The sequence below is a fragment of the Pseudomonas protegens genome (assembly GCF_003732485.1).
GTDB lineage: Bacteria > Pseudomonadota > Gammaproteobacteria > Pseudomonadales > Pseudomonadaceae > Aquipseudomonas > Aquipseudomonas protegens_B.
In genome coordinates this window covers 104,126-158,557 of sequence record NZ_MOAK01000027.1, presented here as the reverse complement: position 1 = coordinate 158,557, position 54,432 = coordinate 104,126, and the positions used below count along the sequence as shown (strand labels likewise).

The 54,432-nt window shown below is 63.0% G+C and carries 59 protein-coding genes; 28 read left to right on the top strand and 31 right to left on the bottom strand.

Going from position 1 to position 54,432, the window contains the following annotated elements; genetic code table 11:
- The first annotated feature begins 148 nt into the window (after positions 1-148).
- Positions 149-505 (top strand): hypothetical protein, encoded by a 357-nt coding sequence (locus tag BLX41_RS03315; RefSeq protein ID WP_123723754.1) that lies wholly within the window; start codon positions 149-151, stop codon positions 503-505.
- A gap of 45 nt (positions 506-550) precedes the next feature.
- Here the strand turns inward: BLX41_RS03315 and BLX41_RS03310 are convergent, their stop codons facing one another.
- Genes BLX41_RS03310 through BLX41_RS03300 form a run of 3 tightly spaced genes read right to left on the bottom strand, consistent with a single transcriptional unit; the run spans position 551 to position 4,407 of the window.
- The gene (locus BLX41_RS03310; protein ID WP_123723753.1) at positions 551-1,855 is read right to left on the bottom strand and encodes a c-type cytochrome; all 1,305 of its coding nucleotides are present in this window, start codon (positions 1,853-1,855) and stop codon (positions 551-553) included.
- Positions 1,856-1,867: 12 nt separating this feature from the next.
- Positions 1,868-3,652 carry a GMC family oxidoreductase gene (locus BLX41_RS03305; protein WP_123723752.1) on the bottom strand — a complete coding sequence of 595 codons (1,785 nt, stop codon included), beginning with the start codon at positions 3,650-3,652 and terminating at the stop codon, positions 1,868-1,870.
- Positions 3,653-3,654: 2 nt separating this feature from the next.
- Positions 3,655-4,407 (bottom strand): gluconate 2-dehydrogenase subunit 3 family protein, encoded by a 753-nt coding sequence (locus tag BLX41_RS03300; RefSeq protein WP_123723751.1) that lies wholly within the window; start codon positions 4,405-4,407, stop codon positions 3,655-3,657.
- Between the two features lie 294 nt (positions 4,408-4,701).
- On the opposite strand from BLX41_RS03300, the gene BLX41_RS03295 reads away from it, so the two are divergent.
- Positions 4,702-5,361: a phosphatase domain-containing protein gene (locus tag BLX41_RS03295; protein WP_123723750.1), complete on the top strand. Its 660-nt coding sequence runs from the start codon at positions 4,702-4,704 to the stop codon at positions 5,359-5,361.
- A 118-nt stretch (positions 5,362-5,479) separates the two neighbouring features.
- On the opposite strand, the gene BLX41_RS03290 is transcribed toward BLX41_RS03295, so the two are convergent.
- Together BLX41_RS03290 and prlC are read right to left on the bottom strand one after the other, a co-directional pair.
- Positions 5,480-5,758: a YheV family putative zinc ribbon protein gene (locus BLX41_RS03290; protein WP_123723749.1), complete on the bottom strand. Its 279-nt coding sequence runs from the start codon at positions 5,756-5,758 to the stop codon at positions 5,480-5,482.
- Positions 5,755-7,833: an oligopeptidase A gene (prlC, locus tag BLX41_RS03285; protein WP_185073355.1), complete on the bottom strand. Its 2,079-nt coding sequence runs from the start codon at positions 7,831-7,833 to the stop codon at positions 5,755-5,757. The genes BLX41_RS03290 and prlC overlap by 4 nt, the downstream gene beginning before the upstream one ends.
- A gap of 75 nt (positions 7,834-7,908) precedes the next feature.
- On the opposite strand from prlC, the gene BLX41_RS03280 reads away from it, so the two are divergent.
- Both BLX41_RS03280 and BLX41_RS03275 read left to right on the top strand, forming a co-directional pair.
- Positions 7,909-8,454 carry a gamma carbonic anhydrase family protein gene (locus BLX41_RS03280; RefSeq protein ID WP_123723748.1) on the top strand — a complete coding sequence of 182 codons (546 nt, stop codon included), beginning with the start codon at positions 7,909-7,911 and terminating at the stop codon, positions 8,452-8,454.
- A 27-nt stretch (positions 8,455-8,481) separates the two neighbouring features.
- Positions 8,482-9,132, top strand: coding sequence for an HAD family hydrolase (locus BLX41_RS03275; protein WP_123723747.1), 651 nt, complete (start codon positions 8,482-8,484; stop codon positions 9,130-9,132).
- Here the strand turns inward: BLX41_RS03275 and BLX41_RS03270 are convergent.
- Entirely contained in the window at positions 9,062-10,249 is a 1,188-nt protein-coding gene (locus BLX41_RS03270; RefSeq protein WP_123723746.1) for an aminopeptidase, read from the bottom strand. The two genes, BLX41_RS03275 and BLX41_RS03270, sit on opposite strands and share 71 nt — an antisense overlap.
- Positions 10,250-10,308: 59 nt before the next feature.
- On the opposite strand from BLX41_RS03270, the gene BLX41_RS03265 reads away from it, so the two are divergent.
- The gene (locus BLX41_RS03265) at positions 10,309-10,722 is read left to right on the top strand and encodes a PA0061/PA0062 family lipoprotein (RefSeq protein WP_123723745.1); all 414 of its coding nucleotides are present in this window, start codon (positions 10,309-10,311) and stop codon (positions 10,720-10,722) included.
- A gap of 42 nt (positions 10,723-10,764) precedes the next feature.
- Complete coding sequence (locus BLX41_RS03260; RefSeq protein ID WP_123723744.1) at positions 10,765-11,184, top strand: PA0061/PA0062 family lipoprotein; 420 nt, start codon at positions 10,765-10,767, stop codon at positions 11,182-11,184.
- 6 nt (positions 11,185-11,190) lie between these two features.
- On the opposite strand, the gene BLX41_RS03255 is transcribed toward BLX41_RS03260, so the two are convergent.
- Both BLX41_RS03255 and BLX41_RS03250 read right to left on the bottom strand, forming a co-directional pair.
- Positions 11,191-11,424, bottom strand: a complete 234-nt coding sequence (locus BLX41_RS03255; RefSeq protein ID WP_123723743.1) for a DUF1161 domain-containing protein — start codon at positions 11,422-11,424, stop codon at positions 11,191-11,193.
- Between the two features lie 151 nt (positions 11,425-11,575).
- Positions 11,576-12,007: an OsmC family protein gene (locus tag BLX41_RS03250; protein ID WP_123723742.1), complete on the bottom strand. Its 432-nt coding sequence runs from the start codon at positions 12,005-12,007 to the stop codon at positions 11,576-11,578.
- 239 nt (positions 12,008-12,246) lie between these two features.
- On the opposite strand from BLX41_RS03250, the gene BLX41_RS03245 reads away from it, so the two are divergent.
- Positions 12,247-13,248: an LLM class flavin-dependent oxidoreductase gene (locus BLX41_RS03245; protein ID WP_102862461.1), complete on the top strand. Its 1,002-nt coding sequence runs from the start codon at positions 12,247-12,249 to the stop codon at positions 13,246-13,248.
- A 66-nt stretch (positions 13,249-13,314) separates the two neighbouring features.
- Here BLX41_RS03245 and BLX41_RS03240 read toward each other — a convergent pair whose 3' ends face one another.
- Together BLX41_RS03240 and BLX41_RS03235 are read right to left on the bottom strand one after the other, a co-directional pair.
- Complete coding sequence (locus BLX41_RS03240) at positions 13,315-13,539, bottom strand: DUF1161 domain-containing protein (protein ID WP_011058430.1); 225 nt, start codon at positions 13,537-13,539, stop codon at positions 13,315-13,317.
- A 134-nt stretch (positions 13,540-13,673) separates the two neighbouring features.
- Entirely contained in the window at positions 13,674-13,889 is a 216-nt protein-coding gene (locus tag BLX41_RS03235; protein WP_016965134.1) for a dodecin, read from the bottom strand.
- A 158-nt stretch (positions 13,890-14,047) separates the two neighbouring features.
- Between BLX41_RS03235 and BLX41_RS03230 the strand changes: the two genes are divergently transcribed.
- Positions 14,048-14,374, top strand: a complete 327-nt coding sequence (locus BLX41_RS03230) for an ElaB/YgaM/YqjD family protein (RefSeq protein ID WP_123723741.1) — start codon at positions 14,048-14,050, stop codon at positions 14,372-14,374.
- On the opposite strand, the gene BLX41_RS03225 is transcribed toward BLX41_RS03230, so the two are convergent.
- Positions 14,371-15,264 (bottom strand): LysR family transcriptional regulator, encoded by an 894-nt coding sequence (locus tag BLX41_RS03225; RefSeq protein ID WP_123723740.1) that lies wholly within the window; start codon positions 15,262-15,264, stop codon positions 14,371-14,373. The two genes, BLX41_RS03230 and BLX41_RS03225, sit on opposite strands and share 4 nt — an antisense overlap.
- 130 nt (positions 15,265-15,394) lie before the next feature.
- Here BLX41_RS03225 and trpB point away from each other — a divergent pair, with 130 nt between their 5' ends.
- From trpB to BLX41_RS03200, 5 genes are all read left to right on the top strand, one after another.
- Positions 15,395-16,615 carry a tryptophan synthase subunit beta gene (gene trpB / locus BLX41_RS03220; protein WP_102862457.1) on the top strand — a complete coding sequence of 407 codons (1,221 nt, stop codon included), beginning with the start codon at positions 15,395-15,397 and terminating at the stop codon, positions 16,613-16,615.
- Positions 16,615-17,427: a tryptophan synthase subunit alpha gene (trpA, locus tag BLX41_RS03215; protein ID WP_123723739.1), complete on the top strand. Its 813-nt coding sequence runs from the start codon at positions 16,615-16,617 to the stop codon at positions 17,425-17,427. Before trpB ends, trpA begins: the two co-directional genes overlap by 1 nt.
- Positions 17,428-17,548: 121 nt before the next feature.
- Positions 17,549-17,989, top strand: coding sequence for an anti-virulence regulator CigR family protein (locus BLX41_RS03210; RefSeq protein ID WP_123723738.1), 441 nt, complete (start codon positions 17,549-17,551; stop codon positions 17,987-17,989).
- Positions 17,990-18,099: 110 nt separating this feature from the next.
- Complete coding sequence (locus tag BLX41_RS03205; protein ID WP_123723737.1) at positions 18,100-18,786, top strand: FadR/GntR family transcriptional regulator; 687 nt, start codon at positions 18,100-18,102, stop codon at positions 18,784-18,786.
- A 71-nt stretch (positions 18,787-18,857) separates the two neighbouring features.
- Positions 18,858-20,258, top strand: a complete 1,401-nt coding sequence (locus BLX41_RS03200; RefSeq protein ID WP_123723736.1) for a flavin monoamine oxidase family protein — start codon at positions 18,858-18,860, stop codon at positions 20,256-20,258.
- 3 nt (positions 20,259-20,261) lie between these two features.
- Here the strand turns inward: BLX41_RS03200 and BLX41_RS03195 are convergent, their stop codons facing one another.
- Both BLX41_RS03195 and BLX41_RS03190 read right to left on the bottom strand, forming a co-directional pair.
- Complete coding sequence (locus BLX41_RS03195) at positions 20,262-20,615, bottom strand: DOPA 4,5-dioxygenase family protein (protein ID WP_123723735.1); 354 nt, start codon at positions 20,613-20,615, stop codon at positions 20,262-20,264.
- Between the two features lie 227 nt (positions 20,616-20,842).
- The gene (locus tag BLX41_RS03190) at positions 20,843-21,793 is read right to left on the bottom strand and encodes a choline sulfate utilization transcriptional regulator (protein ID WP_123723734.1); all 951 of its coding nucleotides are present in this window, start codon (positions 21,791-21,793) and stop codon (positions 20,843-20,845) included.
- A 114-nt stretch (positions 21,794-21,907) separates the two neighbouring features.
- On the opposite strand from BLX41_RS03190, the gene betC reads away from it, so the two are divergent.
- The 3 genes from betC (at position 21,908) to BLX41_RS03175 (ending at position 26,051) form a co-directional block, all read left to right on the top strand.
- Positions 21,908-23,422, top strand: a complete 1,515-nt coding sequence (gene betC / locus BLX41_RS03185; RefSeq protein WP_123723733.1) for a choline-sulfatase — start codon at positions 21,908-21,910, stop codon at positions 23,420-23,422.
- Positions 23,423-23,437: 15 nt separating this feature from the next.
- Positions 23,438-24,355: a choline ABC transporter substrate-binding protein gene (gene choX, locus BLX41_RS03180; RefSeq protein WP_123723732.1), complete on the top strand. Its 918-nt coding sequence runs from the start codon at positions 23,438-23,440 to the stop codon at positions 24,353-24,355.
- A gap of 127 nt (positions 24,356-24,482) precedes the next feature.
- A complete protein-coding gene (locus BLX41_RS03175; protein ID WP_123723731.1) occupies positions 24,483-26,051 on the top strand; it encodes a SulP family inorganic anion transporter in 1,569 nt (522 codons plus the stop codon).
- A gap of 116 nt (positions 26,052-26,167) precedes the next feature.
- Here BLX41_RS03175 and aroE read toward each other — a convergent pair whose 3' ends face one another.
- Both aroE and hemF read right to left on the bottom strand, forming a co-directional pair.
- The gene (gene aroE, locus BLX41_RS03170) at positions 26,168-26,989 is read right to left on the bottom strand and encodes a shikimate dehydrogenase (protein ID WP_123723730.1); all 822 of its coding nucleotides are present in this window, start codon (positions 26,987-26,989) and stop codon (positions 26,168-26,170) included.
- A gap of 93 nt (positions 26,990-27,082) precedes the next feature.
- Positions 27,083-28,000, bottom strand: coding sequence for an oxygen-dependent coproporphyrinogen oxidase (gene hemF / locus BLX41_RS03165; RefSeq protein ID WP_123723729.1), 918 nt, complete (start codon positions 27,998-28,000; stop codon positions 27,083-27,085).
- A 168-nt stretch (positions 28,001-28,168) separates the two neighbouring features.
- On the opposite strand from hemF, the gene BLX41_RS03160 reads away from it, so the two are divergent.
- Positions 28,169-29,146, top strand: coding sequence for an NADPH:quinone reductase (locus BLX41_RS03160; RefSeq protein ID WP_123723728.1), 978 nt, complete (start codon positions 28,169-28,171; stop codon positions 29,144-29,146).
- A 63-nt stretch (positions 29,147-29,209) separates the two neighbouring features.
- Here the strand turns inward: BLX41_RS03160 and tsaC are convergent, their stop codons facing one another.
- Positions 29,210-29,767, bottom strand: a complete 558-nt coding sequence (tsaC, locus tag BLX41_RS03155; protein ID WP_123723727.1) for an L-threonylcarbamoyladenylate synthase type 1 TsaC — start codon at positions 29,765-29,767, stop codon at positions 29,210-29,212.
- Positions 29,768-29,821: 54 nt separating this feature from the next.
- Positions 29,822-30,928, bottom strand: coding sequence for a DNA-processing protein DprA (gene dprA, locus BLX41_RS03150; RefSeq protein ID WP_123723726.1), 1,107 nt, complete (start codon positions 30,926-30,928; stop codon positions 29,822-29,824).
- Between the two features lie 46 nt (positions 30,929-30,974).
- Between dprA and BLX41_RS34305 the strand changes: the two genes are divergently transcribed.
- From BLX41_RS34305 to BLX41_RS03125, 6 genes are all read left to right on the top strand, one after another.
- Positions 30,975-31,103, top strand: a complete 129-nt coding sequence (locus tag BLX41_RS34305) for a hypothetical protein (protein WP_259744358.1) — start codon at positions 30,975-30,977, stop codon at positions 31,101-31,103.
- Positions 31,104-31,327: 224 nt separating this feature from the next.
- Positions 31,328-31,834 carry a peptide deformylase gene (gene def / locus BLX41_RS03145; RefSeq protein WP_102862442.1) on the top strand — a complete coding sequence of 169 codons (507 nt, stop codon included), beginning with the start codon at positions 31,328-31,330 and terminating at the stop codon, positions 31,832-31,834.
- A gap of 69 nt (positions 31,835-31,903) precedes the next feature.
- Positions 31,904-32,863: a methionyl-tRNA formyltransferase gene (gene fmt / locus BLX41_RS03140; protein WP_123723725.1), complete on the top strand. Its 960-nt coding sequence runs from the start codon at positions 31,904-31,906 to the stop codon at positions 32,861-32,863.
- Entirely contained in the window at positions 32,860-34,185 is a 1,326-nt protein-coding gene (rsmB, locus tag BLX41_RS03135; protein ID WP_123723724.1) for a 16S rRNA (cytosine(967)-C(5))-methyltransferase RsmB, read from the top strand. Before fmt ends, rsmB begins: the two co-directional genes overlap by 4 nt.
- Positions 34,186-34,207: 22 nt before the next feature.
- Positions 34,208-35,581 (top strand): Trk system potassium transporter TrkA, encoded by a 1,374-nt coding sequence (gene trkA / locus BLX41_RS03130; protein WP_011058408.1) that lies wholly within the window; start codon positions 34,208-34,210, stop codon positions 35,579-35,581.
- A gap of 73 nt (positions 35,582-35,654) precedes the next feature.
- Positions 35,655-35,975 (top strand): tetratricopeptide repeat protein, encoded by a 321-nt coding sequence (locus BLX41_RS03125; protein ID WP_167365710.1) that lies wholly within the window; start codon positions 35,655-35,657, stop codon positions 35,973-35,975.
- A 17-nt stretch (positions 35,976-35,992) separates the two neighbouring features.
- Here the strand turns inward: BLX41_RS03125 and BLX41_RS03120 are convergent, their stop codons facing one another.
- From BLX41_RS03120 to tag, 3 genes are all read right to left on the bottom strand, one after another.
- A complete protein-coding gene (locus BLX41_RS03120; protein ID WP_123723723.1) occupies positions 35,993-36,232 on the bottom strand; it encodes a PilZ domain-containing protein in 240 nt (79 codons plus the stop codon).
- Between the two features lie 72 nt (positions 36,233-36,304).
- A complete protein-coding gene (locus tag BLX41_RS03115; protein ID WP_123723722.1) occupies positions 36,305-37,192 on the bottom strand; it encodes a lysophospholipid acyltransferase in 888 nt (295 codons plus the stop codon).
- A 42-nt stretch (positions 37,193-37,234) separates the two neighbouring features.
- Positions 37,235-37,798 carry a DNA-3-methyladenine glycosylase I gene (tag, locus tag BLX41_RS03110; RefSeq protein WP_123723721.1) on the bottom strand — a complete coding sequence of 188 codons (564 nt, stop codon included), beginning with the start codon at positions 37,796-37,798 and terminating at the stop codon, positions 37,235-37,237.
- Positions 37,799-37,879: 81 nt separating this feature from the next.
- On the opposite strand from tag, the gene glyQ reads away from it, so the two are divergent.
- The 4 genes from glyQ (at position 37,880) to BLX41_RS03090 (ending at position 42,288) form a co-directional block, all read left to right on the top strand.
- Positions 37,880-38,833, top strand: coding sequence for a glycine--tRNA ligase subunit alpha (glyQ, locus tag BLX41_RS03105; RefSeq protein WP_003177094.1), 954 nt, complete (start codon positions 37,880-37,882; stop codon positions 38,831-38,833).
- On the top strand, positions 38,830-40,884 hold the full coding sequence (gene glyS / locus BLX41_RS03100; RefSeq protein ID WP_123723720.1) for a glycine--tRNA ligase subunit beta: 2,055 nt from the start codon (positions 38,830-38,832) through the stop codon (positions 40,882-40,884). The genes glyQ and glyS overlap by 4 nt, the downstream gene beginning before the upstream one ends.
- A 17-nt stretch (positions 40,885-40,901) precedes the next feature.
- The gene (gene gmhB, locus BLX41_RS03095; protein WP_123723719.1) at positions 40,902-41,435 is read left to right on the top strand and encodes a D-glycero-beta-D-manno-heptose 1,7-bisphosphate 7-phosphatase; all 534 of its coding nucleotides are present in this window, start codon (positions 40,902-40,904) and stop codon (positions 41,433-41,435) included.
- An 82-nt stretch (positions 41,436-41,517) separates the two neighbouring features.
- Complete coding sequence (locus tag BLX41_RS03090; protein WP_123723718.1) at positions 41,518-42,288, top strand: lysophospholipid acyltransferase family protein; 771 nt, start codon at positions 41,518-41,520, stop codon at positions 42,286-42,288.
- A gap of 181 nt (positions 42,289-42,469) precedes the next feature.
- Here the strand turns inward: BLX41_RS03090 and BLX41_RS03085 are convergent, their stop codons facing one another.
- The 3 genes from BLX41_RS03085 to BLX41_RS03075 form a co-directional block, all read right to left on the bottom strand.
- Positions 42,470-44,785 (bottom strand): CHASE2 domain-containing protein, encoded by a 2,316-nt coding sequence (locus BLX41_RS03085; RefSeq protein WP_123723717.1) that lies wholly within the window; start codon positions 44,783-44,785, stop codon positions 42,470-42,472.
- Positions 44,786-44,803: 18 nt separating this feature from the next.
- Positions 44,804-45,802, bottom strand: a complete 999-nt coding sequence (locus BLX41_RS03080) for a FecR family protein (protein ID WP_123723716.1) — start codon at positions 45,800-45,802, stop codon at positions 44,804-44,806.
- A gap of 398 nt (positions 45,803-46,200) precedes the next feature.
- On the bottom strand, positions 46,201-46,491 hold the full coding sequence (locus BLX41_RS03075) for a hypothetical protein (protein ID WP_123723715.1): 291 nt from the start codon (positions 46,489-46,491) through the stop codon (positions 46,201-46,203).
- Between the two features lie 229 nt (positions 46,492-46,720).
- On the opposite strand from BLX41_RS03075, the gene BLX41_RS03070 reads away from it, so the two are divergent.
- Positions 46,721-47,449 carry a response regulator transcription factor gene (locus BLX41_RS03070; RefSeq protein WP_123723714.1) on the top strand — a complete coding sequence of 243 codons (729 nt, stop codon included), beginning with the start codon at positions 46,721-46,723 and terminating at the stop codon, positions 47,447-47,449.
- A gap of 27 nt (positions 47,450-47,476) precedes the next feature.
- On the opposite strand, the gene BLX41_RS03065 is transcribed toward BLX41_RS03070, so the two are convergent.
- The 8 genes from BLX41_RS03065 to BLX41_RS34300 form a co-directional block, all read right to left on the bottom strand.
- Positions 47,477-47,797, bottom strand: a complete 321-nt coding sequence (locus tag BLX41_RS03065) for an immunity protein Imm33 domain-containing protein (RefSeq protein ID WP_185073353.1) — start codon at positions 47,795-47,797, stop codon at positions 47,477-47,479.
- On the bottom strand, positions 47,794-48,279 hold the full coding sequence (locus BLX41_RS03060; RefSeq protein WP_123723712.1) for a DUF4265 domain-containing protein: 486 nt from the start codon (positions 48,277-48,279) through the stop codon (positions 47,794-47,796). The genes BLX41_RS03065 and BLX41_RS03060 overlap by 4 nt, the downstream gene beginning before the upstream one ends.
- Before the next feature lie 56 nt (positions 48,280-48,335).
- A complete protein-coding gene (locus BLX41_RS03055; RefSeq protein ID WP_123723711.1) occupies positions 48,336-48,719 on the bottom strand; it encodes an Imm10 family immunity protein in 384 nt (127 codons plus the stop codon).
- 330 nt (positions 48,720-49,049) lie between these two features.
- Positions 49,050-49,454: an Imm1 family immunity protein gene (locus BLX41_RS03045; protein ID WP_123723709.1), complete on the bottom strand. Its 405-nt coding sequence runs from the start codon at positions 49,452-49,454 to the stop codon at positions 49,050-49,052.
- A 120-nt stretch (positions 49,455-49,574) separates the two neighbouring features.
- On the bottom strand, positions 49,575-51,992 hold the full coding sequence (gene gyrB, locus BLX41_RS03040; protein ID WP_123723708.1) for a DNA topoisomerase (ATP-hydrolyzing) subunit B: 2,418 nt from the start codon (positions 51,990-51,992) through the stop codon (positions 49,575-49,577).
- A gap of 4 nt (positions 51,993-51,996) precedes the next feature.
- Positions 51,997-53,100: a DNA replication/repair protein RecF gene (gene recF, locus BLX41_RS03035; RefSeq protein WP_123723707.1), complete on the bottom strand. Its 1,104-nt coding sequence runs from the start codon at positions 53,098-53,100 to the stop codon at positions 51,997-51,999.
- A 20-nt stretch (positions 53,101-53,120) separates the two neighbouring features.
- Positions 53,121-54,224 carry a DNA polymerase III subunit beta gene (dnaN, locus tag BLX41_RS03030; protein ID WP_011058392.1) on the bottom strand — a complete coding sequence of 368 codons (1,104 nt, stop codon included), beginning with the start codon at positions 54,222-54,224 and terminating at the stop codon, positions 53,121-53,123.
- Positions 54,225-54,262: 38 nt separating this feature from the next.
- Positions 54,263-54,432, bottom strand: a 170-nt coding sequence (locus BLX41_RS34300; RefSeq protein ID WP_311197399.1) for a helix-turn-helix domain-containing protein, incomplete at its 5' end; no start/stop codon positions are given.

Below are 54,432 nucleotides of genomic sequence, written 5' to 3'. Positions count from 1 at the left end.
TGACCAGCACCGCCGGACCGAAACCCACCCCCGCCAGTGAATGCTCCCCAGCGCGACGCCGGCCGTACCGCACCTTCGCCGGCAAGCCGGCTCCTACAGGTTTGTAGCGTTGGGGTATAAGGCAGGCTCAAAGAACAGGAGTGCAAACATGTCCAGGACACCTGGCAGGCTGGAAAAGATCTTCTACGCAGCGGATGCCTACCTCCCGAGCTACGAACAAGGCGCCGACCTGATCATCGTCAGGGCACCCGATGGCCAGCTCTGGGGCCTGGCCTGCGAGTTCGACCTGTGCACCCAGGACATCGAAAAGGCCGCGGTGAGCGGTCAGCACCCCTTCGATGAAGCGGACCCGAAGTTCGCCGAGGTGCGCTGGAGCTCCCACCACGATGGCATCGGCCTGCTCCCCGCAAGCTGGGAAGACCTGATGAACGCCGGGCTGGCGGACTGCATCGCCGGCTATCAGCTGGAAAGCCGCTTGGGCATCCAGCGCTTCACCCTGGGCTGAACAGCCACCCCGGGCCGGCGCCCGCAGCGAGCGCCGGCCTTGGGGCTAGTGGCTGGTGACCTGCCCCAGGTCGTCATTGGAGGTGCTCTGCAGGTCGCCATTGCGCAGCGCCGCCACATCCCCGGGCTTCACCGCCGAAGCCTGGTTGCCCCAGCTGCCACGAATGAAGTTGACCACATCGGCCACCTCCTGGTCCGACAGGCGCCAGGCGAAGGGCGGCATGGTGAAGGTCGAAGGCGCGCTGTGGGTGGCCGGCAAGGTGCCGCCCTTGAGCACGATGTGGATCAGCGAAGTGGCATCCGCCGATTGCAGCACCGGATTGCTCGCCAGCGCCGGGAATACCCGGGTATAACCCTGGCCGTCGGTGCGGTGGCAGGCTGCGCAGTTGTCGATGTACACCGCCGCGCCCGGCTGGCTGTCGTCACCTTTCCACAGGGCCTCGGCCACCTGCTTGTCGTACGGCTGCGGCTGGTCCTGGGGATCATTGGCCGGCAGGGACTTGAGGTAGCGGGCGATCGCCGTCAGGTCGGCCTCGCTCATGTACTGCATGCTGTGCACCACCACATCGCTCATGCCGCCAAACACCGCACTGCGATCACTGCGGCCGGTCTTGAGGAACTGCACCAGCTGCTCTTCGCTCCAGCTGCCCAGGCCATCCTTGTGGTCACCGCGCAGGCTCTTGGCGATCCAGCCCTCCAACGGTGCGCTGCCGGACAGGAAGGCGCTGCCGTCACTGGCGCTCAGGGCCTGCTCCTGCATGGTCAGGGCCCGCGGCGTATGGCAGGCGCCGCAGTGGCCCAGGCCCTCCACCAGATAGGCACCGCGGCTGATCACCGGATCGCTGCCGGTCGCGAGCGCCGGGGTCTCCACACTTGGGGCGAACATCCAGCGCCAGATCGACAACGGCCAGCGCATGCTCAGGGGCCAGGGAATGTCGCTGTCCTGATTGTCCCGGACCACTGGCGCCACACCTTTCATGAAGTAGGCGTACAGCGCCTGCATGTCGGCGTCGCTGACCCGGGCATAGGACGGGAAGGGCATGGCCGGGTACAGGGTGCTGCCGTTCTTGGCCACGCCATGGCGCACGGCCTGGTCGAAGTCCTCGAAGCTGTAGTCGCCGATGCCGGTCTTGTCGGGGGTGATATTGGTGGAATAGATCACCCCGATGGGGGTCTCCATCGGTAGCCCGCCGGCGAACGGCTTGCCGTCCTTGGCAGTGTGGCAGGCCACGCAGTCACCGGCACGGGCCAGGTATTCGCCCTGTTGCACCAGGGCCTGCTGATCCACTTCGGCGGCGTTGACAGAGGCGCTGCCCAGCAGCGCCAGGGTGGCGATAACGAGTGCTTTCATGGTCATCGCTCCTTATGCCTGAACCAGCGGGCCGGGTTTTTTCAGGTACTGCTCGCGGATCGCCCGGGCCGACCAGTAGGTCAGCGCCGCCACCAGGCCGGTAGGGTTGTAGCCCAGGCCCTGAGGAAAGGCCGAAGCCCCGGGAACGAAGACGTTGTGCACGTCCCAGCTCTGCAGATAGCGGTTCAGGGCGCTGGTTTTCGGATCAACCCCCATGATCGCGCCACCGTTCAAGTGGGTGGTCTGGTAGGACGCGGTGTTGAAGTGCTCACCGACCTTCTTGCCCAGCAAGGCAATGGCCTTGGGGTTCATCGCCTCGGCGATCTTGCCCATCTTCTCGACCATGAAACGGTTCATCTTGATGTCGTTTTCCTGCCAGTCGAACGTCATCCGCAGCAGAGGCAAGCCGTAGGCATCGCGGTACACCGGGTCCAGATCCAGGTAGTTGCCACGGTAAGACTGATGCGCTCCGTGAGCGTCCATGGATACCTGATGGGTGTAGTAATCGGCGGTGGCCTTCTTCCAGGCGCTGCCCCAGGTCGGGGTGCCCGGCGGGTTGGAAGTCCCGGCGATGGGCCGGCTGCCGGCCTGGTTGACCCAGAACGGCGAACCACCGACGAAACCATGGGGGCCGTGGTCGAAGTTGTCGGCGTTGAAGTCGTCCACCGCCACACCGTTGCCGCCGGCGCCGATGAAGTTGTTGGTGTGCACGTCCTTGTCGAAGTAGGCCTTGATGGTAGCCATGTTCTGGTAGGCGAAGTTCTTGCCCACCACGCCTTCGCCGGTGATCGGGTCGTAGGGCTTGCCAATGCCCGACAGCAGCATCAGGCGCACGTTGTGGAACTGGAAGGCGCCGAGGATCACCAGATCCGCCGGCTGCTCGATCTCCCGGCCCTGGCCGTCGACATAGGTCACGCCGGTGGCGAGGGTCTTGCTGCTGTCGAGATTGACCTTGAGCACGTGGGAATTGGCACGCAACTCGAAGTTCGGCAGCGGCTTGAGGGCCGGCAGAATGTTCACGTTGGGCGAGGCCTTGGAATACATGTAGCAGACATAGCCACTGCAGAAACCGCAGAAATTGCACGGCCCCATCTGTGCGCCGTAGGGGTTGGTATAAGGCCCCGAGGTATTGGCCGACGGCAGGTTGTAAGGCTTGTAGCCCACTTCATTGGCGGCTTTCTGAAACAGCTGTGCGGAATAGGTGTTCTTCTGCGACTCCAGGGGGAAGTGGTCCGAGCGATCCGGTGCATAAGGGTTGCCGCCCTTGCCGTCGCCCACCAATTGGCCCTTTACGGTCCAGGCCTGGCCCGAAGTGCCGAAGACCTTTTCCGCATAGTCGAAGAACGGCTCCAGCTCTTCATAGCTGACGCCGAAGTCCTGGATGGTCATGTCCTTGGGGATGAAGTTCTTGCCGTAACGTTCTTCGTAGTGGCTGCGCATGCGCAGCTCGATGGGGTCGACCCGAAAGTGCACGCCGGACCAGTGCAGGCCGGCGCCGCCCACGCCATTGCCCGGCAGGAAGGCGCCAAGTTGACGGTTGGGCAGGGCCACGTCGTTGACGCTGTGGCGGATGGTCACCGTCTCTTTGGAAATGTCCTGGAAGAGTTTCTTGCGCACGCTGTAGGTGAGCTCGTCGATCACCTGGGGATAACTGCCGTCCGGGTAGGTGTCCTGCATCGGCCCGCGCTCCAGCGCCAGCACATTAAGCCCGGCTTCGGTCAGCTCCTTGGCCATGATCGCGCCGGTCCAGCCAAAACCAACGATCACTGCGTCGACCTTCTTCATCACTGTTGCCATGCTCAAGCCCTCTCGCCGCGAATCGATACTGCCGGGAAGGGGTATTGCTCGTTGCGTTCCACCCAATCCATGAAATCGGCGCGAGCGCCGGGAAAGCCGATCAGGGTCCAGCCCACCAGGCCCTTATTGCCACCGTGGATCGGATCGCTGAAGAAGCCTTCCTTGGTGTTTTGCAGCAGCAGATTGAAGAAAAGCTTGGCCGGGAGCGCATCGAACTGCGGGATTCCAGCCTCCAGCTGCTTGAGCAAAGCGTCTCGGGTAGCGCTGTCTTGCGCAGCAAAAACATGACCTTTGAGGTCTTTGCACCATGCATCCACAGCGGCAATGCCCAGGCGATAGATCTCCTTGGGCACCAGCTTGCTCTGCCAACCCATCTCCGGCGCGGCGTCGGCCTTGAATGGGCCTTGCATGTACCACAGGGCGCCGGTGGCGTAGGGCGTGTTCATTTGTCGGTCGATGTACTCCGGCACCCCGGCTTCCAGGGCACCTGGCCCCATTTCGTCCGCCGGGATCAGGCGTTCCACCGCCGCCTTGATGAAGGCCCACTCTTCGGCGCTGAAGTAACTGGGCTCATAGTTCTGGCTGTCGCTGGGCAGCTTGCCCGACGCCACCGGCCTGGCAGGGGCGGCAGTCTCGGGTGCGGCCGCCAGCATGGAACTGCCCAGGCCGGTACTGGCGACAGTGACCACAGGGATCAAGGTCAAGGATTTACGCAAAAACTCACGCCGCGGGTTGTCTCGATCTTGATCAGACATGGGTGCACCTCATCAGGCATTGATGGAATGGTCAGCCGCGTCATGGCGCGACTTTGTGTTTTGGCAACGCGCAAAGCCGGGCAAGACCCGGTTTTTATCAACACATCAGCAAAATTTGGTTACAAATGGTAGCAGGCTAAGCATTCGGATAAATCGTTTCAGGCGAAAAAAAGATCAGACGCGACGGAAAATCACGTATCAGCTTCACGTTTCTTTGACAGCCGGCTCACGGGGCTTTGACCGGACGGACACGACACTGCCGGGCATTGTCCCCCCCATCAGTGACCCCCGCACATGTCGAGAACCCGCTTCATTTCTGCACTCTGTCTGTCGTTGCTGGCGCTGCTGGCCGGGCCACGGACGCAGGCCGCCGATGCCCTCGCCAACCGCCCGGGGCAATGGGCCCAGCCCGTGGAGAAACAGTACAACCTGTACCAGATGTCACCGACCCTGTACCGCAGCGCCCTGCCGGACAAAGACGCCGTGCAGCTGTTGGAACAACTCAAGGTGGGGACCGTGATCAACTTCCTGCCGGAGTCTGACGCCAGTTGGCTGTCCACCCCCGGCATCCATCAAGTGCAGTTGCCTTACCGCACCAACCATGTGGACGACGCCGACGTGCTCAAGGCCCTGCGCGCGATCCAGAGCGCCGAAGCCCAAGGCCCGGTGCTGATGCACTGCAAACATGGCTCGGACCGCACCGGCCTGATGTCGGCCATGTATCGAGTGGTGGTCCAGGGCTGGAGCAAAGAGGAAGCGCTGAATGAGATGACCCAGGGCGGTTTTGGCGACAGTTCCCACTTCAAGGACGGCATTCGCTACATGATGCAGGCCGATGTCGACAAACTGCGCACTGCGCAGGCCAACGGCGATTGCAGCACCAGCGTGTTCGCCACCTGTTCGGTGAAGAGCTGGTTCGAGACGGTGGGGGTCAGCAAACCGCTGAGCCACTGAGCACAACAGCCTGTGTAGGAGCGAGCTTGCTCGCGAAAGCGCAGGGATCGAAAGAAGGGGGGCGAATCGCTTCGCCGGCAAGCCGGCTCCTACAGGGGAGCCGGCTTTTTCTTGCGGGTCAGTCGGTCTTTTTCTTCAGCTTGGGGTTGGGGAAGAACTGCACCGATTGCACCTTGGTATCGGCTGCCTTCGGCGCGAGGCTGTTGACCCGGGTCCCGAGTTCCTTGGGCACCGACAGACCCTGCTCGTTGAGGGTGTCGGAGTAGCCACAGGCCACGCACTCGCGATGGGGCACGTCGTCCTCACTCCACATCATCAGCTTGTCTTGCTCACTGCACGCCGGGCACACCGCCCCGGCGATAAAGCGTTTCTTGGTCTTCACGGGGGCGTCACTCATGCTGCCGCGTCCTCGCTGAGGCCGCTGTGGCGCAAGAGTGCGTCAATCGACGGCGCCCGTCCGCGGAAATCGACGAACAGCACCATCGGCTCCTGGGAACCGCCACGGGCCAGGATCGCCTCGCGGAACGCCCGTCCGGTGGCCGGGTTGAGCACACCGTCTTCCTCGAACTTGGAGAAGGCATCGGCCGACAGCACTTCCGCCCACTTGTAGCTGTAGTAACCCGCGGCATAACCGCCGGCGAAGATGTGGGCAAAGCTGTTGGGAAAGCGGTTGTAGGTCGGCGGACGCATCACCGAAACCTCGTCGCGCACGGTTTCCAGCACTTGCAGCACGCTGCGGCCGTCGCCGTGGGTGGCGTGCAGTTCGAAGTCGAACAGGGAGAACTCCAGCTGGCGCACCATCATCAGCCCGGACTGGAAGTTCTTCGCTGCCAGCATCTTCTGCAGCAGGTCCTGGGGCAGGGGTTCGCCCGTCTCGTAGTGACCGGAGATCAGTGCCAGGCCTTCCGGCTCCCAGCACCAGTTCTCCATGAACTGGCTCGGCAGTTCCACCGCGTCCCAGGCCACACCGTTGATCCCGGATACACCGGCATGCTCTACCCGGGTCAGCAGGTGGTGCAGGCCGTGACCGAACTCGTGGAACAGGGTGGTGACTTCGTCGTGGGTCAAGAGCGCAGGCTTGCCGCTGTCGGCCGGGGTGAAGTTGCACACCAGGTTGGCCACCGGGCTCTGCAACACACCGTCAACGGTGCGGCGACGATCGCGGGCACCGTCCATCCAGGCACCGCCACGCTTGTTGGAGCGGGCATAGAGGTCGAAGAAGAAGCGGCCAACGTGCTGGCCGTTTTCCTTGATTTCGAACAGCCGTACATCCGGATGCCAGCTGTCGAAGCCTTGCTGCTCGGCAATCTCGATGCCGTACAGGCGCTGGACAATGGCGAACAGGCCGCCGAGTACCTTGTCGATGGGGAAGTAGGCCCGCAGGGCTTCCTGGGACACGCTGTAACGTTGTTCCCGCAGCTTCTCGCCATAGAAGCCACTGTCCCAGCTTTGCAGGTCAGCGCAGCCCTGTTCGGCGGCATAAGCCCGCAGCTGCTCCAGGTCCTGGGCGGCAAACGGCTTGCTGCGCTTGGCCAGGTCCCGCAGGAAACTCAGCACCTGATCGCTGGATTCGGCCATCTTGGTGGCCAGGCTCAGCTCGGAGAAACTGGCAAAACCCAGGAGCTTGGCCAGTTCCTGACGCAGGTCGAGGATCTCTTCCATCACCGGGCCGTTATCGTTCTGACCGGCATTAGGACCTTGGTCCGACGCTCGGGTGCAGTAGGCGGCATAGACTTCTTCGCGCAGGGCGCGGTCCTGGGCGTAGGTCATCACCGCGTAGTAGCTGGGGAATTCCAGGGTGATCAGCCAGCCATCCAGGCCTTTGGCCTGGGCCGCGGCGGCCATCTGCGCCTTGGCCGAGTCGGTCAGGCCGGCCAGGGCCGCTACGTCGGTGATGTGCTTGGTCCAGGCCTGGGTGGCGTCCAGCAACTGGTTGGAGAAACGGCTGGCCAGCTCCGACAGCTTGCTCTGCACTTGCGCGTAGCGCTGCTGCTGCTCCGGCGGCAGGTCGATGCCCGACAGGCGGAAGTCTCGCAGGGAGTGTTCGAGAATGGTCTTCTGCGCCACATCGAAACCGGCAGCTTCCGGGCTCTTGGCCAGAGCGTCGAAGGCCTGGAACAGCTCGCGGTTCTGGCCCATTTCCGTGGAGTAGGCGCTCAGAGCCGGCAGGCAGGCCTCGTAGGCTTCACGCAGTTCGGCGCTGTTGCACACCGCGTTGAGGTGGCTGACCGGGCTCCAGGCGGCGCCCAGACGATCATTGAGTTCGTCCATGGCCAGTACCAGGCCAGCCCAGGTGGGCTGGGTAGCCTGGGTCTTGAGGATCTCAGCGATGGCGGCGCGGTTGTCAGCCAGGATCTGTTCGATGGCAGGTTGCACATGCTCGGCGCGGATCGCCGAGAACGGCGGCAGGTCGTAGGGCTGCAGAAGAGGGTTGTTCACACTCACGGTGGGCACCTTGGCTGGAAGAAACATTGAGCCATCTTAATTACAATCGACAGCCACCGCAGCTATAGCCCCCATTAATAAATCTCAGAGAGGCATTCGCACTTGGCCATTCGCAGCTACCAGAACCACACCCCGAACCTGGGCGAACGGGCCTTTGTCGACCACTCGGCCGTGGTCATCGGCGACGTCGAGATCGGTGCCGACAGCTCGGTCTGGCCCCTGACCGTGATCCGCGGCGACATGCACCGCATCCGCATCGGCGCGCGCACCAGCGTGCAGGACGCCAGCGTGCTGCACATCACCCACGCCGGTCCCTTCAACCCCGAGGGTTTTCCGCTGCTGATCGGCGATGACGTGACCATCGCCCACAAAGTCATGCTCCACGGTTGCAGCATCGGCAGCCGGGTGCTGATCGGCATGGGCAGCATCGTCATGGACGGCGCGGTGGTGGAGGACGATGTCATCGTCGGCGCCGGCAGCCTGGTACCGCCGGGCAAGCGCCTGGAAAGCGGCTTCCTCTACGTCGGCAGCCCGGTGAAGCAGGCGCGCCCGCTGACCGACAAGGAGCGCGCCTTCTTCACCTACAGCGCCGCCAACTACGTGAAACTCAAGGACCTGCACCTGGCCGAAGGCTACGACCGTCCCTGATCTGCTACTGACTGCCGAGGAATTGCCATGCATTACCAAACCGTCCTGTTCGACCTCGACGGCACCCTGACCGATCCCCGCGAGGGCATTACCCGCTCGATCCAGTTCGCCCTGGGCAAGCTGGGGATCGACGAGCCGGACCTGACCAAGCTCGAGCACTTCATCGGCCCGCCGCTGTTGCAGGCCTTCATGCAGTTCTACGGTTTCGACGAAGCCCGGGCCTGGGAGGCGGTGAACTTCTATCGCGAACGCTTCAAGGTCACCGGCCTGTATGAGAACCGGGTCTTCGACGGGGTCGCGCCGCTGCTGGAAACCCTTGGCGGGCAAGGGCGCCAGCTGTACATCGCCACCTCCAAGCCCTGGGTGTTCGCCCGGGAAATCGCCCGCCACTTCGACTTCGCCCGCCACTTCAAAGTGATCTACGGCAGCGAACTGGACGGCACCCGCACCGACAAAGTGCAGTTGATCGCCCATTTGCTGGAGCAGGAACGGCTGGACCCGGCCAGTACCCTGATGATCGGCGATCGCAAGCACGACCTGATCGGCGCCAAGCGCAACGGCCTGGATGCGGCGGCGGTGGGTTATGGATTCGGCAGCCGTGAGGAGCTCAGCGCAGAAGCTCCGGCCTATCACTTTGAGACGCTGGCCGAGCTGCATCAGGCGTTTTTACGGCCTTAGAACCGCTGTTCACCGGCAAGCCGGCGCCTGCAGGTCCGGAGTAGGCGCTCTGCAGCCTTAGCAAATCAGCCTTGCGCTGTTCGGCCGGCAGGCGCCCCAGCTTTTCCACTGCCAGGAAGAACGCCGGCCAGTCGCCATTGACCTCCTTGAACAGCGCGGCAAACGCCGGCACCCATTGATCGTACAGACCGAAGGGCAGTAGCCGGGCGTTGTTCAACGGTGCGTTGATCCAGGCATCGTAGCGCTGGGAGCCGGCCCACTCGCGGTCCCGCAACTGCCGATAATCCCGGCGCAGTACCTCGAACTCCTGGGCCTTGCGCTGGCGCATCTGCTCGGCGGACAAGGATTGGGCATACAACTGCTCCAGGCGTTTGCGAGCCTCCAGCAACAGCTGGATGAACTGATCCCGTTGACGAACATCGGCGTTGTCCTGGGGCGGCAGCCCACGATAGGCCCGCCACTGTCGGGTGCCTTCCTGCTCGACGAAGGTGGCGAAGGACTCATTGAACTCGGTGTCGTCCTTCACGTAGAAGCGCTGGTGCGCCAGCTCATGGAAGATCAGGGTCGCCAGGCGCTCATCGCCCCAATGCATCATCGAGCTGATGATCGGGTCATCGAACCAGCCCAGGGTCGAATAGGCCTCCACACCGCCGATCGCCACGTCCATGCCTTTTTGCTGCTGCAACGCCGCCTCACCCCGAGCGGCGCCCTGGCTGTAATAGCCGCGGTAGGCCACGCAACCGGCAATGGGGAAGCAATGGGTTTGCGGGCTCAGGGAAAACTCCGGGGTAGCGAACACGTTCCACACCACATAGGGCCGGCCGATATCGACGTACAGCCGGTAGCTGTTGTTATCCGGCAGGTGCAGATGCTGGCTGGCAAAGGTACGGGCCCGTTGCGCCTGGGCCAGATGGGCCCGCAGGGTCGGGTCGCGCGTGGGGTCGGCGACCACTTGGGCCACCGGGGTGCGAGCCCGCAACAGCTGCATCTGGCCACTGGCCAACTGGCTGTAATACGCAGCGCTGCTGCAACCGTTGAGCAGCAAAAGCGTCAGGGCCGGAAACAAAAGGCGCAAAAGAGGATCAAGTAACCCATGGCTTGAACGCGGCCTATTCAATTCGAATCATCCACAGAGAGTCTGCCCGCAAGACTATCTCGCCAGCCTGGAGTTTCGCCATGCGTGTGTTGCTGCTGACCACCGGACTCTTGTCCCTCGCCGGCTGCGCCGGACTGCCCGCCCCCGACCCGGCGCAAGCCTGGATCGACCTCACTCCGCCCCAGGACAGCCACTTGCAAGCTGTGGAGGTGGACGACAAAGCCAACCTCGACCCGCGCTATTTCCAGGTGCCGCCCGGCAGCCATGAACTGACCCTGCGCTACCGGTTCGCGGTGCTGCCGGGCAATATCGGCCCCGATGCCGAGCCGCTATGGCGCGATTGCCAGCTGAATGTGAAATTCACCGATTTCAGCGCCGGTCAGCGCTATCGCGTCCAGGCCGGCAACATCGGCTTCCATCCCTGGGCCAGGCTCTACGATGAGCAGCACACCCTGTTGGGCAAAGCCCAGCCGGCGGGCTGCCAGCGCAGTTGATCGGCGTTATGCTGAGGGCCTTTCGCTTATTCGGCCTCCGTCATGCGCCCACTTCTGCTGATCTTTGCCCTTGCCACCCTCAGTGCCTGCAGCACGCCCCTGCCCAGCGTCGATCCGCAACTGGCCTGGATCGATCTGGCTACGCCGACGCCGGGGGGCAAGCTGGTCATGGCCGAGCGCCTGGACAACCAGCGCCTGCAGGACGGTCGCTTCTTCCAGGTCAGCCCCGGCAGCCACGAGTTGATGGTGCGTTTCGACTTCGAAGTGTTCGGCGGCGGCATGGGCATGACCACCGATCCCCAGGAACGACTGTGCTACCTGAGCCTGCGCTACGACCATTTTGCAGCCGGCCAGCGCTATCGCCTGGAGGCGCGCAACCTGGCGTTCACCCCCAGCGCCCGGCTGTACAACGCCAGGCGCGAGATCGTCGCCGAGGAGCGCATGGTCAACTGCGTGCCCTGATGGGGCTCAGCGATCGTTCTTCTGATAGATGATCTTCTTCGTGCCGTTCTCACAGCTGCCGACCACCATGTTGTTGTCGTGGACCTCGTCATTGGTGACGATTTCCAGCGTGTAGGAGGCAACGCCCTGGGCCTGGATCTTGGCTTCGATCTCGGCCTTGAGTTCCTCGCAGGGCTTGGGGGCGGCGAAGGCCGATGTGACCAGCGCACAACAAACAACCGCCAAGGCAAAACGTTTCATGATCTCAAGCTCCCTTGCTACGGCGCGCACGAGCGTGCGCTGAAGCCGCAGTCGCGTATTCGACCACAGGTTCTTGTCCGCCGCACAGACGCATTCGCCGGCAAGCCGGCTCCTACAAACCGGTGCAGGAGCCGGCTTGCCGGCGCAACGATCAACCCAGCAGCGTCGCTTCCAGGCTGATCTTGGCGTTGAGCACCTTGGACACCGGGCAACCTTCCTTGGCCTTGTTGCTCAGCTCCTCGAACTGCTGCTGGCTGGCACCGGGGATCTTCGCCTTGAGGATCAAGTGCACCGCCGTGATGGCGAAGCCGCCATCCACCTGGTCCAGGGTCACTTCTGCCTGGGTGTCGATGCTGTCCGCCTTGAGCCCGGCATCACCGAGAATCATCGAAAACGCCATGGAGAAGCAGCCCGCATGGGCCGCGCCGATCAACTCTTCCGGATTGGTGCCCTTACCGCCTTCAAAACGCGCCTTGAAGCCATAGGGCGCCTCACGCAATACCCCGGTTTCGGTCGAGATCGAGCCGATGCCGGTTTTCAGATCACCTTCCCAATGAGCCGAGGCTTTCTTTTTGATACTCATCTCTTTCTCCTCAAGAACCGGTGCGAAGGGTCGCACCGCGCTTGTTTCTGTTGCCTAAGGGTTCTGAGGATAGATCCGACGGCAAAGTTCAGCCGGTGTGCACGACGTCTATTTACCCGACAAATTCACTCTGACTATTGAAACTCGGGTATATGCCCACATTGCATGAGTCTGACTTACAGATTTCGGCAGGTTTTGGCTCATGACAAAGGCCTGCACCCCTATGGAGAAGCAGGCCTATGAAACCGCTGTCCGCTGTTAAATTCTCGACCCTCGACCTGGTGCCCGTCCGTGAAGACGGCAGCCCGGCGCAATCCCTGCGCAATTCCCTGGACCTGGCGCAGCACGTGGAAAAGTTCGGCTACACCCGCTTCTGGGTCGCCGAACACCACAACATGGACGGAATCGCCAGCTCCGCCACCTCGGTGTTGCTGGGTTATCTGGCCGGCGGGACATCGAGCATTCGCGTCGGCTCCGGCGGGGTCATGCTGCCCAACCACGCACCGCTGGTGATCGCCGAACAGTTCGGCACCCTGGAAAGCCTGTATCCGGGACGCATTGACCTGGGCCTGGGCCGCGCCCCGGGCTCCGACCAGATGACCGCCCGCGCCCTGCGTCGGGAACGCTCCGGCAGCGCCGACGACTTCCCCGAGGACGTGGCGGAACTGATGGCCTACCTCGGCCCGCGGACTCCGGAACAACGGGTGATCGCGGTGCCGGGCACCGGCACCAACGTACCGGTGTGGCTGCTGGGCTCCAGCCTGTTCAGTGCGCAATTGGCAGGGGAACGGGGTTTGCCTTACGCCTTCGCCTCGCATTTCGCACCGCGCTACATGCATGAGGCGATTCGTGTCTATCGCAATCACTTCAAGCCTTCCGCGGTGCTCGACAAGCCTTACGTGATGCTGGGCGTGCCTCTGGTAGCCGCGGATACCGATGAACACGCGGATTACCTGGCCACCTCGGTGTACCAGCGGATTCTCGCCCTGATGCGCGGCCAGAGCCTGGTCCAGCGCAAGCCGGTCAACAGCATGGACGGTCTGTGGCTGCCCCATGAGAAGGAGGCGGTGTCGAGTTTCCTGGGGTTGGCGATGATCGGCAGCCCGGCGAAGATCCGCGCCAAGCTTGAGGTGCTGATCGAGCAGACCGGCGCCGACGAACTGATCTTTACCTGCGACCTGTACGAACACGCCGATCGCCTGCACTCCTATGAGTTGCTGGCCCAGGTGATGAAGGGCTAAGGCTGCTTTCGGGCACAAAAAAGCCGACGCTGATGCGTCGGCTTTTCAATGGGCTTCTACAAAGGCTCAACCGCGCTTGTAGACAATCTCCTTGGTGCCGGCTTCGCAGGAGCCAACCACTTTGCCGTCAGCCGCCGCGCCTTTGTCAACCACTTCCAGCGAATAATGGGTGGCGCCATTGGCATCGATCTTCGCGGCGATCTCGCTTTTCAGCTCTTCGCACGGCTTGCCGGCGGCAAGGGCTGTTCCCGCAAGACTCAACAAAGCAGCAGCTAATACTAGTTTTTTCATCGGTCACATTCCCTGGTCGGATCAAAAGAGGCGGCGTTGAAGCCAGCCTGACAGAGGCTCAAGACAGTTGTAGCGCTTTGCCACTTCCTATGGCACTCGGCCAGCGCACAAGTTCCTGAGCCTAGCCCAAGCGTTCAACTATTGGCAATCCGGAAACCTACCTTGAGGGTGACCTGGAAATGCGCCGCTTTACCGTCCTTGATATGACCCCGGGTTTCGGTCACTTCGAACCACTCCAGGTGCTTGATGCTCTTGTGCGCCTCGGCCAGCGCGTTGTTGATTGCCTCTTCGATGCTGTTCGGCGACGAACCCACCAATTCGACTTTCTTGTAGGTGTGATGATCAGTCATGGCGCTCTCCTTTTTAGCTGTGAAATACAGCCTAGCAGTGATTTTTCTTATTACTTGGGGCGCCAATGCCAAAGGGTAAGTTCAGATTTTCTGCACTTTCCCAACAGGCCGCAGTCGGAACCTACACAGCCTATTCATCACCCTGCAGGAGAGCCGACATGGCCAACACCTCGTTACGCAAAGCCTCACTGGAAAGTATGGAAGCCGAGATCGAAAGCCTGCTCAAACCCCTGGAAAGCCTCAAGGACGATGCGACTGACGAATCGCGCAAGACCCTCAAGGCCCTCAAGGGCAACGCCGAGAGCGCGCTGAAGCACTCGCGCAGCCTGCTCAGCGATGCCTATGAAGAAGTCAAAGTGAAAACCCGTGAGACCGGGATCGCCACCCGCGACTACGCCCAGGAACATCCCTGGACCACTGCGGGTGTGGCGGTGGGTGCCATTGGCTTGCTGGCCGCCTACCTGCTGTGCAAGCGCGGCAACTAAAGCGCCTGGCGCAGTTCGTTTTTCAACCACTGCGCCAATTGCCGGGCGCGCCCATCGGCGGCGCGCTTGGGTAACCACAGCGCCAGTTGCCCCGGGGTGTCGGAAAACCCCCACGGGGCAACCAGCCTGCCCGCCAGCAAGTCTTCAGCCACCAGCGGCTCTGGAGCGATTGCCACGCCCAGCCCGGCCACTGCCGCTTCCAGCAAGTAATACAAGTGCTCGAAACCCTGCCCGTACTTCAGCCCCTCGGCGCTGATGCCGTTGTGCCGTGCCCAACTGGGCCAGGCCTGGGGGCGCGAGGTGGTGTGCAGCAACGATTCTGCCGCCAGGGCCGCCGCCGGCGCTTCGCGCAAGCGCGAGTAACCGGCATAGCGCGGGCTGAGCACCGGCCCGATACGTTCGCTGGCCAGCTCATAGACCTGCATGTCCGCCGGCCAGGGGGGCTCGGCAAACACCAGCAAGGCATCCAGCCCCGGGCGCCGGGGGTCCAGGTCGCCTTCACCGGCGGAAAGGTGCAGGCGCAGGTCCGGCAAATCGGCGTTCAGGCGCCCCAGGCGCGGAATCAGCCAGCGCGCCAGCAGGCTGCCGGAGCAGCCGAGCACGAAGGGCGCATCGGCACTGCCCCGGGTCAATTCGCCACAGACGTCCCGCAGACGCTCGAAGGCCTCGCTGCTGGCGTCCCGCAGGCGAACCCCGGCATCTGTGAGTTTAATGCCACGGCCATCCTTGACGAAAAGGCTCAGGCCCAGGTGCTCTTCCAGCACCTTCAACTGCCGGCTGACCGCGCCGTGGGTCACGTGCAGTTGTTCGGCAGCCTGGCTGACGCTGTTGAACCGGGCAGTGGCTTCGAAGGCTCGCAGAGCATTCAGGGGGGGCAGGTCGCGGCTCATGGAATAGGTGAGTTTTCCTGACAGGTTGCGGCGATCTTATCGGTTTTCAGGGTCCAGTGTCAGGGGTAGAGTGGGCTCCATTGTCCTTCCACGAATCTGTCATTCCACCCACTTCCCCGGGAGCGCTCCAATGACCCAGTCCCAATTGCGTAATGGTCCTGACGACAACGGCCTGTTTGGCGCGTTCGGCGGCCGTTATGTGGCAGAAACCCTGATGCCGCTGATCCTCGACCTGGCCCGTGAATACGAAAAGGCCAAGGAAGATCCCGAATTTCTCAAGGAGCTGGCCTACTTCCAGCGCGACTACGTCGGCCGTCCAAGCCCGCTGTACTTCGCCGAACGCCTGACCGAACACTGCGGCGGCGCCAAGATCTACCTCAAGCGCGAAGAGCTGAACCACACCGGCGCGCACAAGATCAACAACTGCATCGGCCAGATCCTCCTGGCCCGGCGCATGGGCAAGAAACGCATCATCGCCGAGACCGGCGCCGGCATGCACGGCGTGGCCACCGCCACCGTGGCCGCGCGTTTTGGCCTGGATTGCGTGATCTACATGGGCACCACCGACATCGAGCGCCAGCAGGCCAACGTGTTCCGCATGAAGCTGCTGGGCGCCGAAGTGATCCCGGTCGTGGCCGGCACCGGCACCCTGAAAGACGCGATGAACGAAGCCCTGCGTGACTGGGTGACCAACGTCGACAGCACCTTCTACCTGATCGGCACCGTGGCCGGCCCGCACCCGTACCCGGCCATGGTCCGCGACTTCCAGGCCGTGATCGGCAAGGAAACCCGCGAGCAGATGCAAGCCCAGGAAGGCCGCCTGCCGGACAGCCTGGTAGCGTGCATCGGCGGCGGCTCCAACGCCATGGGCCTGTTCCACCCGTTCCTCGACGACAAAAGCGTGCAGATCATTGGCGTTGAAGCCGCCGGCTACGGCATCGAGACCGGCAAGCACGCCGCCAGCCTGAACGGCGGCGTACCGGGCGTGCTGCACGGCAACCGCACCTTCCTGCTGCAGGACGACGACGGCCAGATCATCGACGCCCACTCGATTTCCGCCGGCCTCGACTACCCCGGCATCGGCCCGGAACACGCCTGGTTGCACGACATCGGCCGCGTCGAATACACCTCGGTGACCGACGACGAAGCCCTGGCCGCATTCCACCAGTGCTGCCGCCTGGAGGGCATCATCCCGGCCCTGGAAAGCGCCCACGCCCTGGCCGAAGTCTTCAAGCGCGCGCCAACCCTGCCCAAGGATCATCTGATGGTGGTCAACCTCTCGGGCCGTGGCGACAAAGACATGCAGACCGTCATGCACCACATGCAACAGTCCCAGCAGGAGAAACACTGATGAGCCGCCTGCAAACCCGTTTTGCCGAGCTGAAACAACAGAACCGCGCCGCCCTGGTGACCTTCGTCACCGCCGGCGACCCGAACTACGACACTTCCCTGGCGATCCTCAAGGGCCTGCCCGCGGCGGGTGCCGACGTGATCGAACTGGGCATGCCCTTCACCGATCCGATGGCCGACGGCCCGGCGATCCAACTGGCCAACATCCGCGCCCTGGGGGCCAAGCAAAACCTGGCGAAAACCCTGCAGATGGTCCGCGAGTTCCGCGAAGGCAACAGCGACACGCCGCTGGTGCTGATGGGCTACTTCAATCCGATCCACCACTACGGCGTGCCGCGCTTCATCGCCGACGCCAAGGCAGCCGGTGTGGATGGCCTGATCGTGGTGGACATGCCGCCGGAACATAACAGCGAGCTGTGCGACCCGGCCCAGGCCGCCGGTATCGACTTCATCCGCCTGACCACCCCGACCACCGACGACGCGCGCCTGCCGAAGGTGCTCGACGGCAGCTCAGGCTTTGTCTACTACGTCTCGGTGGCCGGGGTGACCGGGGCCGGCGCCGCCACCCTGGAACATGTGGAAGAGGCCGTGGCCCGCCTGCGTCGCCACACCGACCTGCCCATCAGCATCGGTTTCGGCATCCGCACCCCGGAGCAGGCCGCCGCCATCGCCCGTCTGGCAGACGGCGTGGTCGTGGGCTCGGCGCTGATCGACCACATCGCCAATGCCGAGTCTTCCGAGCAGGCGGTGGATGGCGTCCTGAGCCTGTGCGCGGCCCTTTCCGAAGGGGTACGTAAGGCCCGCGTCAGCTGAGGGTAAAGTTCCTGATACAGAGGAATTAGCGCCTCGAGACACAGACTAAACAGCAAGATCCGGGGGTTCGTGATCCAGGTTACGAACCCTTTTTTGCTGTGTGTGCCCCGAGGAATACCTGATGAAAACGCCCAAACGTCTGATGGCCGGTGCGGTCCTGCTGATGCTCAGCGCCAGCCCCTTGCTGCAGGTCATGGCCGACGAGCGCGGTGGTGACCGCGGCGGCCCGCAACAGGGGCATTGGGACAACCGCGGCAATGTACATCGCGGCCCGGGGGACGACCACCGTGGCGGCCCGCCCCGGGATTTCGGCCCGGTGCGCCAGACCATCCGTGACAACCACGGCTACTTCGTACGCGGTGCGCCACCGCCACCGGGGATACGCCTGGTCCGCGGGCAGCCATTGCCACGCGGCTACTACGGCGAACGCCTGGACCCCCGTGCCTTGTCACGCCTGCCGGTGTACCACGGCTATGAATGGCGCCGCATGGGCGGGGATATCGTCCTGATCGCTGTAGGCACCGGCATCGTCTACGAGATCCTCGACGGCGTGCTCTACTGAAGCCTCGCGGGGCCCGGGGGCCCTTCAAGCCCCACCGGCACCGACACCGCGTGGAAAAATTCTTGAGCATGACCTTGACTTAACTTGGTAACCAAGTAGATTTTCCACCCATGAACACTCTCGACGACACTCCGCCCCCAACTGCCGAACACGCCAGCGATGCCGCACTGCAAGGCCTGTTCGTGGAAATCTTCGACGGCCTGTTGGCCCCGGGCGAAGCCCTGCCTGCCGAACGCCTGTTGGCCGAGCGCTACGGGGTTTCGCGGATCACCGTGCGCCAGGCGGTGCACAAGCTCAAGGACCTGGGCCTGGTGGAGGTCCGCCAGGGCGGCGCGAGCAAAGTTTGCGATCCGACCAAGGCCGACGCCCGGGTATTGGAACTGCTGCTGCGTCATGCCGACAAGCTGCAATCGGACGCCGCCCGCGGCCTGCTGCAGGATCTGGCCGAATATCAGGAGCTGTATGCCACCGGGCTGCTGGAGGCCGCCGCGCGCCATGCCAGCGACCAGCAGCGCCAACGCCTGCTGCAGTTGGTGGAAGCCTATCCCGATGACCTGGACCCGCAACAGGCTGAACAATTGAGCCAGCGCTTCTGGCAGGCCGTTACCGCAGCCGGGAAGAATCGCATCCTGCAAATGGAAATGGCCCTCTGGCAACGCTGGAGCGACAAGGCCCAACCGGAGGAAGGCGAGCCCCAGACCGTGCGCTGGTTCTACCTGACCCTGGCCAGGCAGTTGTCGAGCCGGCAGGACCCCTTGCCCTATTACCTGGCTTCGGTACGCACTTCCCGAGGCTGAACCCTTGACCCCCGACCGCTGAATGCGGTCTTTTTTTGTTCGTATCAACTTGGTTACCAAGCGGAGGCAGCATGCGCTATCAACTGATGAATCCTGTGGGTTTTCCTCGGCCGCTGCTGGCTGACCATCACGACCAGCCTGGCGCTGCCGGTGTCCTGGGCGGCCCATGGCTGGCGGAAGTCGACGTGGCCGTGGTCGGCGCCGGCCTGTCCGGACTGGTGGCCGCCCGAGCCTTGCAGGACGCGGGCCTGCGGGTGCTGGTCCTGGAGGCCCGCGACCGGGTTGGCGGGCGTACCTGGAACCAGGCCCTCGGCGACAACCTGTGGGTGGATGGCGGCGGCCAGTGGATAGGCGGCAGCCAATGCCGGGTGCTGGAGCTGGCCCGGAAGTTGGATATCCCGCTGCTGGAGCAATACGACGAAGGCGATCCGGTGGTCCTGGGCGACGGCCCGCGGGACGACGCCCAAGCACGGCGCGAGCGTCAGGACGTGCAACGACGCCTGGAAGCCATGGCGGCCCACGTGCCCGGCAGCGCGCCCTGGCTGGCGCCCCACGCCGTGGCGCTGGATGCCCTGAGCGTCGAAGCTTGGATGGACCGCGAAGGCTTGAGCGAAGCCGCACGGGAAGCCGTCGCCCGCACCATCGGCACCACCCTGAGCACCGAGCCGGGGAACGTCTCGTTGCTCTGGCTGCTGTTCTACCTGGCCTCTGCCGGCGGCTTCGAAGCCCTGGACGAACAGGCCCAGCAATATCGGTTGCAGGGCGGTGCCCAGGCGCTGTCCCTGCGCCTGGCCGAGCAGTTGGACGGCCGTCTGCGGCTGGATTGCCCGGTACAGCGCATCGTCACCCGCGATGACCAGTCGCAGCTCCTGTGCTGCAGCCAGGGCCTGATCCATGCCCGCCGCGTCATAGTGGCGATGATGCCGGCCGATATCCGCCAGATCGAGTTCTCGCCGCCGCTGCCGGCGGGGCGCCAGGCGCTGCAGGAAAACTGGAGCGGCTACAGCGGCATGAAAGTGCACCTGCACTATTCACGGCCGTTCTGGCGCGACGCTGGCCTCAGCGGCGCCAGCAGCAATGACCGGGGCCTGGTCCAGGTGACCTTCGACAGCACTTGTGATCCGGCCCGGGGCGGGGTGCTGCTGGCGTTCATCGACCCGCAGGTTCTGCGGGACCAGCCGCAGCAACGCCGCGCCCGGGTACTGGAAGAGCTGGTGGCCCTGTTTGGCGAGACGGCGCGGCAGCCGCTGGGTTATGTCGAGCAGGACTGGTCGCGCGACCCCTGGAGTGCCGGCTGCGTCACCGCCCTCAAGCCGCAAGTGCTCAGCCGCTATGGCCAGCACCTGCGGCCCGCCGTGGGGAGCCTGCACTGGGCTGGCTGTGAAACGTCCGAAGTTTGGTGCGGCTACCTCGAGGGTGCGGTGCGTGCCGGTGAGCGGGCCGCCGAGGAGGTGCTGCAAGCCCTGGGCTGAAGCCTAGAGCTGGTAGTCCACAGGTCCGTCGCTGAGATCCGAGAGATCCAGCGGCCGGGTCGCCCCCATCCATATCGGGTAATCGCGATGATCGCGCAGGTCGCTGCCGGTGATCGGGTGGACCAGCACCACCAGGCCCTGGCGATTGAGCATCAGCCAGGGCAGCAGCTCGGCGAACAGCGCCGGCTTGAACGCCAGCTGGCAACTCCAGTCCGGATGCGGCCCCACCGGCCGCTCGTGAACCCGGCCCATTTTCAGCGGGAACAATTGTGCCGCCTGCTCGCACAAGGCCCGGGCCTGATCGATGGTACTGGCGTCGAAATAGACATGGGCGTGATAGCCCTTGATCCGTTGCATGTCGAAATCCTCATGAAATTGTCCTGGCCCAGGCCGGCGGCGCAGTGGCCGTACCAGCCGCTGTGCATGCGCCATGGTGCCATGAGTCAGGCTGCTGGCGGCCCCTACGGTTCGGCTTGCAGGGTCGCCACCACCTCCAGCGCCCAGTGCATTGCATCGCCCACGCCCTGTTCAAGATCCTGGTGCCGGGCTGGCCGGGCCCTCCTCAAGCGGTTTAAAGGCGCCGCCTACAGGGCAATGGACGGCAACGTCAGCCCCTTGAGGGACTGGGCGCTGCCGGCCTGCTCGTTCATCAGCCAGTCGACGAAACGCTGGATCAACGGGCCACGGCGCTTACGCTGGGGCAGCACCACGTAGTAGCCGTAGCGGGAGATCAGGGTCTCGGCGATGGGCCGACACAGCAGACCCTGCTCCAGCAGGTTGTCCACCAGGTGACGCCAGCCGATGGCCACGCCCTGGCCGCCGATGGCCGCCTGGATCAGCAGGGTGTAGTTGTCGAAACGCAATTGCCCGGGGGCCGGGGCGCTGGCCAGGCCCAGCTCGCGAAACACCCCGCTCCAGTCGAACCAGTGGCTGCTGTTCTCGCCCCGCAGGTGCAGCAGTGGCAACTCCGGCAGGCAATGCACAGACAAGGGCGCGGCGCGCTCCTTGAGCAGCAGCGGGCTGCACACCGGAAACACTTCCTCGCTGAACAGCCAGCGACTTTCGCCGTGCTTGAAACGCCCATCGCCGAACAGCACCGCCACGTCGATATCGCTGCGCAGCATGCTGTGGCTGCGTTCACTGGTCACCAGGCTGACGTCCACCTGGGGGTTGGCCTGATGAAAGCGATGCAGGCGCGGCATCAGCCAATAGGCAGCGAAGGCGAAGTCCGTGGCCACCTGCAGCACCTCGTGCTGATGCTGCTGGCTGAGGGCACTGAGGCCGGCATCGATGCTCTGCAAGCCGACCTGCACCTGTTCCAGTAGCAAGGCGCCGGATTCGGTCAGTTCGATACCGCGGTAGATCCGGTCGAACAGGCGCACGTTCAACCGCTCCTCCAACCGTTTGATCTGCTGGCTGATGGCCGGCTGGGTCGTACCCAGTTCCACCGCTGCAGCGGTGAAGCTGCGCAAACGGGCCGCTGCTTCAAACACCCGGAGCAGGTCCAGGGACAAGTCGCCAAGGGCTTCATACATAAGCTGTGCTTATCCTAGTCATTGCCGTGCATGGGCTTTACCGCCAAAGACATGGAATCCATGCTCAATCGCAGCACTTTCGCATAACCATCGACTATGGAATGCCGCGAATCCATGAAGCGCAAGAACATTCTTTTCATCATGGCCGACCAGATGGCCGCGCCCTTGCTGCCGTTCTACGGTTCATCGCCGATCAAGCTGCCGCACCTCAGCCGTCTGGCTGCCCAGGGCGTGGTATTCGATGCCGCCTACTGCAACAGCCCCCTGTGCGCACCGTCGCGCTTTACCCTGGTCAGCGGGCAGTTGCCGAGCAGGATCGGCGCCTATGACAACGCTGCGGACTTTCCCGCCGACGTGCCCACCTACGCCCACTACCTGCGGCGCCTGGGCTACCGCACCGCGCTGTCGGGCAAGATGCACTTCTGCGGCCCGGATCAGTTGCACGGTTATGAAGAGCGCCTGACCACCGATATCTACCCCGCCGACTACGGCTGGGCAGTGAACTGGGATGAGCCCCAAGTGCGTCCCAGCTGGTACCACAACATGTCCTCGGTGCTGCAGGCCGGGCCCTGCGTGCGCACCAACCAGCTGGATTTCGATGAAGAGGTGGTGTTCAAGGCCCAGCAGTACCTGTTCGACCATGTCCGCGAGGACGGCGACCAGCCGTTCTGCCTGACGGTGTCCATGACCCACCCCCACGATCCCTACACCATTCCCAAGGCCTTCTGGGACCTGTACCGCGACGACGAGATCCCACTGCCCCAGACCCCACCGCAAAGCGAACTGGACCCTCATTCCCAGCGCCTGCTCAAGGTCTACGACCTGTGGGACAAGCCCCTGCCTGTGGATAAGATCCGCGACGCGCGGCGGGCCTACTTCGGCGCCTGCAGCTACATCGACAGCAACGTCGGCAAACTGCTGCAGACCCTTGAAGACACCGGGTTGGCGGACGACACCCTGATCGTGTTTTCCGGCGACCACGGCGACATGCTCGGGGAGCGCGGCCTCTGGTACAAAATGCACTGGTTCGAAATGGCCGCCCGGGTGCCGCTGTTGATCTGCGCACCGGGGCAGTTCGCCGCCGGGCGAGTCAGCGCGGCAGTCTCCACCGCCGACCTGCTGCCGACCCTGGTGGAACTGGCCGGCGGCCGGGTGGAGGCGGACCTGCCCCTGGACGGCCGCTCGCTGGTTCCCCATCTGCTGGGGCAGGGCGGCCACGATGAGGTGTTCGGCGAATACATGGCCGAAGGCACCATCAGCCCGCTGATGATGATTCGTCGGGGCGCCTACAAATTCATCTACAGCGAAGACGACCCCTGCCTACTCTTCGATGTAGCCAACGACACCCAGGAACACCGCGACCTCAGCCAGTCGGCCGAGCATCGAGCACTGTTCAGCGCTTTCCTCGCCGAAGCCCGGGCCAAGTGGGACATCCCGACCCTTCACCAACAGGTCCTGGCCAGCCAGCGCCGTCGCCGCCTGGTGGCCGACGCCCTGGGCCGGGGCACGCGCAAGAGCTGGGATCACCAGCCGCTGGTAGACGCCAGTGCGCAATACATGCGCAACCACATCGACCTCGACGATCTGGAGCGCAAGGCTCGTTATCCACAACCCTGCCAAAACCAATAATCCAAGGGGAAGAGCATGCAAAAGTTATCCACAGCGCTGGCAGTCGGGTTCCTGGCCCTGGGCAGCACAACCGTCTGGGCCGACTCGTGCGAAACCGTGAAGATGGCCGATCCGGGCTGGAGCGATATCGCCGCCACCAACGCCATCGCCAGCTTTCTGCTGGACGGCATGGGCTACAAGGCCAAGATCGACACCCTGGCGGTGCCGATCACTTACGGCGGCCTCAAGGACGGCCAGGTGGATGTGTTCCTGGGCAACTGGATGCCGGCGCAGCAGGGCTTCTACGACAAGTTCGTGGCCAATGGCGAGGTGATCCAGCTGGCGAAGAACCTGGAAGGCACCGAGTTCACCCTGGCGGTTCCGGACTACGTGTGGGACGCCGGGGTGCATGACTTTGCCGACCTGAGCAAGTTCGCCGACCAGTTTGACAAGAAGATCTACGGCATCGGCTCCGGTGCTCCGGCGAACCTGTCGCTGCAGGAGATCATCAAGAACAACGAGTTCAGCCTCGGCCAGTGGAAGCTGATCGAATCCAGCGAGCAGGCGATGCTCGCCGAAGTGTCCCGGGCCACGAAAAAACAGCGCTTCGTGACCTTCCTCGGCTGGACCCCGCACCCGATGAACGTGCAGCTGAAAATGCATTACCTGACCGGGGGCGAGAAGTACTTCGGCGCCAGCGGCAGCGTCTACACCCTGACCCGCAAGGGTTATGCACAGGCCTGCCCGAACGTCGGCAAGCTCCTGGCCAATCTGCGGTTCACCCAGGACATGGAGAACGCCATCATGGCCGAGGTGGTGAACAAGAAGGTCAGCAACGCCGACGCCGCCAAGGCCTGGATCAAGGCCAATCCGGCGGTGCTGGAGCAATGGCTGGAAGGGGTCCGGACCATCGATGACAAAGAGGCCCTGGCGGCGGTGAAGGGCAAGTTGTAGCCCGAGGTGCACCGGCCATTCGCCGGCAAGCCGGCTCCTACGGGATGAGGGGCCGGCCTCGCCACATGCCCAAGGCCGGACAATGCTTTACCCTGGCCCCCCTGAATCTAACCACCCGCGAGTAACCATGGCCTGGCCCAACTGCCATTCACTCCTGCCTTTTCTGAGCTGGCTGCCACGGCAGACCCGGGCCAGCGTTGGCCGGGATCTGCTGGTGGGCCTGAGCGGCGCGATTCTCGCCCTGCCGCAATCCATCGCCTATGCCCTGATCGCCGGCCTGCCGCCGGAGTACGGGCTGTACGCGGCCATAGTCCCGGTATTGATCGCCTGCCTCTGGGGCTCGTCCTGGCACCTGATCTGCGGGCCCACGGCAGCGATCTCCATTGTTCTGTATGCCAGCGTCAGCCCTCTGGCGGTGCCGGCATCCGAGGACTACATCACCCTGATCCTGCTGCTGACCCTGCTGGCCGGGGTCTTCCAGTGGCTGCTGGGAATGTTGCGTTTCGGCGCCCTGGTGAACTTTGTCTCGCACTCGGTGGTGCTGGGTTTCACCCTCGGTGCGGCAGCGGTAATCGCCCTGGGGCAATTGCCCAACCTCCTGGGCCTGGACCTGCCGAACCAGGCCACCGCCCTCAATAGCCTGACCTCGCTGCTGGAACACCTGGACGCTGTGGACAAACCTTCGCTGTTGCTGGGGCTGGGCACGCTGATCGTCGGCCTCGGCCTGAAGCTGCTGGCGCCACGCTGGCCCAGCCTGTTGCTCAGCCTGGTCCTCAGTGCACTGGTGGTCTGGCTGCTGCCGGGGGTGTTCGGCCACGTCAAGCTGGTCAGCGCCTTCGTGGGTCGGCTACCGCCCTTGAGCCCGTTGCCACTGGACCTGGATCTGGTCCTGCGGCTGCTGCCCAGTGCCGTGGCGGTGGGGATGCTGGGGCTGGTGACCAGCCTGTCGATTGCCCGCTCACTGTCGGCACGCTCGGAACAACTGCTGGACGCCAACCAGGAAGTCCGCGCCCAGGGCTTGTCGAACATGGTGGGGGCGTTTTTCTCCGGCTACCTGTCCTCCGGTTCCTTCACCCGCTCGGGCTTGAGTTATGAAGCCGGTGCCCGCTCACCCCTGGCCGGGGTGTTCTCGGCGCTGTGGGTGGCGCTGTTCGCGGTGGCCGGCGCCGGGCTGATCGCCCATATCCCGATTCCGGCCATGGCCGGGAGCATCCTGCTGATCTGCTGGGGCCTGGTGGATCATCGGGGCATTCGCGCGCTGTTCCGGGTCAGCCGCGCCGAATTCCTGGTGATGAGCCTGACCTGCATCGCCACCTTGCTCCTGGAGTTGCAGACGGCGATCTATGCCGGGGTCCTGGCGTCGCTGTTCTTCTACCTCAAGCGTACCTCCCAACCCCGGGTGCAACATTCCAGCGAGGGCGATGAAGACATCCTGCGGGTGGGCGGCTCGATCTTCTTTGGCGCCAGTCATTACCTGCAAGTGCGCATGCAACGCTGCCACGCACCGAAACTGGTGATCGACGCCCGGCAGATCAACTTCATCGACTACTCAGGGGTGGAAATGCTGCACCAAGAGGCGCGCCGGCTGAAACGCCAGGACCGCAGCCTGACCCTGCGCCGGGCGCGGCAAACGGTGAAAGAGGAATTGATCAAGCTCGAAGGACCGGAGCACTGCCCGATCCACTTCGAAGACTGAACCCGCAGGCGCCTTGCCCACCCCCGACGTAGGAGCCGGCTTGCCGGCGAAGAGGCCCTTGAGCCTGGCGCCAGCCGTGAAGCCGCCTTCGCTGGCAAGCCAGCGCCTACGGGGGTTTACTGCGCCAACTGGCGACGCAGTTCGGCCAGCACCGGGGCGCTGTCCGGGCGCACACCGCGCCACAGGTAGAAGGCTTCCGCCGCCTGTTCGGCCAGCATGCCCAAGCCATCCAGCACCAGCGCCGCGCCATGTTCACTGGCCCAACGGCAGAACGGCGTCGGCTCCTTGGCGTACATCATGTCGTAGCACACGGTCTTGCCTGGCTCGATCAGGCTGCTGGCAATGGGCGGCAAGTCCCCCGACAGGCTGGCGGAAGTGGCATTGATGATCAGGTCCACCGACTCCTCCAGCCAGTCGAAGCCGCTGGCCGACACCGGCCCCAAATCGGCGAACAGTTCGGCCAGCAACTCGGCTTTTTCCACGGTGCGATTGGCAATCACCACCGACGCCGGCCGCTGCGCCAACAGGGGCTCCAAGGCTCCACGCACCGCGCCACCGGCCCCCAGCAGAAGGATGCGCTTGCCCTTGAGGCTGACCCCGGCGTTCACCGTCAGGTCGCGCACCAGTCCGGCGCCGTCGGTGTTGTCTCCCAGCAGAGTGCCGTCCGCTTGCTTGCTCAGGGTGTTCACCGCACCGGCCCGCTGGGCGCGCTCGGTCAGGCTGTCGCACAGGCGATAGGCGTCTTCCTTGAACGGTACCGTGACGTTGGCACCGCGGCCCTGGGCGAAGAAACCGCGAGCGGCGCCGGCGAAGTCGTCCAGAGGCGCCAGCAGGGTGTTGTATTCCAGTTGCTGGCCGGTCTGCTGGGCGAACAGCCGATGGATCAACGGTGATTTGCTGTGGCCGATCGGATTACCAAAGACAACGTACTGATCCATCTCTCATCCCATTTGCTCAACACACTGGCAGGAACCGCATCCGCCTTGAAGGCCTCTTCGCCGGCAAGCCGGCTCCTGCACAGTGGGTGCGGTTTAGTTGCTGGCCGCCAGCCAGTCGCGGTCTTGCAGGAAGTATTCGGTCAGGCGCGCTTCTTCACTGCCCGGCTCGGCCTTCCAGTCGTAGCCCCAGCGCACTTGCGGCGGCAGCGACATGAGGATCGATTCGGTGCGCCCACCCGATTGCAGGCCGAACAGGGTGCCACGGTCGTAGACCAGGTTGAACTCGACGTAGCGACCGCGACGGAACTCCTGGAACTCGCGCTGCTGCTCGGTGTAGGCGGCAGCCTTGCGGCGCTGGACGATGGGCAGATAGGCCTCGATGTAGGCATCGCCGATGGCGCGCATGAAGGCGAAGCTGGTGTCGAAGTCCCATTCGTTGAGGTCGTCGAAGAACAGGCCGCCGATGCCCCGCGGTTCGTTGCGGTGCTTGATGTGGAAATAGCTGTCGCACCAGGCCTTGTAGCGTGGATAGACGTCGGCGCCGAACGGCGCACAGGCGCGCTCGGCAACCCGGTGCCAGTGCACGCAGTCATCGATGTTGCCGTAGTAGGGGGTCAGGTCGAAACCGCCACCGAACCACCAGACCGGCTCTTCACCTTCCTTCTCGGCGATGAAGAAACGCACGTTGGCGTGGGACGTCGGCACATGGGGGTTGTGGGGGTGGATCACCAGGGACACGCCCAGGGCCTCGAACCCCCGGCCGGCCAGTTCCGGACGGTGGGCACTGGCCGAAGGTGGCAGGCCGCTGCCGAATACATGGGAAAAGTTGACCCCGCCCTTTTCGATCACTGCACCGTCGCCGATCACCCGGGTGCGTCCGCCACCGCCGGCAGGGCGGGTCCAGGCGTCCTCGATAAAGCGTGCGCCGCCGTCTTCAGTTTCCAGTGCAGCGCAAATGCGGTCTTGCAGGTCGAGCAGGTAGGCTTTTACGGCCTCGGTGCGGGTAGTCATGGCATCACCTTGAATCGGGCAAAGCTACGCGGCGCTAGGGATGGAGCAGGGGACGCGCGCAAATGGGCGCGTAGCATAACACCGCGTCGGGGCGCTCCGCAGTTGACGAAGGTCAAGCACAGGAGTCCGATAGAGCACTTTCACGACACGACCGAGGAGAGAGTGCAGATGGCCAAACGTATCCAGTTCCGCGCCCATGGCGGCCCCGAAGTACTCGAGTATGTGGATTACCAGCCCGGCGAACCTGGACCACAGCAGGTTCGCGTCAGCAACAAGGCCATCGGCCTGAACTTCATCGATACCTATTTCCGTAGCGGCCTGTATGCCCCGCCGGCGCTGCCGTCCGGCCTGGGCGCCGAAGGAGCCGGGGTGGTGGAGGCGGTGGGCAGCGCGGTGACACGCTTCAAGGTGGGTGATCGCGTGGCCTATGGCAGCGGCCCACTGGGCGCCTACAGCGATGTGCATGTACTGCCGGAAGCCAATCTGGTGCATCTGCCGGCGGCCATCAGCTTCGAGCAAGCCGCCGGGGTGATGCTCAAGGGCCTGACCGTGCAGTACCTGCTGCGTCAGACCTATGAACTCAAGGGTGGCGAAACCGTACTGTTCCACGCCGCAGCGGGGGGCGTCGGTTCCCTGGCCTGCCAGTGGGCCAAGGCCCTTGGGGTAAAACTGATCGGTACCGTCAGCTCGCCGCAAAAGGCCGCCATCGCCAAAGCCCTCGGCGCCTGGGAAACCATCGACTACAGCCATGAAGACGTAGCCAGGCGCGTGCTGGAACTGACCGATGGCAAGAAGTGCCCGGTGGTTTACGACGGTGTCGGCAAAGACACCTGGCTGACCTCCCTGGATTGCCTGGCACCGCGCGGGCTGATGGTCAGCTTCGGCAATGCCTCGGGAGCGGTGGACGGGGTGAACCTGGGGATTCTCTCGGCCAAGGGCTCGCTGTACGTGACTCGGCCGACCCTGGCCAGCTACGCCAACAATGCCGAAAATCTGCAGCTCATGGCCGACGATCTGTTCGGCATGATTGCCAGCGGCAAGCTGAAGATCGAGATTGGCCAGCGCTTCGCTCTGGCGGACGCGGCCAAGGCCCATATCGAGTTGTCGGCACGGCGTACTACCGGCTCGACCGTGCTGTTGCCTTAAACGCTTTCGCCGGCAAGCCGGCTCCTACGGATCATCGTGGGAGACGGCTGCCGACGAAGCGGTTCAGGAAGGTCGCACCACCTTGCCGGTGGCCAGATCCCGAATCAGGCTCGGGTTCTTGCGCCCGCCCAGGCTGCCACTGAGCACCAGGTCCAACTGCCCACGGAAGTACTGCTCGATACGAAGCCGCGTACGCGCCGCCGGCCGTCCCTGGGGATTGGCCGAAGTGGAAATCAACGGCCCCACCAAGGCGCACAGCTCACGTACCAGCGGATGGTCGCTGACCCGCAGCGCTACCGTGTCATGGACCCCGGTCACCCACTCCGGCAGCAGGTTCTGATGGGGCACCAGCCAGGTATTGGGCCCCGGCCAGGTGCTGGCCATGCGCTCGATCCAGGTATCCGGGAAGTCCTCGAAGAGGAAATCGAACTGGTGGATGTTGTCGGCGATCAGGATCAGGCCCTTGTCCACCGACCGTGACTTGATTGCCAGCAGGCGATCCACCGCCTCTTCATTCCACGGATCGCACCCCAAGCCCCAGACCGCTTCGGTTGGATAGGCAATCACCGCCCCTGCGCGAATCTCTCGTGCGGCTTGCTGCACACGCCAACTGCTGACCATTGCCGAATCTCCAGATAAAAGCTGTGCGCAGTTTACCGATCCTGCCTATAAAACCTAGCTCAGACGCGCAAACCAGCGGCCGTTTTCATTGACTGCCCGAGCCTCGATTTCCAGCTCGGTCAGCGCCGCCAGCACCCGGGGCAGGGACCAGCCGCTGGCAAGCGCCAGGGCCTCGCTGCTGTGGGGGGCCGCCTGGAGCAGGGCCAGCAGCGGGTGCTCACTGACCTCCACCGGCGCTGCAGCGGGCGGCGGCAGGTGTTGCCAGCCTCGCAGGGTTTCCAGGATGTGCTGCACGCTTTCCACCAGCACCGCGCCGTCACGGATCAGTTGGTGACAGCCTCGGGCACCGGGGTGATGAATCGAACCGGGGATCGCGTACACCTCGCGGCCCTGCTCGGCCGCCAGGCGGGCGGTGATCAGCGAGCCACTGGCGACACTGGCTTCCACCACCAGTACCCCCAGGGACAGGCCACTGATGATCCGATTGCGCCTGGGGAAGTGTTCCGGACGTGGGCCGGTGTCCAGGGGGAACTCGGAAATCACTGCGCTGCCCTGGTCGATCATCGCTCTGGCGAGGGCCCGATGCCGCTGTGGATAACAATTTTCCAGGCCCGTGCCCAACACGCCCACGGTACGCCCCCCAACGTCCAGGGCCGCCTGGTGCGCAGCGCCATCGATTCCCAGGGCCAGGCCGCTGGTGATCACGAATCCAGCTGCGGCCAGACTCCGGGAAAACGCTGCGGCCGTGTCCAGCCCCGGACGCGAAGCCCGACGGCTGCCCACCAGCGCCAGCTGCGGCCGTTGAAGAATCGACGGATCGCCGGCCACGAACAACAGCGGTGGCGCATCCTCCAGTTGCGCCAGCAGCGGGGGATAGTCGGGCTGGTCCCACATCAGCAAATGCTGGGCCTGGTTGTCTATCCAGGCCAGTGCGCGGCGGGCGCCCTCCCGAACTTCGACGCTGCGCCGGGCGTCGGTACAGGCCATTGGCAGATCCAGGGAGTGCCAGGCGCGGGCCGGAGCACTGAGAGCCTTGGAGGCTGAACCGAAGGCCTGGAGCAAACGCTGAAAACGCATGGCTCCCAGAGCAGGCAGGCCATGCAAACGTAAACGGGCTTCCAGTTCCGCGGGGGAAATGGCAGCACTGATCGAGTGCGACATGGATCATCCTTGATCGTCATAGGTCCGGCGAGAGCCGGAACAAGCTGTGGATAAGTCTGTTGGTAACTTGTTGAGGAAAGGTTTCCTGCTGCACCAGGAGCGCGAGCTATCGACCTCGGCCATGCTCTGCCCGGCACCCCGTGCAGCCAACCGCAAGCACGCCAATCAGGCCTGACGAAGCCGCTTGCAGGTCCGACCGATGGCGGTCCAGCCCAATAGCAGCAGGGTGAACAGACATTTCCTCAGGGGCTGAATCCCTTTATTATGTGCGTTCGCGTAAAACGCCAGAGCCTGCACGGCTCGCTCCTTTGCAGAGCACGTTTTGCATCGGCGGCCCAGGTCCAGGACCTGCCAGGACGCCGACTCCGCCCTTACTTCACACGTGTAGCAATTACGCTTATGGCCATTTTAAACATCCTCGAATTCCCCGATTCGCGCCTGCGCACTATCGCCAAACCAGTGGCCGTAGTGGACGACGAAGTGCGTCAGTTGGTCGATGACATGTTTGAAACAATGTATGAGGCCCCAGGCATTGGTCTGGCGGCGACCCAGGTCAACGTGCACAAACGCGTCGTGGTCATGGACCTGTCCGAAGATCGCAGCGAGCCCCGGGTATTCATCAACCCCGAGTTCGAAGCCCTGACCGACGAGATGGACCAGTACCAGGAAGGCTGCCTTTCGGTACCGGGTTTCTACGAGAACGTCGACCGTCCGCAGCGCGTCAAGATCAAGGCCCTGGACCGCGACGGCCAGCCCTATGAGCTGATCGCCGAAGGTTTGCTGGCGGTGTGCATCCAGCACGAATGCGACCACCTGAACGGCAAGCTGTTCGTCGACTACCTGTCCACGCTCAAGCGTGACCGGATCAAGAAGAAGCTGGAAAAGCAGCATCGCCAGCAGGCTTGATGACCGTCTTGCAAAGGCTTGCTACGGCAAGCCTTTTTCTTTTCCGCATGTTTAACATCGAGAATTCCCATGACTGAGCCACTGCGCATCGTCTTTGCCGGCACCCCCGAATTCGCCGCCGAACACCTCAAGGCCCTGCTCGACAGCCCTTACCAGATCGTTGCGGTCTACACCCAGCCGGACCGTCCGGCGGGGCGCGGGCAGAAGCTGATGCCAAGCCCGGTCAAACAGCTGGCCCTGGAGCACCAGATCCCGGTGCTGCAACCGCCCACCCTGCGCAATGCCGAGGCCCAGGCCGAACTGGCGGCGCTCAAGCCGGACCTGATGGTGGTGGTGGCCTACGGCCTGATCCTGCCTCAAGTGGTGCTGGATATTCCGCGTCTTGGCTGCATCAACAGCCACGCTTCCCTGCTACCGCGCTGGCGCGGTGCGGCGCCGATCCAGCGCGCCGTAGAAGCCGGTGACGACACCAGCGGTGTGACCGTGATGCGCATGGAAGCCGGCCTGGACACCGGACCGATGCTGCTCAAGGTCAGCACCCCGATCAGCGCCCAGGACACCGGCGGCAGCCTGCACGACCGTCTGGCCGAATTGGGCCCGCCCGCGGTGCTGCAAGCCATCGAAGGCCTGGCCGCCGGCACCCTGGAAGGCGAAGTCCAGGACGACAGCCTGGCCACCTACGCCCACAAATTGAACAAGGACGAAGCGCGCATCGACTGGAACCGTCCGGCCGTGGAGCTGGAGCGTCTGGTCCGGGCCTTCAATCCCTGGCCGATCTGCCACAGCACGCTCAATGGCGAAGCCCTGAAGGTCCTGGCCGCCACTCTGAGCCAAGGCACAGGCGCCCCGGGAGAGATCCTCGGCGCCAGCAAAGACGGCCTGATCGTCGCCTGCGGTGAACAGGCGCTGTGCCTGACCCGTCTGCAACTGCCCGGGGGCAAGGCGCTGAACTTCAGCGACCTGTTCAACAGCCGCCGCGAGAAATTCGCCATCGGCACCGTCCTCGGCCAGACGGCGGACGCCCAATGAACCCGCGTCTGGCCGCCGCCAAGGCACTGACCGCGGTCCTCAACGGCAAGGCCTCGCTCAACAGCTCGCTGCCGATCCAGCTGGACAAGGTCGAGGTCCGTGATCGCGGCTTCACCCAGGACCTGGCGTTCGGCACCGCGCGCTGGCAGCCGCGGCTGTCGGCGCTGGCGGCCAAGCTGCTGCAGAAGCCGTTCAAGGCCACCGATGCCGATGTCGAGGCGCTGCTGCTGGTGGGGCTCTATCAGTTGCTCTACACCCGGGTGCCGGCCCACGCCGCCATCGGCGAAACCGTGGGCTGCGCCGACAAGTTGAAAAAACCCTGGGCCAAGGCCCTGCTCAACGCCGTGCTGCGCCGTGCCCAGCGTGAAAGCGAGGCCCTGTTGGCCGAGCTGGAACATGATCCAGTGGTGCGCACCGCCCACCCACGCTGGCTGCAGAAATCCCTCAAGGCCTTCTGGCCCGAGCAATGGGAAGCCATCTGCGCCGCCAACAACGCTCACCCGCCGATGATCCTGCGGGTCAATCGTCGTCATCACTCCCGGGATGCCTACCTGAAGCTGTTGAGCGAAGCGGGGGTTGCGGCCAAGGCCTGCGTCTACAGCCAGGACGGCATCGTCCTCGACGAAGCCGGTGATGTGCGCAGCCTGCCGGGCTTTGCCGAAGGCTGGGTCAGCGTCCAGGACGAAGCCGCGCAACTGGCAGCCGATCTGCTGGAGCTGGCCCCAGGGCAACGGGTGCTGGATGCCTGCTGCGCACCGGGCGGCAAGACCTGCCACATCCTTGAAGTGCAGCCGGAGCTGGCCGGCGTGGTGGCGGTGGACCTGGAAGCCAAGCGTCTGGTGCGGGTGCGGGAAAACCTCGACCGCCTGGGGCTCGATGCCCAACTGATCGCCGCCGACGGCCGCGATACTCAGGCCTGGTGGGACGGCAAGCCGTTCCAGCGCATCCTGCTGGACGCTCCCTGCTCGGCCACCGGGGTGATTCGTCGCCATCCGGATATCAAGCTGACTCGCCAAGCCGAAGACATCGCCGCCCTGGCGCAATTGCAAGGCGAACTGCTGGACGCCATGTGGCAGACCCTGGAAGTGGGCGGCATCCTGCTCTACGCCACCTGCTCGACCCTGCCCACCGAGAACACCGAAGTGATCGAGGCCTTCCTGGCCCGCACCCCGGGTGCTCGTGAATTGGACATCGGCGGCCAACTGGGGCAGCCTGCGGCCGGCCTCAAGCAGCCCCACGGACGCCAGTTGCTGGCGCAAGCGGGCGGCCACGACGGCTTCTACTACGCCAAGCTGATCAAGATCGCCGCAGCTCGCGGCTAAACGGTTTTAAGGGAGTGACTGGATGAAGATCATCATCCTCGGCGCCGGGCAAGTGGGCGGCACGCTGGCGGAACACCTGGCCAGCGAAGCCAATGACATCACCGTGGTGGACACCGACGGCGAACGCCTGCGCGACCTTGGCGATCGCCTGGACATCCGCACCGTGCAGGGCCGCGCCTCATTCCCGACGGTGCTGCGCCAGGCCGGCGCCGACGACGCCGACATGCTGGTGGCGGTGACCAACAGCGACGAAACCAACATGGTCGCCTGCCAGGTTGCCCATACCCTGTTCCACACCCCGACCAAGATCGCCCGGGTGCGCGAGGCCGCCTACCTGACCCGCGCCGGGCTGTTCGACAACGACGCCATCCCGGTGGACGTGCTGATCAGCCCCGAACAGGTGGTGACCAACTACATCAAGCGCCTGATCGAGCACCCCGGCGCCTTGCAAGTGATCGACTTCGCCGAGGGCAAGGCGCAACTGGTGGCGGTCAAGGCCTACTACGGCGGCCCGCTGGTGGGCCAGCAACTGCGCCAGTTGCGCGAGCACATGCCCAATGTCGATACCCGAGTGGCGGCGATCTTCCGTCGCGACCGGCCGATCATGCCCAAGGGCGATACGGTGATCGAGGCCGATGACGAGGTGTTCTTCATCGCCGCCAAGGCCCACATCCGCGCGGTGATGAGCGAGATGCGCCGCCTGGAAGAGTCCTACAAGCGCATCGTCATCGCCGGGGGCGGGCAGATCGGCGAGCGCCTGGCCGAGGCCATCGAGAGCCGCTATCAGGTGAAGATCATCGAGATGAACCCGGCCCGCTGCCGCTACCTGTCCGACACCCTGGACAGCACCGTGGTGCTGCAGGGCAGCGCCTCGGACCGCGACCTGCTGCTGGAAGAGAACATCGCCGACGCCGACATCTTCCTGGCGCTGACCAACGATGACGAGGCCAACATCATGTCCTCGCTGCTGGCCAAGCGCCTGGGGGCGAAGAAGGTCATGACCATCATCAACAACCCGGCCTATGTCGACCTGATCCAGGGTGGCGATATCGACATTGCCATCAGCCCGCAGCTGGCCACCATCGGCACCCTGCTGGCCCACGTGCGCCGCGGCGATATCGTCAGCGTGCACTCCCTGCGCCGTGGCGCGGCGGAAGCCATCGAGGCCATCGCCCACGGCGACGCCAAGTCGAGCAAGGTGATCGGCCGCGCCATCGAGAACATCGGCCTGCCGCCGGGCACCACCATCGGCGCGATCATTCGCGATGAAGAAGTGCTGATCGCCCACGACGACACCGTGATCGAAGCCGGGGACCACGTGATCCTGTTCCTTGTGGATAAAAAGCACATTCGCGACGTGGAGAAACTGTTCCACGTCGGCCTGAGCTTCTTCTGACGCGCAGGAGCCGGCTTGCCGGCGAAAGGAGAGCGCATTCGCCGGCAAGCCGGCTCCTACAGATGAGGTATTGGTGATGCTTGAATCGCTGGAAAAAATGCTCGCCAAGGGTGTGGATAACGCCCTGCTGCGCTTTGGTCTGGGCAAGGGCTATCTGGATCAGGCCGAGTACGCCAAGGCTGTTGAGCACCTGCAACGCTGCGTGGCCTTCGATCCCAAGTATTCAGCGGCCTGGAAGCTGCTGGGCAAGGCTTGCCAGGGGCAGGGCGACCTTCAAGGGGCGCGCCAGGCCTGGGAGCAGGGGCTGGAGGCCGCACGCGGCCATGGCGACAAACAGGCGGAAAAGGAAATGACCGTGTTCATCAAGAAGCTCGAGCGCCAAGCCGGGGCCTGAGCGCCAGTGGCCTCTGGTCAGAGATAGCGCAGGGCGATCCCTTGCGCATCCACTTGCACCACTTCCATGCGCACCCGTGGCGCGACCACCGGCAGGCCTTGCACCTGCCCATAGACCACCGCGCCCTTGGGCAGTGTTGCCAGGGCCGGGCTTTGCACATAGACGCCACTGGCAGACAGGTTGCGGGTCTGCCCCAGGCATTCGCCAATGCTCTCGTGGGAAATCTTGATACGGAACGACTTGCGGTGATCGGACATCTTCAGCGCCCTTGTTCTGTGTGCTGTGGATAACGCCCTACGCGGGGTTATCCACAGATCGTGCCAGCTCGGTCAGTACCAGCGTGCCTCACCCGGCGGGCGCTTCTTGAAGCGTTTCATGCTCCACATGTACTGGCTCGGATACGCCCCGACATAGCGTTCGACCACCTTGCTCATGGCCGCACAGGAGGTTTCGGTGTCGGTGCTGTACATGTCTTCCGGGGCCGCTTCGAGGATCACCTTGTAGCCCGAACCGTCCGGCAGGCGCAGGGCGTGAAGGAAGACCCCCACGGCCTTGCCGCCGGCCAGCATGTTCGGCACGAACTTGCTGGTGAGGGCCTGGGTGGCGAAGAAGGGCACGAAGATCCCGGCGGATTCGGCCGGTTCCGGGTCGGCGGGAATGCCCACCGCACCACCTTTGCGCACTTCCTTGATGACGCTGAGGATGCCTTCCTTGGTGGAGGCCGCCACACGGTTGCCCAGTTGCACCCGCTGCTTGCGCAGCAGTTCGTCCACTGCCTTGAGCTTGGGCGGACGGTAGAAAATGATCGGTTTGCACTGGCTGCAATAGAAGTGGTTGAGCACTTCCCAGTTGCCCAGGTGGCTGGTGATGCCAACCACGCCCTTGCCCGAGGCCAGGGCGTCCTTGAGTACGTCAAGGCCCTCGACCTCCCGCACCAGGGCGATCGAGCGCTCGGCCGGCCAGATCCAGGCGCAGGCGCTTTCGGTCAGGGACTTGCCGATGTCTTTCAGGCTCTGGCCCACCAGACGCTCGCGCTCGGCGGGGTCCATCTGTGGAAAACACTTGGCCAGGTTGATGCGCACCACATCGCGGGAGCGATTGGGCGTCTTCCACATGATCCAGCCGATGGCCGCGCCGACCGCTTGCACCGCGCGCCAGGGCAGCAGGGCAAACAACCGCAGAGCACCCACCAGCAGGGCGCCTTTGAACTTATCCACACATGACTCCTGATCTGTCGGTCTTGACCTAGTCGCAGCCGGCTATTCTAACCGCGCGTTGGCGAGGATGGCGTAGCGATCACAATCCTGCGTGTGATCCATGACCATGCCCGAGGCTTGCATCAGCGCGTAGCAGATGGTCGGGCCGACGAAGGTGAAACCGGCTTTCTGCAGGCCGCGGCTCATGGCTTCGGCCTCCGGGGTCACCGCCGGGACTTCGCTGCGGTCCCGGAAATGATTGATCTTCGGCACGCCGCCGACGAAGGACCAGAGAAAGGCCACCGGGTCTTCCAGCTCCAGCCAGGCCTGGGCATTGCGCCGGGCGGCGTTGAGCTTGAGGCGGTTGCGGATGATGCCCGGGTCCTGCATCAGGTCCTCGATCTCGGCATCGCTCATCTGCGCCACGCGCTGCACATCGAAGCCGAACAGCACCTGGCGATAGCGCTCGCGCTTCTTCAGCACGGTGATCCAGGACAGGCCGGCCTGGAACCCTTCGAGCAATAACAACTCGAACAGACGCTGCCCATCGCGCAGCGGCACGCCCCACTCCTGATCGTGATAAGCCATGTACAGCGGATCTTCGGAACACCAAAAGCAGCGTGGCATAAGGCTCCAGGGGGCGTGCGCAGGACTGAATCGGGTATACTCCCGCTCCTTAAATCGCAGCCCAAGTAACAGGTGAATTTCGTGAGCCAGCCTACGCCAGCCGTGCGTACCTTCCAAGACTTGATCCTCGCCCTCCAGCAATACTGGGCCGAGCAAGGTTGTGTGGTACTTCAGCCCTACGATATGGAAGTAGGCGCCGGCACTTTCCACACCGCAACCTTCCTGCGGGCCATCGGCCCGGAAACCTGGAACGCCGCTTATGTGCAGCCCAGTCGTCGCCCGACTGACGGCCGCTACGGCGAAAACCCCAACCGTCTGCAGCACTACTATCAGTTCCAGGTGGTCTTGAAACCCAACCCGGAGAACTTCCAGGAGCTGTACCTGGGTTCCCTGAAACACGTGGGCCTGGACCCGCTGGTGCACGACATTCGCTTCGTCGAGGACAACTGGGAATCGCCGACCCTGGGCGCCTGGGGCCTGGGCTGGGAAGTCTGGCTCAACGGCATGGAAGTGACTCAGTTCACCTACTTCCAGCAAGCCGGTGGCATCGAGTGCTACCCGGTGACCGGCGAGATCACCTACGGCCTGGAACGCCTGGCCATGTACCTGCAGGGCGTGGACTCGGTATACGACCTGGTCTGGGCCGACGGCCCGTTCGGCAAGGTCACCTATGGCGATGTGTTCCACCAGAACGAAGTGGAGCAGTCGACCTACAACTTCGAACACGCCAACGTCGAGAAGCTGTTCGAACTGTTCGATTTCTACGAAAGCGAAGCCAAGCGCCTGATCGAACTGGATCAGCCGCTGCCGTTGCCGAGCTATGAAATGGTGTTGAAGGCCTCCCATACCTTCAACCTGCTGGATGCCCGCCGTGCCATCTCGGTTACCGCGCGCCAGCAATACATTCTGCGTGTCCGCACCCTGGCGCGTTCCGTTGCGCAAGCCTACCTGCTGGCCCGTGCCAAGCTGGGCTTCCCGATGGCGACCCCGGATCTGCGTGATGAAGTGTTGGCTAAGCTGGAGGCGGCACAATGAGTGCGCAAGATTTTCTGGTTGAACTGGGCACTGAAGAACTGCCACCCAAAGCCCTGAACACCCTGGCCGAAGCCTTCCTGGCCGGCATCGAGAAAGGCCTGCAGAGCGCCGGCCTGAGCTTTCAGGCCAAGCATGTCTACGCCGCGCCACGGCGCCTGGCGGTGCTGATCACCCAGCTGGACACCCAGCAGCCGGATCGCAGCATCAACCTCGACGGCCCGCCACGCCAGGCGGCCTTCGACGCTGAAGGCAACCCGACCCAGGCGGCCCTGGGCTTTGCCAAGAAGTGCGGCGTCGAACTCAGCGAGATCGACCAGAGCGGCCCGAAACTGCGCTACAGCCAGAGCATCAAGGGCAAGCCGACCGCCAGCCTGCTGCCGACCATCGTCGAAGATTCCCTGAACGACCTGCCGATTCCCAAGCGCATGCGCTGGGCCGCGCGCAAGGAAGAGTTCGTGCGTCCGACCCAATGGCTGGTGATGCTGCTGGGTGACGACGTCATCGACTGCACCATCCTTGCCCAGAAGGCCGGCCGCGACTCTCGTGGTCACCGCTTCCACCACCCGGACAGCGTGCGCATCACTTCGCCGGCCAACTACCTCAACGACCTGCGTGCCGCCTACGTGCTGGCCGACGCCAACGAGCGCCGCGAGCTGATCAGCAAGCGCACCGCGGAACTGGCAACCCTGCAAGAAGGCACGGCGATCGTCCCGGCCGACCTGCTGGACGAAGTGACCGCCCTGGTGGAATGGCCTGTGCCGCTGGTGTGCTCGTTCGAGGAACGCTTCCTCGAAGTGCCGCAAGAAGCCCTGATCACCACCATGCAGGACAACCAGAAGTACTTCTGCCTGCTGGACGTGGACGGCAAGCTGCTGCCGCGCTTCATCACCGTGGCCAACATCGAGAGCAAGGACCCGCGCCAGATCATCGAGGGCAACGAGAAAGTCGTGCGCCCACGCCTGACCGACGCCGAGTTTTTCTTCAAGCAGGACAAGAAGCAGAAGCTCGAAGACTTCAACCTGCGCCTGCAGAACGTGGTATTCCAGGAAAAACTCGGCAGCGTCTACGACAAGGCCGAGCGGATTTCCAAGCTGGCCGCCTTCATCGCGCCGCGCATTGGCGGCGACGCTCAGCGCGCCGCCCGTGCCGGCCTGCTGTCCAAGTGCGACCTGGCCACCGAGATGGTCGGCGAGTTCCCGGAGATGCAAGGCATCGCCGGCTACTACTACGCCCTCAATGACGGCGAGCCGGAAGATGTGGCCCTGGCCCTCAACGAGCAGTACATGCCACGTGGCGCCGGCGCCGAGCTGCCAAGCACCGTGACCGGTGCCGCCGTGGCCATCGCCGACAAGCTGGACACCCTGGTGGGGATCTTCGGCATCGGCATGCTGCCCACCGGCAGCAAGGACCCCTACGCCCTGCGTCGCGCGGCCCTGGGCGTGCTGCGTATCCTCATCGAGAAGAAGTTCGACCTCGACCTGAACGACGCCGTGGCCTTCGCCGTCAGCGCCTTCGGCAGCAAGGTCAAGGCCGCCGGCCTGGCCGATCAGGTGCTGGAGTTCATCTTCGACCGTCTGCGCGCCCGTTACGAAGACGAAGGCGTGGATGTGGCCACCTACCTGTCGGTACGTGCCCTGAAGCCGGGCTCGGCCCTGGACTTCGACCAGCGCGTGCAAGCCGTGCAGGCCTTCCGCAAGTTGCCGGAAGCCGCCGCCCTGGCCGCCGTGAACAAGCGCGTGTCGAACCTGCTGAGCAAGATCGAAGGCAATGTGCCGACCACCGTCGAAGCCAAGTACTTCGACAACGCCAACGAGTTCTCCCTGTACTCGGCGATCCAGCAGGCGGACCAGGCGGTACAGCCCATGGCCGCAGCTCGTCAGTACAGCGAGACCCTGGCCCGCCTGGCCGCCCTGCGCGAACCAGTGGACGCCTTCTTCGAAGCGGTGATGGTCAATGCCGAGGACGCCAAGGTACGGGCCAACCGCTATGCGCTGCTGGCGCGTCTGCGGGGCCTGTTCCTGGGTGTGGCGGACATTTCGGTACTGAGCTGATCAGGTAAGGAACTGCTGTGAAACTGCTGATACTCGACCGTGACGGCGTGATCAATCACGACTCCGATGCCTACATCAAATCGGTGCAGGAGTGGATTCCACTCCCCGGCTCGATCGAAGCCATTGCGCAGTTGAGCAAGGCCGGCTGGACGGTGGCGATCGCCACCAACCAGTCCGGCATCGCTCGCGGCTACTACGACCTGGCCACCCTCGACGCCATGCACGCGCGCCTGCGCGAGCTGGTGGTGGAGCAGGGCGGCGAGGTCGGGCTGATCGTCTATTGCCCCCATGGCCCCGACGAAGGGTGCGCCTGCCGCAAACCGAAACCGGGCATGCTGCGAACCATTGCCGAGCATTACCAGGCAGAACTGACAGGTCTATGGTTTGTCGGTGACAGTCTCGGTGACCTGGAGGCCGCAAAAGCCGTCGACTCTCAGCCAGTATTGGTAAAGACCGGGAAAGGCGAAAAGACTCTGGGGAAAACCCTGCCGGTAGGCACCTTGATTTTTGACGACCTGGCGGCCGTTGCCGCTGAACTTATCCACAATTAGGCCCCTTCTGGCATCCTGACCAAGGACTGTTCGGGAGAGCGCTTTTTAACAGGCGGGCATGCCCGCAATGGTAAATGCCGCTATGTCGATCCTGCAGGCCATCAGAACCTTCTTCTTTTACCTGCTGTTGGGCACCAGTTCCTTGCTGTGGTGCTCCCTGAGCTTTTTTATCGCGCCGTTCCTGCCATTCAAGGCGCGCTACCGCTTTATCAACGTCTATTGGTGTCGCTGCGCGCTGTGGCTGACCAAGGTGTTTTTGAACATTCGCGTGGAAGTGAAGGGCGCTGAAAACGTCCCCGAGCGGCCCTGCGTGATCGTCTCCAACCACCAGAGCACCTGGGAGACCTTCTTCCTCTCGGCCTACTTCGAGCCTTTGAGCCAGGTGCTCAAGCGCGAGTTGCTGTATGTGCCGTTCTTCGGCTGGGCCATGGCCATGCTGCGCCCCATCGCCATCGACCGGGACAACCCCAAGGCGGCCCTCAAGCAGGTGGCGAGCAAGGGCGACGAGCTGCTCAAGGACAAGGTCTGGGTGCTGATCTTTCCGGAAGGCACCCGCGTGCCTTACGGCACGGTTGGCAAGTTCTCCCGCAGCGGCAGCGCCCTGGCGGTAAACGCCGATCTGCCGGTGCTGCCAGTGGCCCACAACGCCGGCAAGTTCTGGCCGAAGACCGGTTGGGCCAAGCGGCCCGGAACCATCACCGTGACCATTGGCGCGCCCATGTACGCCGAAGGCAGCGGCCCGCGTGCCATCGCCGAGCTCAACGACCGGGTAGCAGCCTGGAACGAACAGGCCCAGCGAGATATGGGCTCATTGCCACCATTGGCGACTTCCACGGATAAGGTTGCTGTATGAGCTTCTGTGGATAACCTGTGTACGACTATTCGTACAACAACTGAATTAGACGTATAAATCACTGATTTATATGTATATTTCTTAAGCTCATAAAATTTTTAAAAACGTGCATAAGTTTTACCGCAACAAAAAAAACCGGCCTTGATGCCGGTTTTTTTTCGCCAGAAGTAACCCGGCGCCTCTACTCCTCCAGCAAGGGCAACTCAAGGATGAAACAGGAGCCCTGGCCCACCTCGCTACGGCAGCTGATCCGCCCTTGGTGCCGGTCCACCACCGCCTTGACCATGGACAGGCCCAGGCCCAGGCCATCGATGCCCTGGGCCGAGGCGAAACGCTGGTACTGACCGAACAGCAGGGGCAGGTCCTGGGCCGCAATGCCCCGGCCCTGGTCGATGATTTCGCAACGCAGCCAGCCCTCGGCACAGCTCACCTGAACATTGACGGTGGACCCCGCCGGGCTGTACTTGATGGCGTTTTCCAGCAGATTGAACAGGGCCCGGGTCAGCAGCGACTGATCCGCCAGGATCATGCTCTCGCCTTCCTCATCCAGATCGTGCACCAGGTGGATATTTTTCAACTGGGCCAGGGTCGTGGCCTGGTCGAAGGCATCCAGGACCAGCATGGCAAACATGCTCGGCGCGAACTGATAGGCCTCCGATTCGGCCTTGGCCAATTGCACGAACGCCTCGGTCAGCCCCAGGGCCCGACGCACCTGTTGCTCGATCTGGCTGTAGACCTGCTTGGGCTGCGATGGCTGGCGACTCTGTACATCCAGCAGCGCGAGGATCGCCGAATGGGGGGCGCGCAGATCATGGGAAAGAAAACGCAGCAGTACGCCACGTTGCTGTTCGGCGTCCCGCTCGATGCTGAGGTCGGTGAAGCTCAATAACCAACCGATGGCGTTGTCACTGTCCACCGGCAGCAGCGGCGCCAGTTCCATGCGCAGGCTGCGTTGCTGAATGTCGCGAAACTCCACCGCTGTCAGTTGCTCAATACGTGGGTACAGCGCCGGTTCCGTCAGGCCTGGATAACCCAGGGCGGCCAACTGCGCAATCAACGGCTGTCCGACCAGTGAGTGGGCGAACACTTCCCGGGCATTGCGGTTGGCCAGCAGAATCTTGCCGTCCGGATCGCTGATCAGGGTCGCCACCGGCAGGTACTCCAAGCCATCGGCGATAAAGCGCCGGGTGTCCCGGGTCCGGCTCAGGGCCTGTTCCAGGGCAACGATCTGCCCTTGCAGCACATCACCGGGGGGCTGGCTACGACGGCGTTCCGGCAACACCTTGGGCTCGCTGTCCAGGCGTTCCAGCTCCCAACCGAAATAGGCCAGGATCACGCTGAGCCGACGCCAGTTCCAGATCAGGTACGCCAGCAACATGCCCAGCAGGCTGGCGACCGGCGACCACCAGTAGCCCAAGCGCAGCATCAGCACCGACCCCAACAGGGCCAGCCCCATGCAACCCAGGGTTATCCACAAGGCGTGGCGCGGACGCCACAGCAACAATCCGAGCAAGGCTGCGGTCAGGACCATGGACCACAGCATCCCCGACCACTGGCCCAGGGCGACAATACTGCGATGCTGCAACAGGCCATTGAGCAGGTTGGCCTGGATCTCCACGCCTGGGGTCGTGCCCTGGCTGCCGGACTGCGGGGTGACATAACGGTCGCCCAGCCCCGGTGCGGTGGACCCCACCAGGATCAACCGGTCACGCAGCAACTCGGCCGGCACCTCGCCACGCAGCACGCTGACATAGGGCACGCTGGGAAAACCTGCCGCCTTGTCGATAAAGGCAATACGTACCGGGTTGGCTCGCAGCCAGCCCCTGGCAATCTGCGGAGTCCCGGGGCCCGGCATCAGCGGCGACAGCGGGTCGGCTTCGGTGAGCTGGTAGAGCAACCAGGTCAACTGCGCCCGCGGCGCCTGCTGCGGGCCTTCCCGCAGGTAGACGCTACGCACGGTACCGTCAGCATCGGCTTCGGCGTTGATATGCCCCAGGCCCCGAGCACAGTGGCGCAGCACCGGCACCGGAGGGATCTCCTCCAGGTCCTGGCCATAGCGAGCGACACCCTCGCGCAGTACCGGCAGGAACACCGTGCCGGCGCGACACAGGGCGGCGGCCAGCCGCGTGTCGTTTTCCACAGTGCTGCCGGGCTCGCTGAAGATCACATCGAACAGCACGCCCTTGACCTTGGCGTCCGTCAGCCGGTCCAGCAACTGTCCATGGATCGCCCGTGGCCAGGGCCAGCGTCCCAGTTGCTGCAGGCTGTAGTCGTCGATGGTCACCAACAGAATTCGCGGGTCTACCGGCAGCGGGGTAAAGCGTCGCAGGTTGTCATAGAACAGGTTGTTCAACGCCAGGCCGTGGCTCAGGGAAAGCACTGCGGTCAGGGGCAGAAGAATCAGGCCGACCCACAGCCATTCACGTACCAGGCGGCGAAACAGGCGCTGGGCCTGGGTCGGCTCGCGGCCGTTGGTCCGTTGCTTCCAGAGACTCATCGACGGCCCGCCGACGGGTTATTGAACACGTGTGGTCCTGGGGTAGTAGAAGATGTCATAGACCCCGGTTTCTCCTTCCAGGCCATGCTCGTCGAATGCCGAGAGCCGTACATGATAGAAAAACGCCTTCAGACCAGTGAAGTTGACTTGCGGGGTGCTGGAGAACTGTTCCTGCTTGATGTTCAGGAAATCCTTGTCCGTGGCCACCTGTGCCCGATAGCGACGGGCGCCCGGCAAAGGTTGAAGGATCAGCTGCCAGACGGGCAGGGCGCCGGTTTGTCCGGCCTGCCCCAGCAGCCGGGGCGCGGCCAGCAGTTCCACCGGTTTGAGGTCGCCCTGCTTCTGAATGCGCAATCCCTGGCGCGCCATGACCTGGACTTCCTCAGGCAGCGGACCTGCAGGTTTATCCACAACGCGCTTGCCGGAACGCCGAGCAGCCTTACTCGGCGGCTGGTCATCACGGCTCACCGCCACCTGACCGTTGAGCACCTCCACCAGGGAATGCTGGTCGTCATTGCGCACCCGGAAGTGCGTACCGCGTACCCCCAACACGCCGACGGGGGTCACGATCTGGAAGCGGTCGTGGTCGCTGTTGCGCTTGATCACATAGGATTCGATCTGGCCCTGTTCCAGGACCACCTGAGGAATGCTGTATTGCGTATTCAGTTGCAGGGTGACCTGGGAGCTGGAGGGCAACACCACTCGCGAACCATCGCCAAGGGACAGGCTGACGAAAGCCGATGGCGAGGTTTTCACCCCTTCTTGCTCATCGATGCTCATGCCTTCCTCCAGGGCCACCTCGCGGCCCTTGGCATCCAGTTTCCAGGCATCACCGGTCAGGTGCTCGACGGTAGCCGGCAAGGGCTGGCCACGGCATTGCTGGTTGTCATCTATATAGGGAAGGCGTTGCGGGGCGGCCTGCACGGCGCACAGTGGCAGGCTCAGGCCCGCTAGCAGCAATGCGGCGCACGCCACCTGCAACCGGCCAACGGACGGAGAAGGGCAGAGGTCATTCATGAATATGCTTTGAGCCTTTGGGAAAACCACGGCGAAATCCTACGCACCATACCTGAGGCAGCGCATGGGCAGAAAGCCGGACGCTGCGGGGCGTCGCCCAAGGAGAGGGGGCGAGTCGGAACCGGGAGGGAAGAGCACAGGGACAAAAAAGTGACACGTCCCTGTGTCGGAACCGGGGCGACAGGTCGCCCGGCCCAAAGTCCTGAGGAGGCACTCCCTGTATTCCCCTTCAACGACGCACGCAAGCGCGCGTTGTGCCGCCAGCCTGGCGGTTGACACTCCCTGTGTCGGAGCACTTCCAGGTGCCCCCGTGTGCCACTCAGCGGGAGGCAATGTAACGCTGGCCGGAAGGCTGCGACGGATTTGCAATATTTGTTCAGAATCATCGCTGCGCCCTCTTAAAAGACCCACCGCGGCGCGGGTTGCTGCTGACCCGAAGGTAGCGCTATCCGCCCTATTACCGGTTCGGCGTCCAGGGTCAGGTTCGATTCGCTGCGGATGGGCAAGACTGCCATCTGGTGGTAGCCCTCGACACTCGTTGCCTGAGAGCGGGCGCCAGTCAACGAAGGCAATGCACTGGCACTTATCCCCAGATAAGCCGCCAGCATCAAGCTGAAGAGGCGCACTGGATCATCGCCGCTGAATATTCTGACAAGCGCGATCTGGCCTTTCCTGAGCAGGTTCCCCATGGTTCTTTTCCTTGTTTGTACGAGCCGGTATCGTGCTGCTCAATAGTCCGGCGGCCCGTGCTCCGGGCGCCTTACCGGCTATTTGATATCAGCGTACCGAGGGACCCGGGGCTCAAGAGCAATTCGCCACAATTGTTCAGATTCGGGTCAGGCGCCTAAACTTCCCCTCAGTCCGAGCCCGGCAAGCCACTGCCTCGGGCGCTCTTGGAACCATAAGGAACTGCCTCGCATGCGTGTCGCAATACTGGATGACGAACCTGCGGAACTGGCGCGGGTGGAACAGACACTGCGAGAGATTCCCGGCCCCGGCGAACAGCCCTGGACCGTACACAGCTTCGAGCGCGGTGAGGACCTGCTGCGCCAGTTGCGCCGGGAAACCTTCGACCTGCTGATCCTCGACTGGCAAGTGCCGGACCTCAGCGGCCTGTCTCTGCTGCGCTGGACCCGGGAACACATGGATTCGCCGCCCGCGGCCATCATGCTCACCAGCCGTGATGCCGAGAGCGATATCGTCCAGGCCCTGAACACCGGTGCCGACGACTACCTGAGCAAGCCGTTTCGCCCCAATGAACTCAAGGCCCGGGTCAATGCGGTACTGCGCCGCCACGGCTTGCAGCGCAACAGCAGTGAAGAGGTCCTGAGCTTCAACGACCTGACCTTCGATGATGCCGAACTGACCGTCACCCGCGCCGGTGCGCCCATCAGCCTCACCGAACGCGAGTACCGCCTGGCCCGCTGTCTGTTCGCCAACCTGGGCCGGCCGCTGTCCCGGGATTACCTGTACGAACGATTCTGGACCCATGAGGAAATCGTTTCCTCACGGCCCCTGGATACCCACATCTACCGCCTGCGCAACAAGCTCGGGCTGACCGCGGATCGTGGCTGGCAGTTGCTGACCATCTACGGTTACGGCTACCGGCTGGAAAGTGTCGCGTCGGCTGACGAGCAGGGCAACTGACGGCTTGCCGTCAAAAGCGGCTTGATATCATTCCGGGTCCTGCCAGACATCTTCATAGCCGGCGCGGTCGATGATGAAGCGCGTCCCGCTCGGCAGATACAGGTAATCGATCACCTCCGGCAACAGCTCGAGCAGATGTTCGGCGCACAGAGGCTGGTAGAAATCCACGGCTGTGGAATGTTCGCCGCAGTGGATAAACCAACTGACCGTGCCGTTCTCCGGCAACTCGACCCGGGTGCCATAGATGGGCGACTGCGCAAGCGAGCCGATGGCCAGCGCAATCATCGGCTCCGGTGTCTGGGGAGCGAGGTCGTAGCGTTCACAGATAAGCTGCTGTCTTTCGTTCATTCGGCCAGCCACCAATTGAGCAAGGTCTCGTCATCGGTGTCATCGAGGTTTTTATAGATGTTGGCGTAGTACCACTCGATGCCCGTGGTCTCGCGGAAGCGGTTGAAGAACCGGGCGATGTTGTCCATGCCGTTTCGCGCTGGCACCGACAATGTCAGATTGCCCTTACGGCGCCCGTCGAGCATGCCGCCCAATTCGGTCACCACATCCGCCGCCAGGGCAACGATGTGTTCTTCCGGAATGTGATTCGAATAAATGTGGATGCAGAAGTTGCCGCCACGCTTGAGCACCACGGCAGGTGCCTGCGGGTCCTTGATCGAAATAATGTCGCCCTTGGCCAGGTTCAGCGTCAGCCCCGGTGAATAGAGAATCTCGTAACTGTCCTCATCGATCCGCCGTACATGCAGCGGCTCATAGACCGGGCCATGGTCGTTTTTCCCCGCAACAACCCGAATCGATATTTCCTGTTTTTCATCATCCATAACAAATTTCCGAGCGATGGCTGTTTTTACAAAGGGTTAAAAGAGCCGAGCCGGGCTCAGCAGCGTAGCGGGGTCAACTGCTCGATAAACACGTCTCGAAGCGCCTGTTCGATGGCCGGATCGTCTTGCAGCTCAGGTGCCAACAACAGCACCAACCGATCCAGGCCCGCACACCAGGTGGCGGAGCTGGTCATGCTGAAAATGATGCGGTCCTGTTCGATACGCACTTGTGCAACCCCGCCATAACCGGAGAGGGCAGGGCTGGAGATTTCAAGGTGGTAAGTGTCCTGGCCCAGGGCTGCATCCTGTTCATCGCACTCGGTGCTGCGTTGCAACAACAGGTAGTGTTCGGGCTCATCGGCGGCATCGGCAAAAGCCACAAGCCATACATCGTCTTCCAGGGTTGCGCTGAAATAAGTGGCAGGCCATTCAACAGTCATGCTTGAACCTCAAGTGAAGCCAGTGGAGAGCACTCGCTCATGCGCGCAGGCTCAATGGCCCCGTGCTGTAAACAAGTATCTTCATAGGCGATATGTTGGTCGTCGGTGATGGAGGACAGGTGTGGGGCATCCCAACATTTTGGGTACCTGCACCTGCCCCAGAACAGCCAGAGCAGGTCTGCCTCCGGGCTTAAGCACCGCTCGCAGAGCAACGACGAATCACCGCGCAGGGCAAAATCCGCGGCATTGAAACGCCAGGCGATGGGGTAACGCGCTTCATCGCATAGGTGGCGGCTTGTACCTGCCAAGGTCAACGTCCTTATTATCCAGTTAGCCTTCCACTTCCCAGGCCAGATCGGGATCAGCCGAGCCATAGGCCGAGAAATAAGCCAGGGCCTGTCTCGCTCGCTCTTTAGCCACACACTGATACCGCGGGTAACTGCCGGATTGGCCACCCGCGACCAATTCAACCCGCTGATCGTCAGGACTGTCTGCGCTGAGCAGGGTCTGCAACGATTGGTCGACGTCCTGGGCAATAAAGACCACATACTGATCGGCCGCACCGCCCCCGATATGCATCAGGGTCTCGTCGCTGAAGAAAAAAACCGTCGAGCTGAAAGCCTTTCCGTCCAGGCGGTTGAGCGCGGACAGCACCTGCGTCGAGTCGGGGTTCAACCACTCATGGGTATGGCAACGATTACCGGCATATTCATCTTCAATGATTTTCTTGAGCATTCGCCATGACTGCCTTGGCCGATAAAAACGTAAATCGTTATGGATGAGGGATTGAACAATCTGCCAATAAAAAAGGCCAACGCAAGCGTCGGCCTTTTTATTTTCAGCTGTGTCCCTGGATCAGAAGTCCAGGTTGGACACCGCCAGGGCGTTGCTTTCGATGAAGTCGCGACGTGGCTCGACCGCATCACCCATCAAGGTGTTGAAGATCTGGTCGGCACCGATGGCGTCTTCGATGGTCACCTTGAGCATGCGGCGCATGCTTGGGTCCATGGTGGTTTCCCACAGTTGGTCAGGGTTCATCTCGCCCAGACCTTTGTATCGCTGGATGGTGTGGCGCTTGGTGCTTTCCGCCATCAGCCAGTCCAGGGCTTCCTTGAACTCGGTCACGGCCTTCTTGCGCTCACCGCGCTGAACATACGCGCCCTCGTCCAGCAGGGTGCTCAATTGAGCGCCCAGGGAGACGACGGTCTTGTAGTCGTTGCTGCCGAAGAAGTCGCGGTTGAAGGTGACGTAGTTGGACAGGCCGTGGGAGATCAGCTCGACCTCTGGCAGCCAGACATTACGCTCACGGTCTTCGCGCAGGCTGGCCTTGTAGACCAGGCCCGACTTCTCGGAGGTGCGCAGGCGGGCGTCGTACTTGGCCAGCCAATCCTGCATGGCGGCGTGATCGGACAACTGCTCCATGGTCACGGCCGGCAGGTAGATGAAGTGCTCGGTCAGCTCCTGCGGGTACAGGCGCGACAGGCGCTTGAGGGTCTTCATCACCATGCGGAAGTCGTTGACCAGGCGCTCCAGCGCCTCGCCGGAGATCCCCGGGGCTTCGTCATTCAGGTGCAGGCTGGCATCTTCCAGAGCCGACTGGGTCATGTAGTCTTCCATGGCCTCGTCGTCTTTGATGTATTGCTCTTGCTTGCCTTTCTTGACCTTGTACAGCGGTGGCTGGGCGATGTAGATGTAGCCACGCTCGATCAGCTCCGGCAACTGACGGAAGAAGAAGGTCAGCAGCAGGGTACGGATGTGCGAACCGTCGACGTCAGCATCGGTCATGATGATGATGTTGTGATAACGCAGCTTGTCGATGTTGTACTCTTCGCGGCCGATGCCGCAGCCCAGTGCGGTGATCAAGGTGCCGACCTCTTGCGAGGAGATCATCTTGTCGAAGCGGGCTTTCTCTACGTTGAGGATCTTGCCCTTGAGTGGCAGGATCGCCTGGGTCTTGCGGTTGCGTCCCTGCTTGGCGGAACCGCCAGCAGAGTCACCTTCCACCAGGTAGAGTTCGGACAGGGCAGGGTCCTTTTCCTGGCAGTCCGCCAGTTTGCCCGGCAGGCCGGCAATATCCAGCGCACCTTTACGACGGGTCATTTCCCGGGCTTTACGCGCCGCTTCACGAGCGCGAGCAGCGTCGATCATCTTGCCCACCACCAACTTGGCTTCGTTGGGGTTTTCCAGCAGGAAGTCGGAGAAGTACTTGCCCATTTCCTGTTCGACAGCGGTCTTCACTTCGGAAGAGACCAACTTGTCCTTGGTCTGGGAGCTGAACTTAGGATCCGGCACCTTCACCGAGATGATCGCGGTCAGGCCTTCACGAGCGTCGTCACCGGTGGTGGCAACCTTGTGCTTCTTGGCCAGGCCTTCGGCTTCGATGTAAGTGTTCAGGTTACGAGTCAGAGCGGAACGGAAGCCCACCAGGTGGGTGCCGCCATCGCGCTGAGGAATGTTGTTGGTGAAGCACAACAGGTTCTCGTTGAAGCTGTCGTTCCACTGCAGGGCGATTTCCACGCCGATGCCGTCTTCGCGCTGGATGTTGAAGTGGAACACCTGGTTGACCGCAGTCTTGTTGGTGTTCAGGTATTCAACGAACGCCCGCAGACCACCTTCGTACTTGAACAGCTCTTCCTTGCCGCTGCGCTCATCCTTGAGGATGATGCCGACACCGGAGTTGAGGAAGGACAGTTCACGAATGCGCTTGGCCAGGACGTCCCAGCTGAAGTGGATGTTCTTGAAGGTTTCAGCCGAAGGCTTGAAATGGATTTGGGTACCGGTGGTTTCGCTATCGCCAACGATCTTCATCCGCTCTTGCGGCACACCGTGGACATAGGTCTGTTCCCAGATCTTGCCGCTGCGGCGCACAGTGAGGATCAGCTCTTCGGACAGCGCGTTCACTACCGACACACCTACGCCGTGCAGACCGCCGGAGACCTTGTAGGAGTTATCGTCGAACTTACCGCCGGCGTGGAGCACGGTCATGATGACCTCTGCCGCCGAGACGCCTTCTTCTTTATGCACATCGACCGGGATGCCGCGACCATTGTCGCGAACGGTGATGGATTCGTCCGGGTGGATGATGATGCTGATGTCGTCGCAGTGGCCGGCCAGCGCTTCGTCGATGGAGTTATCGACCACCTCGAACACCATGTGGTGCAGACCGCTACCGTCATCGGTGTCGCCAATGTACATACCGGGACGTTTGCGTACGGCATCCAAACCTTTCAGCACCTTGATGCTGGTCGAGTCGTACGTATTTTCTTCGCTCATGCCTTCACTCCCGATGGTCGTGGGTCTGGGTGATACGGCCTTGTTCCACGTGGAACAAAGCGACTGGCGTTTCCGTCTGCCAGCCTTCCCTCAATAATTCGTGGTCTACACAGGTGATAAACACCTGGCAGCGTAAGTCTTCCAACAAGCGACAAAGTGCGCGGCGATGCTGCTCGTCCAACTCGGACGGCAAATCATCCACCAGATAAATACACTGACCGCGACGGGCCTGGCTCACCAAGTGCCCCTGGGCAATGCGCAAGGCACAGACCACCAACTTCTGCTGGCCACGGGACAAGATGTCCGCGGCGTTGTGTCCGCCTAAGCGCAGACGCAAATCAGCACGTTGTGGACCGGCCTGGGTATGACCCATTTGCTGATCGCGGTGCAGGGCGGTCGCGAGGACTTCACTGAGCTCTCGTTCCTTGTCCCAACCGCGGTAATAGCTAAGCGTCAGGCCCTCGAGCTGCAACAACTCGCCCAAGGTCCGCTCAAAGACTGGTTTCAAGGCTTTGATGTATGCGCGGCGGTATTCATCGATTTCAGCGCTGGCCTGACACAGTTCCCGGTCCCAGGCCGCTTGCGAAGCGGCGTCAAGTGTACCATGCCGCAGCCATGAGTTCCGCTGCCTCAGGGCCTTCTGCAAGCGCTGCCAGGTGGACATGAAGCGAGGTTCCACATGGAACACTCCCCAGTCCAGGAACTGTCGACGGATCTTTGGAGCGCCTTCCAGCAGGCGAAAGCTGTCTGGGTTGATCAGTTGCAGCGGCAGGATCTCTGCCAGCTGCGCCGCGCTGCGGGCATTCTGACCGTCGATACGGATCTGGAACTCCCCCTGACGATCCCGAGATATCCCCAGGCTACTATGCCCACCCTGGGCCAACTCCACCTGGCCGAAGACCGTACAGGCCAACTGTTCATACTGGATCACCGGCAACAGGCGGGCACTGCGAAACGAGCGGGCAAGCCCCAGCAGATGGATGGCTTCCAGCACGCTGGTTTTGCCACTGCCGTTGGCGCCGTAGAGAAGGTTGATGCGGGGAGAGGGGGAGAAGGTCACCGGGTGCAGATTGCGCACCGCGGTGACCGAGACGCGACTGAGGGACATCTAGCTTCTGCTGGGCATGATTACAGGCGCATCGGCATGACAACGTAAGCCGAGTCGTCGTTGTCGGATTCCTGCACCAGCGCACTGCTGTTGGAATCGGACAGGATCAAGCGCACCTGTTCGGTGGTCATCACCCCCAGCACGTCCAGCAGGTAGCTGACGTTGAAGCCGATTTCCAGCGAGCCGCCGTTGTACTCCACGCCCACTTCTTCTTCCGCTTCTTCCTGCTCCGGGTTGTTGGCCTGGATCTTCAGCTGACCATTGGCCAGTTGCAGACGGATGCCGCGGTACTTTTCGTTGGACAGGATCGCGGTGCGGCTGAAGGCTTCACGCAGGGCCTGGCGATCACCCAGCACCAGCTTGTCACCGCCTTTTGGCAGCACGCGCTCGTAGTCAGGGAACTTGCCGTCCACCAGCTTGGAGGTGAAGGTGAACTCGCCGGTGGTGGCACGAATGTGGTGCTGACCCAGGACGATGCTGACGTTGCCATCCGGCTCGGTGAGCAGACGGGCCAGTTCCAGGATGCCTTTGCGCGGCACGATCACCTGGTGGCGATCCGGCTGGCCGATATCCGCCTGCATCGAGCACATCGCCAGACGGTGACCATCGGTGGCCACGGCACGGATGATGCCGGCGGACACCTCCAGCAGCATGCCGTTGAGGTAGTAGCGCACGTCCTGCTGGGCCATGGCGAAGCTGGTGCGTTCGATCAGGCGACGCAGGCGGCTTTGCTCCAGCTGGCAGGTCAGCGAGCCAGGGCCTTCTTCCACGGTAGGGAAGTCGTTGGCTGGCAGGGTCGACAGGGTAAAGCGGCTACGACCGGCCTTCACCACCAGTTTCTGCTCGTCGACCTTGATGTCGATCAGAGCGTCGTTGGGCAGGCTCTTGCAGATGTCCATCAGCTTGCGCGCGGGAACGGTGATTTCCCCCGGCTCGGCTGGCTCTTCAAGTTGCACACGACCAACCAGCTCGACTTCCAGGTCGGTACCGGTCAGCGACAGTTGCTGGCCTTCGACAACCAGCAGCACGTTGGAAAGTACCGGCAAGGTCTGACGGCGTTCGACGACGCCGGCGACCAGTTGCAGGGGTTTCAACAGGGCTTCGCGTTGAATGGTGAAATGCATGGTCTAGTCCCTTGCCTTAATAAGCTGCGTTGGAGTCATCAAGTGGTCAGAGTACGCAGCAGGTTCTTGTAGTCCTCGCGGATGTCCGCGTCGGATTCCTTAAGTTCATTGATCTTGCGGCAGGCGTGCAGAACCGTGGTGTGGTCGCGGCCGCCGAACACATCGCCGATTTCCGGCAGGCTGTGGTTGGTCAGTTCCTTGGACAGGG

Excerpts from the sequence above, each read along its gene's own strand:
- BLX41_RS03315 (WP_123723754.1), top strand. The coding sequence starts at position 149 with ATGTCCAGGACACCTGGCAGGCTGGAAAAGATCTTCTACGCAGCGGAT.
- BLX41_RS03310 (WP_123723753.1), bottom strand. The coding sequence starts at position 1,855 with ATGAAAGCACTCGTTATCGCCACCCTGGCGCTGCTGGGCAGCGCCTCT.
- BLX41_RS03305 (WP_123723752.1), bottom strand. The coding sequence starts at position 3,652 with ATGGCAACAGTGATGAAGAAGGTCGACGCAGTGATCGTTGGTTTTGGC.
- BLX41_RS03300 (WP_123723751.1), bottom strand. The coding sequence starts at position 4,407 with ATGTCTGATCAAGATCGAGACAACCCGCGGCGTGAGTTTTTGCGTAAA.
- BLX41_RS03295 (WP_123723750.1), top strand. The coding sequence starts at position 4,702 with ATGTCGAGAACCCGCTTCATTTCTGCACTCTGTCTGTCGTTGCTGGCG.
- BLX41_RS03290 (WP_123723749.1), bottom strand. The coding sequence starts at position 5,758 with ATGAGTGACGCCCCCGTGAAGACCAAGAAACGCTTTATCGCCGGGGCG.
- prlC (WP_185073355.1), bottom strand. The coding sequence starts at position 7,833 with ATGTTTCTTCCAGCCAAGGTGCCCACCGTGAGTGTGAACAACCCTCTT.
- BLX41_RS03275 (WP_123723747.1), top strand. The coding sequence starts at position 8,482 with ATGCATTACCAAACCGTCCTGTTCGACCTCGACGGCACCCTGACCGAT.
- BLX41_RS03265 (WP_123723745.1), top strand. The coding sequence starts at position 10,309 with ATGCGTGTGTTGCTGCTGACCACCGGACTCTTGTCCCTCGCCGGCTGC.
- BLX41_RS03260 (WP_123723744.1), top strand. The coding sequence starts at position 10,765 with ATGCGCCCACTTCTGCTGATCTTTGCCCTTGCCACCCTCAGTGCCTGC.
- BLX41_RS03255 (WP_123723743.1), bottom strand. The coding sequence starts at position 11,424 with ATGAAACGTTTTGCCTTGGCGGTTGTTTGTTGTGCGCTGGTCACATCG.
- BLX41_RS03250 (WP_123723742.1), bottom strand. The coding sequence starts at position 12,007 with ATGAGTATCAAAAAGAAAGCCTCGGCTCATTGGGAAGGTGATCTGAAA.
- BLX41_RS03245 (WP_102862461.1), top strand. The coding sequence starts at position 12,247 with ATGAAACCGCTGTCCGCTGTTAAATTCTCGACCCTCGACCTGGTGCCC.
- BLX41_RS03240 (WP_011058430.1), bottom strand. The coding sequence starts at position 13,539 with ATGAAAAAACTAGTATTAGCTGCTGCTTTGTTGAGTCTTGCGGGAACA.
- BLX41_RS03235 (WP_016965134.1), bottom strand. The coding sequence starts at position 13,889 with ATGACTGATCATCACACCTACAAGAAAGTCGAATTGGTGGGTTCGTCG.
- BLX41_RS03230 (WP_123723741.1), top strand. The coding sequence starts at position 14,048 with ATGGCCAACACCTCGTTACGCAAAGCCTCACTGGAAAGTATGGAAGCC.
- BLX41_RS03225 (WP_123723740.1), bottom strand. The coding sequence starts at position 15,264 with ATGAGCCGCGACCTGCCCCCCCTGAATGCTCTGCGAGCCTTCGAAGCC.
- trpB (WP_102862457.1), top strand. The coding sequence starts at position 15,395 with ATGACCCAGTCCCAATTGCGTAATGGTCCTGACGACAACGGCCTGTTT.
- trpA (WP_123723739.1), top strand. The coding sequence starts at position 16,615 with ATGAGCCGCCTGCAAACCCGTTTTGCCGAGCTGAAACAACAGAACCGC.
- BLX41_RS03210 (WP_123723738.1), top strand. The coding sequence starts at position 17,549 with ATGAAAACGCCCAAACGTCTGATGGCCGGTGCGGTCCTGCTGATGCTC.
- BLX41_RS03205 (WP_123723737.1), top strand. The coding sequence starts at position 18,100 with ATGAACACTCTCGACGACACTCCGCCCCCAACTGCCGAACACGCCAGC.
- BLX41_RS03200 (WP_123723736.1), top strand. The coding sequence starts at position 18,858 with ATGCGCTATCAACTGATGAATCCTGTGGGTTTTCCTCGGCCGCTGCTG.
- BLX41_RS03195 (WP_123723735.1), bottom strand. The coding sequence starts at position 20,615 with ATGCAACGGATCAAGGGCTATCACGCCCATGTCTATTTCGACGCCAGT.
- BLX41_RS03190 (WP_123723734.1), bottom strand. The coding sequence starts at position 21,793 with ATGTATGAAGCCCTTGGCGACTTGTCCCTGGACCTGCTCCGGGTGTTT.
- betC (WP_123723733.1), top strand. The coding sequence starts at position 21,908 with ATGAAGCGCAAGAACATTCTTTTCATCATGGCCGACCAGATGGCCGCG.
- choX (WP_123723732.1), top strand. The coding sequence starts at position 23,438 with ATGCAAAAGTTATCCACAGCGCTGGCAGTCGGGTTCCTGGCCCTGGGC.
- BLX41_RS03175 (WP_123723731.1), top strand. The coding sequence starts at position 24,483 with ATGGCCTGGCCCAACTGCCATTCACTCCTGCCTTTTCTGAGCTGGCTG.
- aroE (WP_123723730.1), bottom strand. The coding sequence starts at position 26,989 with ATGGATCAGTACGTTGTCTTTGGTAATCCGATCGGCCACAGCAAATCA.
- hemF (WP_123723729.1), bottom strand. The coding sequence starts at position 28,000 with ATGACTACCCGCACCGAGGCCGTAAAAGCCTACCTGCTCGACCTGCAA.
- BLX41_RS03160 (WP_123723728.1), top strand. The coding sequence starts at position 28,169 with ATGGCCAAACGTATCCAGTTCCGCGCCCATGGCGGCCCCGAAGTACTC.
- tsaC (WP_123723727.1), bottom strand. The coding sequence starts at position 29,767 with ATGGTCAGCAGTTGGCGTGTGCAGCAAGCCGCACGAGAGATTCGCGCA.
- dprA (WP_123723726.1), bottom strand. The coding sequence starts at position 30,928 with ATGTCGCACTCGATCAGTGCTGCCATTTCCCCCGCGGAACTGGAAGCC.
- def (WP_102862442.1), top strand. The coding sequence starts at position 31,328 with ATGGCCATTTTAAACATCCTCGAATTCCCCGATTCGCGCCTGCGCACT.
- fmt (WP_123723725.1), top strand. The coding sequence starts at position 31,904 with ATGACTGAGCCACTGCGCATCGTCTTTGCCGGCACCCCCGAATTCGCC.
- rsmB (WP_123723724.1), top strand. The coding sequence starts at position 32,860 with ATGAACCCGCGTCTGGCCGCCGCCAAGGCACTGACCGCGGTCCTCAAC.
- trkA (WP_011058408.1), top strand. The coding sequence starts at position 34,208 with ATGAAGATCATCATCCTCGGCGCCGGGCAAGTGGGCGGCACGCTGGCG.
- BLX41_RS03120 (WP_123723723.1), bottom strand. The coding sequence starts at position 36,232 with ATGTCCGATCACCGCAAGTCGTTCCGTATCAAGATTTCCCACGAGAGC.
- tag (WP_123723721.1), bottom strand. The coding sequence starts at position 37,798 with ATGCCACGCTGCTTTTGGTGTTCCGAAGATCCGCTGTACATGGCTTAT.
- glyS (WP_123723720.1), top strand. The coding sequence starts at position 38,830 with ATGAGTGCGCAAGATTTTCTGGTTGAACTGGGCACTGAAGAACTGCCA.
- BLX41_RS03090 (WP_123723718.1), top strand. The coding sequence starts at position 41,518 with ATGTCGATCCTGCAGGCCATCAGAACCTTCTTCTTTTACCTGCTGTTG.
- BLX41_RS03085 (WP_123723717.1), bottom strand. The coding sequence starts at position 44,785 with ATGAGTCTCTGGAAGCAACGGACCAACGGCCGCGAGCCGACCCAGGCC.
- BLX41_RS03080 (WP_123723716.1), bottom strand. The coding sequence starts at position 45,802 with ATGAATGACCTCTGCCCTTCTCCGTCCGTTGGCCGGTTGCAGGTGGCG.
- BLX41_RS03075 (WP_123723715.1), bottom strand. The coding sequence starts at position 46,491 with ATGGGGAACCTGCTCAGGAAAGGCCAGATCGCGCTTGTCAGAATATTC.
- BLX41_RS03070 (WP_123723714.1), top strand. The coding sequence starts at position 46,721 with ATGCGTGTCGCAATACTGGATGACGAACCTGCGGAACTGGCGCGGGTG.
- BLX41_RS03065 (WP_185073353.1), bottom strand. The coding sequence starts at position 47,797 with ATGAACGAAAGACAGCAGCTTATCTGTGAACGCTACGACCTCGCTCCC.
- BLX41_RS03060 (WP_123723712.1), bottom strand. The coding sequence starts at position 48,279 with ATGGATGATGAAAAACAGGAAATATCGATTCGGGTTGTTGCGGGGAAA.
- BLX41_RS03055 (WP_123723711.1), bottom strand. The coding sequence starts at position 48,719 with ATGACTGTTGAATGGCCTGCCACTTATTTCAGCGCAACCCTGGAAGAC.
- BLX41_RS03045 (WP_123723709.1), bottom strand. The coding sequence starts at position 49,454 with ATGCTCAAGAAAATCATTGAAGATGAATATGCCGGTAATCGTTGCCAT.
- gyrB (WP_123723708.1), bottom strand. The coding sequence starts at position 51,992 with ATGAGCGAAGAAAATACGTACGACTCGACCAGCATCAAGGTGCTGAAA.
- recF (WP_123723707.1), bottom strand. The coding sequence starts at position 53,100 with ATGTCCCTCAGTCGCGTCTCGGTCACCGCGGTGCGCAATCTGCACCCG.
- dnaN (WP_011058392.1), bottom strand. The coding sequence starts at position 54,224 with ATGCATTTCACCATTCAACGCGAAGCCCTGTTGAAACCCCTGCAACTG.